The 55,620-nt window shown below is 69.0% G+C and carries 57 protein-coding genes and 2 pseudogenes (2 of these 59 running past the window's edge); 29 read left to right on the forward strand and 30 right to left on the reverse strand.

The window, feature by feature from the left end; translation table 11 throughout:
• Positions 1-551, forward strand: the 3' portion of a protein-coding gene (locus tag BW733_RS08930) for a TSUP family transporter (protein ID WP_077349787.1). 277 nt of this gene lie to the left of the window's left edge; 551 of the gene's 828 nt are visible here — the last part of the coding sequence; its start codon lies off the left edge, out of view; the stop codon is at positions 549-551.
• On the opposite strand, the gene BW733_RS08935 is transcribed toward BW733_RS08930, so the two are convergent.
• Entirely contained in the window at positions 535-1,344 is an 810-nt protein-coding gene (locus tag BW733_RS08935; RefSeq protein WP_077349789.1) for a DMP19 family protein, read from the reverse strand. The two genes, BW733_RS08930 and BW733_RS08935, sit on opposite strands and share 17 nt — an antisense overlap.
• Before the next feature lie 182 nt (positions 1,345-1,526).
• On the opposite strand from BW733_RS08935, the gene BW733_RS08940 reads away from it, so the two are divergent.
• Together BW733_RS08940 and BW733_RS08945 are read left to right on the forward strand one after the other, a co-directional pair.
• On the forward strand, positions 1,527-1,877 hold the full coding sequence (locus BW733_RS08940; protein WP_161490191.1) for a YciI family protein: 351 nt from the start codon (positions 1,527-1,529) through the stop codon (positions 1,875-1,877).
• Positions 1,874-3,097 (forward strand): RNA polymerase sigma factor, encoded by a 1,224-nt coding sequence (locus BW733_RS08945; protein ID WP_077349793.1) that lies wholly within the window; start codon positions 1,874-1,876, stop codon positions 3,095-3,097. Before BW733_RS08940 ends, BW733_RS08945 begins: the two co-directional genes overlap by 4 nt.
• 92 nt (positions 3,098-3,189) lie before the next feature.
• Here BW733_RS08945 and BW733_RS08950 read toward each other — a convergent pair whose 3' ends face one another.
• The gene (locus BW733_RS08950) at positions 3,190-4,446 is read right to left on the reverse strand and encodes an integrase catalytic domain-containing protein (RefSeq protein ID WP_152024495.1); all 1,257 of its coding nucleotides are present in this window, start codon (positions 4,444-4,446) and stop codon (positions 3,190-3,192) included.
• Between the two features lie 124 nt (positions 4,447-4,570).
• Between BW733_RS08950 and BW733_RS08960 the strand changes: the two genes are divergently transcribed.
• Together BW733_RS08960 and BW733_RS08965 are read left to right on the forward strand one after the other, a co-directional pair.
• A complete protein-coding gene (locus BW733_RS08960) occupies positions 4,571-4,909 on the forward strand; it encodes a hypothetical protein (RefSeq protein WP_077349795.1) in 339 nt (112 codons plus the stop codon).
• 63 nt (positions 4,910-4,972) lie between these two features.
• Positions 4,973-5,647, forward strand: a complete 675-nt coding sequence (locus BW733_RS08965) for a DNA alkylation repair protein (protein WP_077349797.1) — start codon at positions 4,973-4,975, stop codon at positions 5,645-5,647.
• A gap of 20 nt (positions 5,648-5,667) precedes the next feature.
• Here BW733_RS08965 and BW733_RS08970 read toward each other — a convergent pair whose 3' ends face one another.
• A complete protein-coding gene (locus BW733_RS08970) occupies positions 5,668-7,329 on the reverse strand; it encodes a formate--tetrahydrofolate ligase (RefSeq protein ID WP_077349799.1) in 1,662 nt (553 codons plus the stop codon).
• Positions 7,330-7,521: 192 nt separating this feature from the next.
• On the opposite strand from BW733_RS08970, the gene BW733_RS08975 reads away from it, so the two are divergent.
• Positions 7,522-7,950 carry a GNAT family N-acetyltransferase gene (locus BW733_RS08975; RefSeq protein WP_237268132.1) on the forward strand — a complete coding sequence of 143 codons (429 nt, stop codon included), beginning with the start codon at positions 7,522-7,524 and terminating at the stop codon, positions 7,948-7,950.
• A 61-nt stretch (positions 7,951-8,011) separates the two neighbouring features.
• Here BW733_RS08975 and BW733_RS18600 read toward each other — a convergent pair whose 3' ends face one another.
• A complete protein-coding gene (locus tag BW733_RS18600; protein ID WP_179947109.1) occupies positions 8,012-8,170 on the reverse strand; it encodes a hypothetical protein in 159 nt (52 codons plus the stop codon).
• 133 nt (positions 8,171-8,303) lie between these two features.
• Positions 8,304-8,852, reverse strand: coding sequence for a GNAT family N-acetyltransferase (locus BW733_RS08985; protein ID WP_077349801.1), 549 nt, complete (start codon positions 8,850-8,852; stop codon positions 8,304-8,306).
• 136 nt (positions 8,853-8,988) lie between these two features.
• On the opposite strand from BW733_RS08985, the gene BW733_RS08990 reads away from it, so the two are divergent.
• A complete protein-coding gene (locus BW733_RS08990) occupies positions 8,989-9,465 on the forward strand; it encodes a CoA-binding protein (protein WP_077349803.1) in 477 nt (158 codons plus the stop codon).
• Here the strand turns inward: BW733_RS08990 and BW733_RS08995 are convergent.
• From BW733_RS08995 to BW733_RS09005, 3 genes are all read right to left on the reverse strand, one after another.
• Positions 9,458-9,676, reverse strand: coding sequence for a helix-turn-helix domain-containing protein (locus BW733_RS08995; RefSeq protein ID WP_077349805.1), 219 nt, complete (start codon positions 9,674-9,676; stop codon positions 9,458-9,460). The two genes, BW733_RS08990 and BW733_RS08995, sit on opposite strands and share 8 nt — an antisense overlap.
• Position 9,677: 1 nt before the next feature.
• Positions 9,678-10,184 carry a DUF2975 domain-containing protein gene (locus BW733_RS09000; protein ID WP_077349807.1) on the reverse strand — a complete coding sequence of 169 codons (507 nt, stop codon included), beginning with the start codon at positions 10,182-10,184 and terminating at the stop codon, positions 9,678-9,680.
• A gap of 423 nt (positions 10,185-10,607) precedes the next feature.
• Positions 10,608-11,189, reverse strand: a complete 582-nt coding sequence (locus BW733_RS09005) for a TetR/AcrR family transcriptional regulator (protein WP_077349809.1) — start codon at positions 11,187-11,189, stop codon at positions 10,608-10,610.
• A gap of 91 nt (positions 11,190-11,280) precedes the next feature.
• Between BW733_RS09005 and BW733_RS09010 the strand changes: the two genes are divergently transcribed.
• From BW733_RS09010 to BW733_RS09025, 4 genes are all read left to right on the forward strand, one after another.
• Positions 11,281-11,784, forward strand: coding sequence for an HXXEE domain-containing protein (locus tag BW733_RS09010; protein WP_161490192.1), 504 nt, complete (start codon positions 11,281-11,283; stop codon positions 11,782-11,784).
• Positions 11,781-12,734 carry a zinc-binding dehydrogenase gene (locus tag BW733_RS09015; protein WP_077349813.1) on the forward strand — a complete coding sequence of 318 codons (954 nt, stop codon included), beginning with the start codon at positions 11,781-11,783 and terminating at the stop codon, positions 12,732-12,734. Before BW733_RS09010 ends, BW733_RS09015 begins: the two co-directional genes overlap by 4 nt.
• 338 nt (positions 12,735-13,072) lie before the next feature.
• On the forward strand, positions 13,073-13,444 hold the full coding sequence (locus BW733_RS09020) for a BlaI/MecI/CopY family transcriptional regulator (RefSeq protein ID WP_077349815.1): 372 nt from the start codon (positions 13,073-13,075) through the stop codon (positions 13,442-13,444).
• 2 nt (positions 13,445-13,446) lie between these two features.
• Entirely contained in the window at positions 13,447-14,247 is an 801-nt protein-coding gene (locus BW733_RS09025; RefSeq protein ID WP_077349817.1) for a M56 family metallopeptidase, read from the forward strand.
• Between the two features lie 219 nt (positions 14,248-14,466).
• Here BW733_RS09025 and BW733_RS09030 read toward each other — a convergent pair whose 3' ends face one another.
• Both BW733_RS09030 and BW733_RS09035 read right to left on the reverse strand, forming a co-directional pair.
• Positions 14,467-15,270 carry a YcnI family copper-binding membrane protein gene (locus tag BW733_RS09030; RefSeq protein ID WP_077349819.1) on the reverse strand — a complete coding sequence of 268 codons (804 nt, stop codon included), beginning with the start codon at positions 15,268-15,270 and terminating at the stop codon, positions 14,467-14,469.
• A 47-nt stretch (positions 15,271-15,317) separates the two neighbouring features.
• Positions 15,318-15,902 carry a DUF5134 domain-containing protein gene (locus BW733_RS09035; protein WP_161490193.1) on the reverse strand — a complete coding sequence of 195 codons (585 nt, stop codon included), beginning with the start codon at positions 15,900-15,902 and terminating at the stop codon, positions 15,318-15,320.
• A gap of 137 nt (positions 15,903-16,039) precedes the next feature.
• Here BW733_RS09035 and BW733_RS09040 point away from each other — a divergent pair, with 137 nt between their 5' ends.
• Complete coding sequence (locus tag BW733_RS09040; RefSeq protein ID WP_179947110.1) at positions 16,040-18,010, forward strand: cytochrome c oxidase assembly protein; 1,971 nt, start codon at positions 16,040-16,042, stop codon at positions 18,008-18,010.
• A complete protein-coding gene (locus BW733_RS09045; RefSeq protein ID WP_077349825.1) occupies positions 18,007-20,289 on the forward strand; it encodes a heavy metal translocating P-type ATPase in 2,283 nt (760 codons plus the stop codon). The genes BW733_RS09040 and BW733_RS09045 overlap by 4 nt, the downstream gene beginning before the upstream one ends.
• A gap of 3 nt (positions 20,290-20,292) precedes the next feature.
• Here the strand turns inward: BW733_RS09045 and BW733_RS19365 are convergent, their stop codons facing one another.
• Positions 20,293-20,778 carry an SDR family oxidoreductase gene (locus tag BW733_RS19365; RefSeq protein WP_237268133.1) on the reverse strand — a complete coding sequence of 162 codons (486 nt, stop codon included), beginning with the start codon at positions 20,776-20,778 and terminating at the stop codon, positions 20,293-20,295.
• Between the two features lie 258 nt (positions 20,779-21,036).
• Here BW733_RS19365 and BW733_RS09055 point away from each other — a divergent pair, with 258 nt between their 5' ends.
• On the forward strand, positions 21,037-21,702 hold the full coding sequence (locus tag BW733_RS09055; protein WP_202970153.1) for a nucleoside/nucleotide kinase family protein: 666 nt from the start codon (positions 21,037-21,039) through the stop codon (positions 21,700-21,702).
• Positions 21,699-22,970: an AGE family epimerase/isomerase gene (locus tag BW733_RS09060; RefSeq protein WP_077349829.1), complete on the forward strand. Its 1,272-nt coding sequence runs from the start codon at positions 21,699-21,701 to the stop codon at positions 22,968-22,970. Before BW733_RS09055 ends, BW733_RS09060 begins: the two co-directional genes overlap by 4 nt.
• 57 nt (positions 22,971-23,027) lie before the next feature.
• Here the strand turns inward: BW733_RS09060 and BW733_RS09065 are convergent, their stop codons facing one another.
• The 10 genes and pseudogenes from BW733_RS09065 to BW733_RS09110 form a co-directional block, all read right to left on the reverse strand.
• Positions 23,028-23,729, reverse strand: coding sequence for an ion channel (locus BW733_RS09065; protein WP_077349831.1), 702 nt, complete (start codon positions 23,727-23,729; stop codon positions 23,028-23,030).
• Positions 23,730-23,876: 147 nt separating this feature from the next.
• Entirely contained in the window at positions 23,877-24,428 is a 552-nt protein-coding gene (locus BW733_RS09070) for a substrate-binding domain-containing protein (protein ID WP_077349833.1), read from the reverse strand.
• A gap of 173 nt (positions 24,429-24,601) precedes the next feature.
• Positions 24,602-27,316, reverse strand: coding sequence for a LysM peptidoglycan-binding domain-containing protein (locus tag BW733_RS09075; RefSeq protein ID WP_077349835.1), 2,715 nt, complete (start codon positions 27,314-27,316; stop codon positions 24,602-24,604).
• 31 nt (positions 27,317-27,347) lie between these two features.
• Positions 27,348-27,533, reverse strand: a complete 186-nt coding sequence (locus BW733_RS09080; RefSeq protein WP_077349837.1) for a hypothetical protein — start codon at positions 27,531-27,533, stop codon at positions 27,348-27,350.
• 87 nt (positions 27,534-27,620) lie between these two features.
• Complete coding sequence (locus tag BW733_RS09085) at positions 27,621-28,502, reverse strand: type II secretion system F family protein (RefSeq protein WP_077349839.1); 882 nt, start codon at positions 28,500-28,502, stop codon at positions 27,621-27,623.
• Positions 28,499-29,359, reverse strand: a complete 861-nt coding sequence (locus BW733_RS09090) for a type II secretion system F family protein (protein ID WP_077349841.1) — start codon at positions 29,357-29,359, stop codon at positions 28,499-28,501. Before BW733_RS09090 ends, BW733_RS09085 begins: the two co-directional genes overlap by 4 nt.
• Complete coding sequence (locus BW733_RS09095) at positions 29,350-30,777, reverse strand: TadA family conjugal transfer-associated ATPase (RefSeq protein WP_077349843.1); 1,428 nt, start codon at positions 30,775-30,777, stop codon at positions 29,350-29,352. Before BW733_RS09095 ends, BW733_RS09090 begins: the two co-directional genes overlap by 10 nt.
• Positions 30,774-31,574 carry a CpaE/TadZ family protein gene (locus BW733_RS09100; RefSeq protein ID WP_077349845.1) on the reverse strand — a complete coding sequence of 267 codons (801 nt, stop codon included), beginning with the start codon at positions 31,572-31,574 and terminating at the stop codon, positions 30,774-30,776. Before BW733_RS09100 ends, BW733_RS09095 begins: the two co-directional genes overlap by 4 nt.
• Positions 31,574-32,275: an SAF domain-containing protein gene (locus tag BW733_RS09105; protein WP_161490194.1), complete on the reverse strand. Its 702-nt coding sequence runs from the start codon at positions 32,273-32,275 to the stop codon at positions 31,574-31,576. The genes BW733_RS09100 and BW733_RS09105 overlap by 1 nt, the downstream gene beginning before the upstream one ends.
• Before the next feature lie 490 nt (positions 32,276-32,765).
• Positions 32,766-34,047, reverse strand: a pseudogene (locus tag BW733_RS09110) (IS256 family transposase).
• A gap of 348 nt (positions 34,048-34,395) precedes the next feature.
• Here BW733_RS09110 and BW733_RS20110 point away from each other — a divergent pair.
• From BW733_RS20110 to BW733_RS09150, 9 genes and pseudogenes are all read left to right on the forward strand, one after another.
• Positions 34,396-35,229: pseudogene (locus BW733_RS20110) on the forward strand (IS110 family RNA-guided transposase); the annotation flags it as partial.
• Between the two features lie 122 nt (positions 35,230-35,351).
• A complete protein-coding gene (locus tag BW733_RS19375; RefSeq protein ID WP_237268135.1) occupies positions 35,352-35,657 on the forward strand; it encodes a helix-turn-helix domain-containing protein in 306 nt (101 codons plus the stop codon).
• Between the two features lie 167 nt (positions 35,658-35,824).
• Positions 35,825-36,181, forward strand: coding sequence for a type II toxin-antitoxin system RelE/ParE family toxin (locus BW733_RS09120; protein WP_077349849.1), 357 nt, complete (start codon positions 35,825-35,827; stop codon positions 36,179-36,181).
• Between the two features lie 126 nt (positions 36,182-36,307).
• Positions 36,308-36,715: a helix-turn-helix domain-containing protein gene (locus BW733_RS09125; protein ID WP_077349851.1), complete on the forward strand. Its 408-nt coding sequence runs from the start codon at positions 36,308-36,310 to the stop codon at positions 36,713-36,715.
• The gene (locus BW733_RS09130) at positions 36,715-37,221 is read left to right on the forward strand and encodes a hypothetical protein (protein WP_077349854.1); all 507 of its coding nucleotides are present in this window, start codon (positions 36,715-36,717) and stop codon (positions 37,219-37,221) included. Before BW733_RS09125 ends, BW733_RS09130 begins: the two co-directional genes overlap by 1 nt.
• A 477-nt stretch (positions 37,222-37,698) precedes the next feature.
• Positions 37,699-38,532, forward strand: coding sequence for a hypothetical protein (locus BW733_RS09135; RefSeq protein ID WP_077349856.1), 834 nt, complete (start codon positions 37,699-37,701; stop codon positions 38,530-38,532).
• Between the two features lie 39 nt (positions 38,533-38,571).
• Positions 38,572-39,057: a hypothetical protein gene (locus BW733_RS09140; protein WP_077349858.1), complete on the forward strand. Its 486-nt coding sequence runs from the start codon at positions 38,572-38,574 to the stop codon at positions 39,055-39,057.
• Between the two features lie 66 nt (positions 39,058-39,123).
• Entirely contained in the window at positions 39,124-40,170 is a 1,047-nt protein-coding gene (locus tag BW733_RS09145) for an NAD(P)-dependent alcohol dehydrogenase (RefSeq protein WP_077349860.1), read from the forward strand.
• Between the two features lie 318 nt (positions 40,171-40,488).
• Positions 40,489-41,808, forward strand: coding sequence for an MFS transporter (locus BW733_RS09150; RefSeq protein WP_202970155.1), 1,320 nt, complete (start codon positions 40,489-40,491; stop codon positions 41,806-41,808).
• 4 nt (positions 41,809-41,812) lie between these two features.
• Here BW733_RS09150 and BW733_RS09155 read toward each other — a convergent pair whose 3' ends face one another.
• Positions 41,813-42,796, reverse strand: a complete 984-nt coding sequence (locus tag BW733_RS09155; RefSeq protein ID WP_077349864.1) for a ribose-phosphate diphosphokinase — start codon at positions 42,794-42,796, stop codon at positions 41,813-41,815.
• A gap of 304 nt (positions 42,797-43,100) precedes the next feature.
• Between BW733_RS09155 and BW733_RS09160 the strand changes: the two genes are divergently transcribed.
• The gene (locus BW733_RS09160) at positions 43,101-44,447 is read left to right on the forward strand and encodes a hemolysin family protein (protein ID WP_077349866.1); all 1,347 of its coding nucleotides are present in this window, start codon (positions 43,101-43,103) and stop codon (positions 44,445-44,447) included.
• Positions 44,444-45,478, forward strand: a complete 1,035-nt coding sequence (locus BW733_RS09165; RefSeq protein ID WP_077349868.1) for a CNNM domain-containing protein — start codon at positions 44,444-44,446, stop codon at positions 45,476-45,478. The genes BW733_RS09160 and BW733_RS09165 overlap by 4 nt, the downstream gene beginning before the upstream one ends.
• 78 nt (positions 45,479-45,556) lie before the next feature.
• On the opposite strand, the gene BW733_RS09170 is transcribed toward BW733_RS09165, so the two are convergent.
• From BW733_RS09170 to BW733_RS09180, 3 genes are all read right to left on the reverse strand, one after another.
• The gene (locus BW733_RS09170; RefSeq protein WP_161490195.1) at positions 45,557-46,471 is read right to left on the reverse strand and encodes a COX15/CtaA family protein; all 915 of its coding nucleotides are present in this window, start codon (positions 46,469-46,471) and stop codon (positions 45,557-45,559) included.
• Positions 46,472-46,852: 381 nt separating this feature from the next.
• Entirely contained in the window at positions 46,853-47,350 is a 498-nt protein-coding gene (locus BW733_RS09175; protein WP_077349872.1) for an O-acetyl-ADP-ribose deacetylase, read from the reverse strand.
• Positions 47,351-47,404: 54 nt separating this feature from the next.
• Positions 47,405-47,596, reverse strand: coding sequence for a hypothetical protein (locus BW733_RS09180; RefSeq protein WP_077349874.1), 192 nt, complete (start codon positions 47,594-47,596; stop codon positions 47,405-47,407).
• A 172-nt stretch (positions 47,597-47,768) separates the two neighbouring features.
• Between BW733_RS09180 and BW733_RS09185 the strand changes: the two genes are divergently transcribed.
• Both BW733_RS09185 and BW733_RS09190 read left to right on the forward strand, forming a co-directional pair.
• Positions 47,769-47,978: a hypothetical protein gene (locus BW733_RS09185; RefSeq protein WP_202970156.1), complete on the forward strand. Its 210-nt coding sequence runs from the start codon at positions 47,769-47,771 to the stop codon at positions 47,976-47,978.
• A 61-nt stretch (positions 47,979-48,039) separates the two neighbouring features.
• A complete protein-coding gene (locus BW733_RS09190) occupies positions 48,040-49,743 on the forward strand; it encodes a long-chain-fatty-acid--CoA ligase (protein WP_077349878.1) in 1,704 nt (567 codons plus the stop codon).
• Here the strand turns inward: BW733_RS09190 and BW733_RS09195 are convergent, their stop codons facing one another.
• The 3 genes from BW733_RS09195 to BW733_RS18955 all read right to left on the reverse strand — a co-directional run bounded on the left by BW733_RS09195 (position 49,744) and on the right by BW733_RS18955 (position 51,886).
• Positions 49,744-50,454, reverse strand: coding sequence for an esterase/lipase family protein (locus BW733_RS09195; RefSeq protein WP_077349880.1), 711 nt, complete (start codon positions 50,452-50,454; stop codon positions 49,744-49,746).
• Positions 50,455-50,615: 161 nt separating this feature from the next.
• A complete protein-coding gene (locus tag BW733_RS09200; protein ID WP_161490196.1) occupies positions 50,616-51,347 on the reverse strand; it encodes an alpha/beta fold hydrolase in 732 nt (243 codons plus the stop codon).
• A 179-nt stretch (positions 51,348-51,526) separates the two neighbouring features.
• On the reverse strand, positions 51,527-51,886 hold the full coding sequence (locus tag BW733_RS18955) for an ABC transporter permease subunit (protein WP_237268136.1): 360 nt from the start codon (positions 51,884-51,886) through the stop codon (positions 51,527-51,529).
• Positions 51,887-51,924: 38 nt separating this feature from the next.
• Here BW733_RS18955 and BW733_RS09210 point away from each other — a divergent pair, with 38 nt between their 5' ends.
• Complete coding sequence (locus BW733_RS09210; RefSeq protein WP_077349884.1) at positions 51,925-52,437, forward strand: hypothetical protein; 513 nt, start codon at positions 51,925-51,927, stop codon at positions 52,435-52,437.
• Between the two features lie 25 nt (positions 52,438-52,462).
• Here the strand turns inward: BW733_RS09210 and BW733_RS09215 are convergent, their stop codons facing one another.
• Positions 52,463-55,078 (reverse strand): DEAD/DEAH box helicase family protein, encoded by a 2,616-nt coding sequence (locus BW733_RS09215; protein WP_077349886.1) that lies wholly within the window; start codon positions 55,076-55,078, stop codon positions 52,463-52,465.
• 3 nt (positions 55,079-55,081) lie between these two features.
• On the reverse strand, positions 55,082-55,620 hold the 3' end of the coding sequence (locus BW733_RS09220; protein ID WP_335755074.1) for an MFS transporter. 802 nt of this gene lie beyond the right edge of the window; 539 of the gene's 1,341 nt are visible here — the last part of the coding sequence; the start codon falls outside the window, past its right edge — the gene reads right to left on this strand; it ends in the stop codon at positions 55,082-55,084.

Here is a 55,620-nt window from a genome sequence, read left to right on the forward strand (position 1 = left end):
CGCTGGCGGGCAGCTTCGGCGGGGCCGCCGTCGCGACGGTGCTGCCGACCGAGGTGTTCAAGCCGATCATCGTGGTCGCCCTCGCCGCGGTCGCGGTGTTCGTCGCCGTCCGCCCCAAGCTCGGCGCTGCGACATCGCTGCGCTTCACAGGCAGACGCCACCTCGTCGTGGCCTGCGCCCTCGGCATCGTGATCGGCTTCTACGACGGCATGCTCGGCCCGGGAACGGGCACGTTCCTCGTCATCGCGTTGGTGAGCGTCGTGGGCTACGACTTCATCGCCTCCAGCGCGAAGGCGAAGATCGTGAACTTCGCGACCAACCTGGGCGCGCTCGCGCTGTTCGTCCCAACCGGCGCCGTGGTCTGGGGGCTCGGACTCTGCCTCGCGGCGGCGAACGTTGCGGGCAGCTATCTGGGATCGCGGACGGCGATCGCCAAGGGCACCGGCTTCGTGCGCGTGGTGTTCCTCGTCGTGGCCGGGGCGTTGATCGTCAAGCTCGGCCACGACGTGTGGGTCGAGACCCTCTCGCCGTTGCTCAGCCCACGGGAGTGACGACCTCGGCGACGTTGACCCGCGCCCGCTCCTCTTCGGTCTCGCCGTCGAACATGACGGCCTCGTCCCCGATCACCTTGTAGAAGTGGAGTCCCTTGTCGGTGAGGAAGTACCAGATGACCGAACCGTCGCCCGAGGGTGAGCCCGCGGTGATCCGGTCGAGGTCCTGGCCGGAGGCCTCGCACAGCGCCTCGATGAGCTGGACGTAGTCGGGCTGCGGCATGTTGTCGAGGGCCTCCTCGCGCTCGGCGCGGTCGGGCAGCGCGGCGAAGACCTGCTCGATCGCCTCGCCCAGCTCCGCCTCGGGCAGCACGACCAGATCCGGGCGGCTGCGCAGGAACGCCGAGTTGCGCAGCACGAGGTCGTCCTCGGCGTCGTCGAAGCCCTCTGCCGCTGCGTCGAGTCGATCCCTTGTCTCGTTCTCGCCGAACAGCTCGCTCTCGAAGAACTCCTGCAGCTCGTCCTCGCTCAACGCGTCGACGGCGGCGCGGGCCTGCGCGAACACGGCCGCGTGCCGGGGAGCCTCCATCGCCTCGAGGCCCGCCGCGACCGCGTCGACCACGAGCGGCGACCAGCCGCTGTTGAAGACGAACTGTGCGAAGCCGCCATTGGCGACCTGCGCCTGGTAGAAGTCGGTGTAGTAGCTGACCAGCGCGTCCTGGACCAGCTCGTCCGGGGCGAGCAGTTCGGCGAGCGCGTTGACCACCTCGATGTTGGTCAGGATGACGTCATAGGGATCGTCAGAGGCGATCGACTCGGACGAGACGAGCAGCGGGGCAAGGGGCTCGGACATTAGGCTTCTCCTCTAATCAGGTGGGGCAAGCCTACCGGGGCAGCCTCTCGCCAAGAGGGTGGTCGTGCCTTACCCGCTCCCGCCAGGATTCCTGCGATCCGGTGTCGATTCCTGCTCCGTCCGCCCGTCATGGAGGTACAGCGGCGAGGATGAAGCCCTGCCGCGCAACGAGAGGAACCGCCATGAAGTTCGTCGTTCTCCTTGTCGACTACGTCGATGACGTCAACTGGAACGACCTCAGCGAGGAGGAGCAGGCAACGTGGATGCTTGAGCACCAGCGCTTCGACGAAGCCGTCGGGTCCCGCGAGGGGTGCCGGATCGTCGCGGGCGAAGCGCTGGCCGACGACCCCTTCGTCTTCGCCAAGCGGGACGGCCTGCCGGCGGTGACCGAGGGGCCGTTCGCGGAGGGCACCGAGCTGATCGGCGGGTTCTACCTGATCGAGGCCCCCGACCGGGACACGCTTGTCGAGCTGCTCGCGGTGCTGCCCGCGTACGTGATGGAGATCCGGTCCGTTGACACCAGCGTCGGGTGACGCTCGACCCCGAGGCGTGGCGCCGTGAGTGGGGCAGGTTGCTCGTCCTGCTCACGCGTCGCCATCGCGACGTCGACCTCGCGGAGGAGGCGCTCGCGGAGGCCTACGCTGCGGCGGCGGAACGCTGGCCGGTTGACGGGGAACCGACGAACCCGGCCGCCTGGCTGTTCACCGCGGCGAACCGCAGAGCGATCGACCTGCGCAGGCGGGAGTCGACGCGCCGCGCCGCCCTCGGGCGCCTCGCCGAACCACCTCCCACGGGGTCGGAGCAGGCGCAGGACCCGGAGCTGCGGCTGCTCCTGCTCGCCTGTCAGCCGGGGCTCAGCCCCCATGCCCAGGCCAGCCTCGCGCTGCGGCTGGCCCTCGGCCTCCCCACTTCGAGCATCGCCCGCCTCTTCCTCGAACAGGAGGCCACGACGGCCGCACGGCTCACCCGTGCCAAACGGCGGCTGGCCGCCGGGCTGCCCGACCTGGACGAGCCCGACCGGGTAGAGCTGCGCCGCCGAGCCGGGTTGGCCGTCGAGGTTCTCCACCTCACCTTCACCGCCGGCTACGCCCCCGCTGACGGCGACCTGGTCGTCCGGGCCGACCTGGCAGGGGAGGCGATCCGACTCGCGCGCCTGCTCGCCCGGCTGCCCCGGGCCGACCGCCCCGAGACGCTGCAACCCCTGCTCGCGCTGATGCTGCTGCAGCACTCGCGCCGCGACGCCCGCACCGACCCGGAAGGACGGCTCGTCCTGCTGGAGGATCAGGACAGGGGGCGCTGGCGGCAGGACGAGATCGACGAGGGGCTTCGGCTGCTGGCCGACCTGGCCCCGTCGACCGGGCGGGCGGAGGAGTTCCGACTCCAGGCGCTGATCGCCTCCGAACACGCCAGCGCACCCCATCCCGACGCGACCGACTGGCCGGGGATCGCGCGGCACTACGCCCACTTGGAGGCGCTGACCCGCTCGCCGGTGGTCAGGCTGAACCGGGCGGTCGCCGTCGCCTGGGCCGACGGCGCCGGCGCGGGCCTCGCGCTGCTCGAAGGGCTCGAGGCGGCGCTGCCCACGTCCCACCGCGTGCCCGCCGTCCGCGCAGAACTGCTGATCCGCGCCGGTCGGCGCGACGATGCGGTCGAGGCCTACCGTCGCGCGATCGACCTGTGTGGGAACGAGGCGGAGCTACGCCACCTCCGGGCGAGGCTCAAGCACGCCGAACGGGTTCGCCCGCCGGCGTGAACCGGGTCCGCCGTAGCGCGTGGTACCTCACTGTCAAGTCCCCGCGAAATGGTAGGCCTTACCTCAGATATTTTTCCCCGCGAAAACAAGGGTTAGCTGGCCCGGGTTTTGAGGCCGGCGGGGTCGGGTGCCTTCCATGCGATGTGTTGTTCGAGACGGGCTGTCTTTCGGCCTGCGAGTCGGGTGAGCTCCTGTTGGATCTCGGTGATGCGTCGTTGCATTGCGACGGGTTTGAGGGTGGCCTTGTAGGCGGCTAGTTCTGTTTCCTGGGCGGGGTTGAGGACCCCGGCGGCCAGGAGCCTCTGGTAGGGGGAGCGTGGCTTGTCGTAGAGGCGTTTGCGGCGCCCTACGGTGTCGGTGGCCCAGCCTTCGGGTTTCTTCGTGGGGGTGAAGAAGTTGAGCCGGTCGTTGACCAGCGGCCATAGCTGGTTGAGTAACGCGAGTTCGGTGGCGGTGTCGTAGCGGTGGTAGAAGCCGTAGCGGCGCACGAGGTGGTTGTTCTTCGATTCGATGGTGGCTTGATCGTTTTTCTTGTAAGGCCGCGACCGGGTGAAGAACACCTCTCGTTGGCCGGCCCAGCCGATCAGGTCGTGGTTGATGAACTCCGAGCCGTTGTCACAATCGATCCCGGTGACCGCGAACGGGACCTGGGCGATGAAGTGGTCGAACGCGGTCCGGATGTGGAGGTGGGCGTTGTTGCGGATGGAGTAGGTGAAGCTCCAGCCGGTGTGCATGTCGGTGAAGTTCACGCTGCGGGCGAACTCGCCCTTCAGCGTGGGGCCGCAGTGGGCCACGGTGTCGACTTCGAAGAACCCGGGTTCGGCTTCGACCTCGTCACCGGCTTTACGCACGGTGATCGAGTTTCGTAGCAGGCTGCCGGGCTTGGTGGCGGTCTTTCCTCGGATCGGGTCCTTCGCCCGCGCCGGTGCGAGGTACCGGTCGATCGTGGCCGCCGACATCGATTCCAGCTCGGCCCTGACCTCGGCGCTGTAACGGTCCTGGCTAGGCACCAGTTCGCCTTCGGCTTCCATCGCATCGATCAGATCGCTCATGGATGCGGCGAGGTACTGCCCGCAGCTGCCCCCCGAGGCCGCCCATACCCGCTGCAGGATCAGCCTGGCGTCGTAGGAGTACTTACACGCCTTGGTCTTGCGCCGATCGATCACCGCGACCGTCGCGGTGGCCCGTCCCGGGGCCTGTTTCAACCGGGCCACCAACTGCTGGCGGGCATGGTCACGGTTCCAGCCGGTGATCTCGACCACGTGGTCGAGGATCTGGGACTTGCCCTTCTTCGGGGCCGCGGCATAGGCCTTGGCGTACTTCTTCGTGATCTCGACTCGGGCTGCCATCGACAGCTTCTCTCCAACCTCCACACCCCATCGTGGCCGGTCACTGTTTCCCGGGGAAAAGTATGTGAGGTACGGCCCCTTCGTTCGCGGGGACTATGTATGAGTGTCGTCGTAGCGTTGTTCCATGACCGAACCAGCAGATAACCTGCGCCCACGGGCCGCGCTGCACCTGATCTGGACCGTGCCGCTCGCCGTCGCGGTCACCTTCGGGGCCATGTTCTGGATGACGCTCAACTGGTGTGGGGTCAGCGGCTGTTCGGGCGGCGGGTTCGGCCGCATCTCCGATCCCTCACTCGGTGGGGTGCTCCTGGGCTCGCTCCTGATGGCCGCCGCCTGGTTCGCGGCCATCGGCGCCGTCCCCTGGCACCGCAGCCGGGCCGTCCGGTTCGGGGTCGCCGCGGCGGTCGCGATCGTGCTGACGGTGATCGCCACGCTCGCCGCGACCGCCGTCTTCGCCCGCTGAGCGACGTTCCTCAGCCGCAGCGAGGCGCCTAGGCTTGTGCCCTGCGCAACGGAAGGAAGAGCCATGGCCGAGTCGACGGTGCCCGAGATCCTCGAGGAACTGAGGTCCCTCGCGGAACCGAAGATCCTGGAGGTCAACGCCCGCCACGGCGACGACCATGCCGTGAACCTGACGAAGCTCAGGGCCGTCGCGAAGCGGTTGGGCATGGACACCGCACTGGCCCGCGAGCTCTGGGCGACCGACGTCACGGAGGCGAGGCTGCTCGCCACCCTGATCGGCCGCCCGAAGGAGTTCGAACGCGACGAGCTGGACGCGATGCTGCGCTCATCGCGGACGCCGAAGGTGCATGACTGGCTGGTCAACTACGTCGTCAAGAAGTCAAGGCACGCGGAGGACCTCCGCACGGCCTGGCTCGAGGACGCGGATCCGGTGGTCGCGAGCGCCGGCTGGGCCCTGACTTCGGAGCGCGTGGCGAAGAAGCCCGAGGGGCTGGACCTCGAGGCCCTGCTCGACACGATCGAGGCGGAATTGAAGGACGCCCCGGAGCGCCTGCAGTGGGCGATGAACATGACGCTTGCCTACATCGGCATCCACGCGCCCGCGCTGCGGGACCGCGCGGTGGCCATCGGCGAGCGGCTCGAGGTGCTGAAGGACTATCCGACGCCGCCGAACTGCACCTCACCCTTCGCGCCGACCTGGATCGCCGAGATGGTGCGCCGCCAGGAGGCAGGCGCCTGACCTGTGGAAGTGCTGAGGCGTCAGAACAGGCCGACGATGGACCCGTCCGGGAGCACATCGATCGACTCGGCTGATGGCCGGGCCGGGAGTCCGGGCATCGTCATGATCGACCCGCACACCATGACCACGAACTCCGCGCCCGCGCTCAACCTCACCTCGCGGACGTCGACGATGTGGCCCTCGGGTGCGCCCCTCAGTTTCGGGTCGGTCGAGAACGAGTACTGCGTCTTCGCGACGCAGACCGGAAGCTCCCCGAAGCCCTCGTCCTCGAGTTGGCGCAGGGTGCGTCGGATGGCGGCGCTCGCGTTGATGTCCTTCGCCCGGTAGACCTTCGAGGCGACGTCGCGCAGCTTATCCCATAGGGACCCGTCGAGTGGGTAGGCGTAGGTCGGCTCAGCGGGATCGTCGGAGGCCACCTCCAGCACCGCGCGGGCGAGGTCCTCGGCTCCGGCGCCACCCTCGGCGAAGTGGCGCGCCTCGACGGCGCGCACCCCCATCGCGGCGGCGGCCTCGAGGATTGTGTCGACCTCGTCGGGCGCATCCTCGGCCCGGTGGTTGATCGCGACGACGACCTTCTGGCCGAAGACCTCGCGCAGCGTCTCGACGTGCCGCTCGAGGTTGACGAGGCCCCGTCGGACGGCGGTGACGTCGGGCGCCGTCAGGTCGGCCACCTCGACGCCGCCGTGGTACTTCATGGCCCGCACCGTCGTCACTACCACCGACACCGCCGGCCGTAGCCCGTAGCGGCGGCAGACGATGTCGAAGTACTTCTCCGCGCCGAGATCGGCGCCGAAACCGGCTTCCGTGACCACCCAGTCGGCCAGGCCGAGCGCGGCCTGCGTCGCGATGACGGTGTTGGTGCCGTGGGCGATGTTGGCGAACGGTCCTCCGTGCACGAACGCGGGCGTGTGCTCCATCGTCTGGACGAGGTTCGGGGCGAGCGCGTCGCGCAGCAGCGCGGCCATCGCCCCGTGCGCCTTGAGGTTGCGGGCAAGGACGGGGCGCTTGTCGTAGGTTCGCCCGATCACGATGTTGCCGAGCCGGTCGCGCAGGTCGGCCAGCGAGGTGGCGAGGCAGAACACGGCCATCACCTCGCTCGCCGGGACGATGTCGAAGCCGGCTTCGCGGGGCAGGCCGTTGTTGATCCCGCCGAGCCCCGTCACGATGTCGCGCAGCGTCCGGTCGTTGACGTCGAGGACGCGGCGCCAGGTCACCCGTCGTGGATCGATGCCGAGCGCGTTGCCGTGGAAGATGTGGTTGTCGATCATCGCGGCCAGCAGGTTGTTGGCGGCCGCGATCGCGGGGAAGTCGCCGGTGAAATGGAGGTTGATGTCCTCCATCGGGATCACTTGGGCATAGCCGCCGCCCGCGGCACCGCCCTTCATCCCGAACACCGGTCCGAGGGCAGGCTCGCGCAGGCACAGCATCGCCTTCTCGCCCAGCCGGGTCAAGGCGTCGCCAAGGCCGACGGTGGTGGTCGTCTTGCCCTCACCGGCAGGCGTCGGCGAGACGGCGGTCACCAGCACTAGTCGGCCCTCGCGTCGGTACGGTCGCGCCTCAAGGACGTTGAGTGGGATCTTCGCCTTGAACCGGCCGTATGGCTCGATCTGCTCGGCGCAGATGCCGAGGCGCTCGGCGATGGTCGAGATGGGAAGTGGGATCGCCTGTTGTGCGATCTCCATGTTGTTCAGTGTCAACGCTGGCACCTTCTCAAACGGGGTGGCTTCACTATGGCAGCAGCCGTCTTCGGAGTACAAACGGCGCCGACCCGGTTGAGCGGCCGCTGTGGAGTGGTTCCATGGTGCCCATGATCAGGATCGCCGGGCCCGGGGACTTCGCCGCCCACCTCCCGCATTGAGCAGGCGGCCGACCGGTTGCTCGTCGGGTCGCTCAAGCCGGCGTCGTGGCCGCCCGCAGCCACCGCTGAGCAGCGCGCCGGCGCGCCCGGGTTCACGCTCGTGGCGGAGGTCGACGGCCAGATCATCGGTTTCGCCCAGCTGCTGGAGGTCGACGGCGCCGCCCACCTCGAACAGGTGTCGGTGCTGCCGGAGCATGGCCGACGCGGGGTCGGGCGTGCGCTCGTGGAGGCGGCCGTGGCAGAGGCGCGTCGGCGTGGTCACCGTGCGGTGACGCTCCGCACGTTCGCAGAGGTGGCGTTCAACGCCCCGTTCTACGCGACGTGCGGCTTCGCCGAGAGCACGCCGTCGACCCCCTTCGAACGCGGCCTGGTGGAGACGGAGCACCGGCTCGGACTCACGGGTGTCGGTAGGCGGATCCAGATGACCCGACGGTTGGACGATTGAGCAGAACAGGCCCCACGCGGTCGGTGACTCAACCTTTCGTGCACGCGACCCGCTCGGTGCTCTAAAGCAGCAGCTCGCCGCCGTCGACGACCACGCGTCCGCCTGCCACGACCACGTCGCGACGTGGACCCCTCAGCAGCGCGTCCTGGACGTTCTCGGCCTCGACGAGCACGACGTCGGCGATCCGGCCCGGCTGCAGGCCGTGGCCGTCGCGATGCACGAAGGGGGCGGCTAGCCCGGTGGCCAGATCGACGGTGCGGCGCAGGTCCTCGTCGGTCCTCAGGCCGTGCAGCCGGGCGAAGCCGAGCGCGATCTACAGCATCGCCAAGCACGCGGCCGAGGCGACCGCCTGATCACCACAGCGGCGGGTCGGACGCGAGGCGGCTGAGGGACAAGACGTCCACCAGACCGCCGTGCGTCCGGGCCGCCTGCCTCAGCGTCCCCTCGATCTGGAAGCCGGAGCGCAGCGCGACGGCGAGAGAGGGGAGGTTGCGGGTCGCGACGTGCACCTCGACCCGCTGCAGGCCCTGCCGGAACGACCAGTCCGTCATCGCCATCAGGGCCGTGGTCATCAGCCCCTTGCCGCGCCCCCAGGGCGCCAGCCAGTAGCCGGCCTCGGTCGAACCGACGGCCCAGTCGGTGTTCTTGAGCCCGATCACCCCGCTCAATCGTCCGCCCGACTCGATCGCGCGTTCGATGCCCTTCCCGGAGGCCAGCTGCCGGGTGGCGTAGTCGACGGCGAACTCACGGGCGTCGTCGAGGGTGTAGGGGATCGGGATGGGCAGCCACTCGCGCAGCGCCTCGTCGTTGCACGCCGCGGTGAGGTCGCCGAGGTCTGCTTCCCGGATCGGACGGAGCCGTCCGCGATCGAGCTGGATCACGTCGTCGGAGAACTGCCGCATGCCACGAGCCTAGCCCGGTCCTCCGGCGTCCAGTCGGCCACCGCCGGTGGAGTGGACGACTGCGCTCTGGCCTGGGCGCGCGCCGGTTAGCCGACCCCGATCCGGGGGCGGCGCCGGTGCGGGCGGACCATGAACCATGAAGATCAACGAGGCCGCAGCCGAGTTCCTCGCCTGCAGGCGGATCGCGGTGACCGGGGTGTCGAGGACGCCCGGCAGCCACGGTGCAAATGTCGTCTACGACCGGCTGCTCGAGCGTGGGTTCGAGGCGATCGCGATCAACCCCAACGCGGACGAGATCGCGGGCCGTCCGGCCTATCCGGACCTCAGGTCGGTCCCCGACGGCGTCGAGGCCGTCGTGATCGGCACCGCGCCGCAGCGGGCGCTCGACACGATGCGCGAGGCCGTCGAGCTCGGCATCGGCAGGGTCTGGATGCACCGCTCGATCGACGGTGGCAGCGTCGACGACGAGGCGGTCGCCTACGGGCGCGAGCACGGCGTCGTGGTGATCGACGGCGGCTGTCCGCTCATGTTCGGCCCGGCGGCCGACGGCGCGCACAAGGCCATGTGCGCAGTGCTGAAGCTCATGGGTCGGGCGCCGCGGACCGTCAGCTGAGTTCCTCGTCGGGAACCCAGACCATGACGTCACCGGGGGAGCAGCCCAGTACCCGGCAGATGGCATCGAGCGTGGTGAAGCGGACCGCCTTCGCGCGACCGTTCTTCAGCACGGCCACGTTGGCGGGAGACAGCCCGATCGCCTCGGCGAAGTCGCCGACCGACATGCCCCGCTCGGCGAGCAGGACGTCGAGCTGGACCTTGATGGCCACCTCAGACCACCTCGGCCAGTTCGTCGTGGAGGGTGACGGCCCGGCGCAGGAGGCTGCGCAGCACGAACACCAGCAGTGCGATCCCCACGCCGGCTCCCGCTCCCGCGAGGCCGAGCAGGTACAGCCCGACGTCGACCATGTCACCGGCCTCCGGGCCGAGATCGGCGACCGGTGTGACGGCGACGCCGACCAGCAGGACGAGGCTCAGCGCGGCCCCGACCAGGAGCGCGCCGATGATGACGTCGACCCAGACGAAGGCACGGCGGCTGAAGATGCCCTCTCCCTTGGAGAGCTGCGCGAGGACGGCCGTCGCCACGAGGATCACCTCCACGCACACGAGGCCGAGGATCGTCACCGTCAACAGCAGCCCGTGGAGCGCCGCGACGAACGGATCGAGCCGAGCCTCGTCGGCGAGGGCCTGGGGGAGAACGACGATCTGGAAGAACAGGCAGGCGAGCACCGCGAGGGCGATCCCAACCTGGAGGACGGAGGCAATGACCTTGTTCATGGGGACGACGATGCCCGAGCGGCCTATCGATAATCAAGAGATTTCTAGCGAATATCGAGAGGTGGGGACCGAGGTCGTACCCGCCCCGCCACCTGCCGACCCCGTGGCACGAGGAGTGCGTCGGCCTGGGTAACATAAGCGCTGACCCGTGACCAGGGCTAGCCGTAGCGATGGTGCCGCGGTGAGTGGTTCTTCGTAAATTCGACCCGCGCCGTCCATAGGCCCCCGAACAGGCTCAGCAGTACCGGTCGCCAGAATCGACCGCTCGCGGTGCCGGAAAACCGACTCCTGTTTCCGGCAAGATCGTCCGCGCGCGGCGCGGCATGAGCGAGTATTGGTTGGCCCGGTCGAGAGCTTCGTCTGACCGCGCGGCTGTCGGTACTGGCTGCTGGAGGGTAGCCCTTCCCGAGGCTCCGTGCGTGGTTAGGGCCGGAGGGCGGCGCGGACAAATTGCAGCAGCGTTTCCAAGGGCGCGGGCGGCTCGCCGATCATACGGCGGTAGATGATGCTGCCCGCTACGGCGTCGAAGATTGCCTCCGGTTCCGCGGTCGGCGCGAAGCGGCCCTCGGCGATGCCGCGCCGGAGCAGGGAGACCGCCTGGTCACGAATCGGATCGATGATGCGGCGGCGGTATTCGGCCCCGAGCTCCGGCTGCTGCAGCAGGTCGATGCCGATGCTGGGGAGGCTCCATCCGACGGGGTTGTTCACCAATGAGGCGTAGGACATCCGCAGGAGCGCCGCGAGGTCGGCTTCGACGTCGTCTGATGTCGGCACGAGACGCGGGCCGAGGGCAGCCTCTACGACGTCGAGCACCAGGAGCATGAGGGACGGCCAGCGCCGGTAGATCGTGCTCTTCGCCACCGTGGACGCCCGGGCCACGTCGTCGATGCGCAGGCCGGAGTATCCGCGCTCCATGAGGAGGGCCAACGTGGCGTCGCGGACCCGTGTGTCGACCTCGGGGTCGCGCGGGCGACCTGTCAGCGGCGGCGCTGAACGCTCTCGCATGTGCCCTCCTATTGTCACCCGTCACGTTTAACGCTATCTTGAGTATCGTATCAACGATACCGACGGTTTCGAAAGTAGAAGGGTGGGTCGCGTGACGAAGGCGACGTGGGTCAGCGCGGGACTGTTCTTAGCGTGGGCAGTTCATGACGCAGAGGAACTGGTCACCGCTGCGGCCAGCTCGCGCGAGCTTGTCCGTCGTGCGCCGACCTGGCTGCCGCTCCCGGCGGATCTGCGCCGTGACGGCTTCTCCCAGCACCACATGAACGTGGCCATCGCTGTGATGGCTGGCTTCATGGGGATTGCTGCGCTCGACGGCGCCCGTAGCGGGGGGCGGTCATGGTTCTTTCAGACGGTGCTGCGCGGCTTCGGATGGCACGGTATCGGGCACCTGGCCGCTGCGGCGCTCTCAGGGAAATACGTCACGGGCGCGGCAACAACCCCGCTGGTGGTTATCCCGTATTGGCTCTGGGCTCGCCACGAGCTCGCCCGCGATGGGGTCCCTCTGCGCCCGGTCGACTCGGGACCCTTACTCATCGTGCCGGTCCTCATCGCGGCCCACGCGATCACGCGTGCCATCACGGGTCGTACGCCGTGACCAGCGACAGCTGGGCGGTGCAGTTCCACCGGTACGGCGACCCGGACGTCCTGATCCGCGACACCGTGCCGGCCGAGCATGCCGGGGTGGGCCAGGTGAGAGTCCGGGTCGCGGCCGTCGGGGTCAACCGGATAGACCTCGTGGTTCGGGCGGGCATTCTCCGGACGCAGGGCTTCGGGTTCCCGAAGGGCACTGGATTTGACGTCGTGGGGATCGTGGACGAGGTGGGTGCCGGCATCGGCGACACCGTGGTGGGGGCGGTCGTGTGGGGGTGCCTCGGGCTGGAGCCGCTACGGCGTCGGGGCACCCTTTCGGAGTTTGTGATCCTCACCTGTGAGCAGTACGCGGTCCTGCCGACCCGCGACCTCGACCCAGGGCTGGCGGCCCTCCCTCTCGCGGCATTGACCGCCCTGGCATGCCTGCGGGATTCGCTGCGTGTACTGCCCGGCGACCGGGTCCTGATCGTGGGGGCAGGCGGAGGCGTGGGCACCGCCGCTATCCAGATCGCGGGAATCCTCGGCGCCGTCCCGGTCGCCATCTGCGGTCAAAGCAACATGGCCCCGTGCCGCGACCTCGGTGCGCAGGAGGTGTACGACTACGCACAGACCCGGCCTTCGGATATCCCCGGGCAGTTCGCCGCCGTCCTGGACACTGCGGGCGTCGACACAACGGCATACCAGTCCGCCCTGGATCGCAGTGGGCGCATCGTGTGCACAGCCGCGGACGCGTGGCTGCGAATGTTGCCCGGGGCGCTCATGCGGGAACCTCGGATCCGGCTGCTGTCCGCGGGACCATCGCGGCGCGACCTTGCCTGGCTCGCGACTCAGGTGGGCGAAGGCCGGCTGCGGCCCGTCGTCGACCGCATGTACGGCATCGACGAGATCCGGCAGGCCCATCAAGACAGCTCTGGACCGCACGCCGCTGGACGACGGATCGTCGTCGTGGACTAAGATACTCCTGTCCTTCCTCCGCCTGGGTTTCGGGGAGGCTCGTGCACAGTTCTATGGTGAGCGAGGTTTGTGCCAATAGTGGCGCCGGTCGCGCTCCTTGAGATGTGTGCTCGGAAGGGGCGGGTGGGTCGTTCCTGTGGCCCGGCTCGGTTTCGTCTGTGCGCGCGTCTGCGGGCCGGGTTGGCTCGTGCACAGTTCTACGGTGAGCGCGGTTCGTGCCAATAGTGGCGCCGGTCGCGCTCCTTGTAGAGCTGTGCTCCGATCGGCCGCCCGCGGCTGCCAACGCGCGACACTCGGATCTCTACATGGCGTAGCATTCCTGCAGAGGAGGTGGGCCCATGGCGGGAAAACGGTCGCGCGAACCTGGTGAGCTCGAGTCGCAGGTGCTGCGGATCCTGCGCGGATTCGACGGCCCCGTCGGCGCCCGCGACATCCAGGCGCTCTTCGAGGAGCCCCGACCCGCCTACACCTCACTGCTGACCATCCTCGATCGGCTCAGGGTGAAGGGACTCGTCGCCCGCGAGGAACTGTCCCCGCGGAAAGTGCGCTTCAGCGCCCTCCAAACCTCGGAAGAGCACGCCTCCGACGCCATGCTCGGCGTCCTCGGTGAGGTCGACGACCGCCGCGCCGTCCTTCTGCGTTTCGCGGGCAACCTCGACGACGCCGACGTCGCCTTCCTGCGCGACGCCCTCGCGGCCAAGCGGAAGTGACGATGCTCCTCGCACTCGGATTCCTCGTCGGTGCGGTCGCGCTCGCGCTGGCCGCTCCGTCCCTGCTCGCGGGTGGTCGCTGGCAGGTGTTTCGTCCCCGCCTGGCGCTCGGGTTGTGGTTCAGCGCCTTCGGGGTGGGCGTTGCGATGGCCGGCGCGGCGTTCGTGACCTCGATCCTCGCCGCCATCGCAGCCGCGACCGAACCGTCGCACTCACTGGTCGCGACGGTGACGGCCTGGACCGGCGTGCTCGTCGTTGCCGCGGCCATTGGCCTCGCCTCAGGCGCGTCGGAGCCGCTGGTCGACTCCTACCGGCGCTCACTGCGCAGGCTGAACCCGGTCGCGACCTCCCGTCAGGACCGGTCCTCCTTCACCCTGGTGCGGTTCGAGTCGGAGCACCCGGTCGCGGTGGCCGTTCCGGGCCGTCGCCCCGAGATCCTCGTCTCCTCTGCGATGGAGGAGGCGCTGTCGACGGCCCAGTTGTGGGCGGTGCTCGCCCACGAGAACGCGCACCTGCGGGGCCGCCACGGCCTGCTCGTGCGGCTGGCCGAGCTGAACGCCGCGTGCCTTCCCCGGTTCATCCCCGCAGGTCGCGACCTGCGGAAGGCGACCATCATACTCGTCGAACTCGTCGCAGACGACGTCGCCGCCCGTCAGGCTGGTGCCGCCCAGTTGGCGGTTGCACTCGAGCGCCTGGCCGAGGCCAGTGGCGAGGCAGGCTTCCTCGTCCGGGCCGAGCGGTTGAGGGCCCTCCCGGGGTCGCAGCCGGCAGGCGTCGGACTGCCAGCGCCAGTGCAGATCTGAACGCGCGGTTGACCGGGTGAGCGAACCGATCTTCAAGCAGGCCAGAGATTCCGCCCGGCTTCGCAATGAGGTTCGGCACTACCGGGCGATGGAAACCGTCGCGCCGCCCTTCGGGTCGCCGCGCCTCCTTGCCTGGAGTGCCGACGGGCCCTCTCGGCGCAACGAGTTCGAATAAGTGCTCAAGGCGAGAGCCTGACCACGCGGTCGCCGGCCCGGTCATCAGCCCCGGGGACGCCGGGTGACGAAGGCCAGGAGTCCGGCGAGCAGGCCAAGGGAGCCGATGATGATGGCGGCGATGCCGATCGGCTCCCCGCTGGTCTGGACCCCGGTCGCCGCCTCGTGGTCGGCGTGCTCCGTCCCCGAGGTCGGTCCCGAGTCGTGGTCGGCGTGCGCAGGCTCCGAGGTCGATCCCGAGTCGTGGCCCTGGTGGATCTCCCCGGCGGAAGGGGTCGCCGCGTGGGCATGGTCGCCGTGGCCATCGGCCGCGGCCGCTGGGGACACGGCGAGGGAGGGTGCAGGGAGCTCGAGGTCGTGCGGGTCCTGTCCCTCCGCCGGGATCTCGATCCAGGCCGACCCGCCCTTCTCGCAGGTCTGGACGGTGGGGAAGTAGAGGGTCGTGTCGCCGGCATCGTCGGGCAGTTGCATCGACAGTTCGAAGGCGTCGCGTTCACCGTGCGGGAGCGGCGTCTTCGCGGTGTAGACGATCTGGGCGACCCGCTCGCTCAGCTCGTTGCCGTGCCGGTCGGTGATCGGAGCGTCGAGCTTCTTCATCACCTTCTCCACGTCGTAGAACGCATTGCGCGTCGGGGTGACGGAGTTGATCCCCTCGGGGATCTGGATCGCGATCGCGGTCGTCGACGACCCGTCACAGCCGTGTGGCACGCCGACCTTCACGACAGTGTAGGCGCCGGCGACCGCGGAGTCGGAGGTGGTGGTGATGTGGGCCTGGGCCAGCGCTGCGGGACCGGCGGCGAGGGCGAGAGCGCCCGCGAGGGTGCACAGGATCCGGGGTCGGGTGGGCATGTCGGGCTCCTCTGGAGGGGACGAAGGGTCAGAGATCGACGGAAGGGTCAGAAGATCATCAGCCAGCACATGGCGCCCATGCCGATGAGCATGACGACCATCACCAGTGAGTCGACGACGTGGCGGGTGAGGCCGCGTCGACGAAGTTCTGGGGCGGCATCGACCAGTTGGACGACGGCGGCGACGAACAGCAGGGCGGTCGCGACGATGCCGAGCACCGTCGCGGTCGTCCCCATCGTGTGCATGGCGTGCTCCCCGTGGCCGCCGTGCCCGGGCGGCATGACGGCCACCATCCACGTCATGGCGCCCATCATCAGGGCGTGCACCAGCTGGTGCCATGCAGGATGGCAGCCGAGTTGTTCCGGCTCGAACCGGCCGAGCCACTGGCCGAGGCCGACGGCGAGGAACCACAGCGTGGAGAAGGCGAAGATGATCAACTGGGCGAGCCACGGGAGCGAGTACCACCACGGCCACGCCATCGCCGCCATCACGAGCGCCATGAGCAGATGGAGGACGTCGCCGATCGTCTGCAGTGGACGCCGCCGGTCGGCGACCGCCCGCCAGGCGAGGTATCCGGCGATCGCGACGAAGACGACCGAGAAGACCCATTGCCAGACCGGGTTGGTGATCACTGCTGCCTCATCTCTACAAGATGTAGAAAACGTAACAGAGGCTGCGGGTCGATAACAACACATCCTGTAGAGTTACGGCGTCTAGTGAGAGGTGTGGCTGAGCGATGGCGACCACGGTCGAATCGAGGCGGCGGAGCTTGGCTCTGCAGGCCGTGTGCACCCTCGGGCTGGTGCTCGTGCTGGTGTTCCCCGCGGCGCTTGCCCTGTACGTCGGCGAGGTCCCGTACCAGGAGCTGATCCGCCCCTACCCGGGCGCAGGCGTCTCCGTCACCACCACCGTCCTGCAGAGCATCGCCGAGGTCTCCTCGGTGGTCAGCATCGGCGCGCTCGTTCACGTCCTGTTCCTGCGGCCGCTGTCGGGGCGAAAGGCCTTCCCCGTCCCGGCAGGCACCGACCTCTCCATCCTCCGGTGGGCGAGCGCGGCCTGGGCGCTCAGCACCTTCGCGCTCGTTCCCATGACGGCGCTCGACACCAGCGGGGTGTCGCTCGCGCAGCTGGGCCAGCCCGGTATGGCCGCCTATGTGATCGACGCGGCGAGCAACCTCTGGCCCACCATCATCCGTTTCGCCGGCGCCGCCATCGTCGCGCTGACGGCGCGGGTCGCCTCCCGCTGGACGACCCTGCTGATCGGCCTGTGGGCCGGTGGCATCGCCGTCCTGACGCCGATCGTCGTCGGTCAGGTGCTCGTCGGGCCCGATCACGACCTGGGTGGCGACATGGCCATGGTGCAGGCGGTCGTCGCGTACCCACTGTTCGGCGTGCTCGTCGTGCTCGGGCTGCGTGCCCTCATCGGCGACGACATCGCCAACGTCACCTGGCGCCGCTGGCTGCGGATGGCGGTCGTCGCCCTGCCGGTGATCGTCGTGTCGGACGCCGTCGTCACCTGGTTCAAGCTGGCCGGTGGCCCGCTGCTGTCGACCATCACCGGGTGGCTCATCCTCGCCCGCTGGGTCGCGCTGGCCATCGTCGCCGCCGCCACAGTCGCCGTCATCGTCTTGCGTCGCCGTCGACAGTTCGCGGCCGCGGAGTCGAGCCTGCTCGCCCTCGCCGCTCTCGGCGTGTTCATCTGGGTCGCCGTCACCGCTGCCATGTGGCGCGAGCCCCCGCCGCAGTACTTCGTCCCGACCAGCATCAACGAGATCTTCCTCGGGTTCGACACCCCCATCGCGCCGACGCTGTCCAACGTCTTCACCACATGGCGAACCAACCTGCTGTTCGTGACCCTCGCCGTCGTGGGGATCGCCGTCTACCTGTACGCGGTTCGGGTCGTTCGCCAGCGCGGAGACACGTGGTCGAACGGACGCACCGCCGCCTGGATCATCGGCTGGATCGTGGCCGCGGGAGTGACGAGCTCCGGGCTCGGGTTCTACTCGGCGCCGCACTTCGGCATCCACATGATCGTCCACATGAGCCTGTCGATGCTCGCCCCCGTGCTCCTGTCGCTCGGCGGCGTCCTGACGCTCCTGCTGCGCGCCTCCCGCGCCGGTGGACCCGTCGCGAGCCTGCACGAATGGATCAGCTGGGTCCTCGCCTGGCGCGTGTCCAAGGCGCTGTTCAACCCGCTCGTCGCGTTCGTGCTGTTCATCTCCTCGTACTACGGCCTGTACTTCACCGGCCTGTTCGAGCACCTGATGCGCTACCACTGGGGCCACCAGTTGATGAACGTCCACTTCCTCGTGGTGGGCTACATCTACTACTCGCTGATCATCGGCGTCGACCGCGGGCCGCGTCCGCTTCCGCACATCGCGAAGCTCGGCATGGCCATGGCCGCGATGCCCTTCCACGCCTTCTTCGGCGTCATCCTGATGAACGGCCGCACCGTGATCGCCGACAGCTACTACCGGATGCTCGACATCCCCTGGGCCGACCTCCCCGCCGCGCAGGAACTCGGCGGAGGCGTCGCCTGGGCGGGCGGCGAGATCCCCTCGCTGCTGGTCATCGTCGCCCTCGGCATCCAGTGGGCGCGCCAGGACAACAAGGAGGCCAGGCGCCGCGACCGACACATGGACTCCGGCCGCGACAACGAGTACGAGGAGTACAACGAGATGCTCAAGGCGCTTTCGGAGCGCTCGGCCGCGACCGGCCCCCGGACAGGCGACGACCGATGAGCCAGACCGAGACCCGCCCCGGGCTGATCGAACTCGAGATCAGCGGCATGACCTGCGCCGCCTGCGCGAACCGGATCGAGAAGAAGCTCCGCAAGCTCGACGGCGTCAGCGCCACGGTGAACTACGCCACCAACCGGGCCACGATCACCGGGCTCGACGACGTGTCGACCGCGATCTCCGAGGTCGAGAAGGCCGGCTACGGCGCCCACGAGCGGCAGGGTGACGACGACATGTGGTCCCAGCGGGCCACCGAGATGCACATCACCTCGCTGCGCCGCCGCCTGATCACTGCCGCCGCGCTCGCGATCCCGCTGATGGACATCACCATCGTGCTCGCGCTCTCGCCGCAGTGGCGCTTCCCCGGCTGGGAATGGGTGTGCCTGCTGCTCGCCCTTCCCATCGTCACGTGGTGCGCGTGGCCGTTCCACAAGGCGACGCTGCGCAACCTGCGCCACGGCTCCGTCTCCATGGACACCCTGGTCTCGCTCGGCATCGTCGCGTCCTTCGGCTGGGCCGTCGCCACCCTGATCTTCGGGCTCGGCGAGGCGAGCGACCACGGCTTCTGGCTCGGCTTCGGCGCCACGCCCGAGGGGGCGAACTCCGTCTACCTCGACGTCGCGGCGGGCATGACGACCTTCCAGCTGGCTGGCCGCTACTTCGAGGCGCGCTCGCGCCGCAAGGCGAGCGACGTGCTCGGCGCGCTCCACGCACTGGCCGCGACCGAGGTCAGGGTCGTGCGCGACGGCGTCGAGCAGGTCCTTCCCATCACGGCCCTCGGCGTAGGTGACACCTTCATCGTGCTTCCGGGCGAAACCATCGCCACCGACGGCGTCGTGGTCGGCGGGTCTGCGGCCGTCGACGCCTCGATGCTGACCGGCGAGCCCGTGCCCGTCTCCGTCGGTATCGGCGACGACGTCACCGGCGGCACCATCAGCACCGACGCGCGGCTCGAGGTCCGCGCGACCGCGGTCGGCGCGCACACCCAGCTCTCTCAGATGGCGGCGCTCACGGAGGATGCGCAGGCGCGCAAGTCGCAGGTCCAGCGCCTCGTCGACCGGGTGATCGCCTGGTTCGTCCCGACGATCATCGCGCTCGCCGCCGTCACGACCGTCGCCTGGGTGATCGCTGGCGCCCCGCTCCAGCAGGCCTACGGCACCGGCATCGCCGTGCTGATCATCGCCTGCCCCTGCGCGCTCGGGCTGGCCACCCCGACCGCCCTGATGGTCGGCATCGGCCGCGGCGCGAGCCTCGGCGTCCTGATCAAGGGCCACGACGCGCTCGAGGCGAGCGGCCAGATCACCACCGTCGTTCTGGACAAGACCGGCACCCTCACCACCGGGACCATGAACGTCTCCGAGGTCACCGCCGCCGATCCCGACGTGGTGCTGACCGCCGCGGCCGCCGTCGAGAAGGGCTCGGAACACGCGATCGCCCGGGCCATCGAGCGCGAGGCGGTCGAGCGTCGGCTCGTCGTTCCCGGCGCCGACGGGTTCGCCACGCTTCCCGGACTCGGCGCGAGCGCCGAGGTCGATGGGGTCGAGGTCGTGGTTGGTCAGCCGCAGCTGTTCGTCGACCGGGGCCTCGAGGCTCCTGCCTCTCTTCGTGAAGCGGTCGGCCGGGCGCGCGACCGCGGCGACAGCGTCTCCCTCGTGGCCGTCGGGGGAGAGATCGTCGGCTGCATCGCGATCAGCGACACCATCAAGCCCGACGCCAGGGAGGCGATCCAGGCGCTCAAGCTCCAAGGGCTGCGCACCGTCCTGCTCACCGGCGACTCGCGCCAGGCGGGGGAGCGGATCGCCAACGAGCTCGGCATGGACGACGTCATCGCCGAGGTGCTGCCTCAGGAGAAGGCCGAGGTGATCGAGAAGCTGCGCGCCGACGGCCAGTTCGTCGCGATGGTCGGCGACGGGATCAACGACTCGATCGCGCTCGCGACGGCCGACCTCGGGCTCGGCGTCGTCAACGGCACCGACATCGCGCTCCGCGCCGCCGACATCATCATCGTCCGCGACGACCTGATCGCCATCGCCGACGCCGTCGGCCTGTCCCGCAAGACGCTGAAGACGATCAAGACCAACCTGGTCTGGGCCTTCGCCTACAACATGGCGGCGGTCCCGGTCGCGGCCGCCGGGCTGCTCAATCCGCTGATCGCCGCCGCCGCCATGTCGCTGTCGAGCGTGCTGGTCGTCCAGAACTCGCTGCGGCTGTCGAACTACCGCAGCAAGCGGGTCGTCGCCCGCGACGACCACGAGGCCGACGAGCTCCTCGCCGCGGCCTGAGCGTCAGCGGCTGGAATAGCCGCCGTCGATCGGGAGATGTGCCCCTGTGATCATGCCCGCCTGGTCGCTCAGCAGGAACACGACGGGGCCTGCCACGTCTGCCTGGGTGGCCCACCTGCGCAGGGGCATCATGTCGAGGAAGGGTCCCCCGATCTCCGGGCGGCCCCAGTAGAACTCGGACATATCGGTCATCACGACGGTCGGGTCACACCCGCCACGGTGCGCGAAGCCGCGGGCGGTGACGAGGCCGGCGACCATGATCGGCAGGCCGAACCACATGATCGCCAGGGAGACGCCGACGGTCACCAGGGTGAACACGGCGACGAACGCGATGATGGCCAGGAACAGGGTGGGGAGGAGGTAGGTGGTGTCGCGCCCGACCTGCTGGATCAGGGTCGACTTCTCGGGCCGTCGCGCGGCCGGCCTCGGCTCTTGGACGGTGTAGGCGAACACAGGCTCAGTCTCGCCGTAGATCGCATAGATTGTCATGCCCCAGACGCTACGGATCGTGAAACTCCAGACCCATCCTGCTGCCCGGCCAACCCGATGTCGGGCCAGCCCCACCCCTGGCCGGTCGGAGATCTGGACCCGTCGTGCGTGGTGGCCCCTGGCCGGCGACTCACGTGGGCGGTGCCGTGCGATGGACACCTGGGCGCAATGACAGAAGAAACCGCGCGACGATGTGAGATCGTTCCCTCATTGGCATATGCTGGGGCCTCGAGCAACTTGGTCCACAGGAGTACGCCGTTGTCCTCGTCACATGCCGCGCCGAGAACTTCGGCCACCATCCCCGAACTCGTCGAGCGCGCCCGGGCCCTCGCGGAGCGCGGCTCGAGGACCATCCTGGGCATCGTCGGATCGCCCGGGGCCGGAAAGACGACGCTCTGCACCGCGATCGAGTCGGCCCTTGGCGACGACGTCGTCGTCGTCGGAATGGACGGCTTCCACCTCGACAATCCGATCCTGATCGAACGCGGTCGGCGGGAGGACAAGGGCGCGCCCGACACCTTCGACGTCGCCGGCTACGTCTCGCTCCTGCGTCGGCTCGGCGAGGCAACTGAGCCGATCACCTACGGGCCGCGCTTCGATCGTGAGATCGAGACCAGCATCGGCAGCGCCATCCCCGTGCCGCAGACGGTGCCGCTCGTCATCACCGAGGGGCTCTATCTGCTGCGTGAGGAAGAGGGCTGGGAGGAGGTGCGTGGCCTCGTCGACGAGATGTGGTACCTGGAACTGCCCGATGCCGTGCGTCAGGAAAGGCTGCTGCGCCGTCGCCTGGGCCACGGCGACAACGAGGAGCACGCGCGCGACTGGGTGATGCGTGTGGACCAGGCCAGCGCGGATCGCGTGGCGAAGACGAAACACCGGGCAGACCTCATCATCGAGGTCCTCGACAACCAGGAGCAGGCATGACCACACCCATCGACTCCCCAGCTGAGGTCGCGTCCGTGGGAGGTGGCACCATCGGAGACGCCGACTACCGGCGTCGCGAACGGGCCGAACTGCTGCGCTTCGCTGCCGCGTCCGTCCGTGAGGACGGCTTCGGCAACCTGGACGCGAAGGGGGTCCTCGAGGACACCCCGACCGAGCTCTACGTCACCTGTCGGATGACACACGTCTTCGCCCTCGCCTCGGTCATGGACGAGCCTCCGACCGAAGGCGGCCCAGGCCGGGCACGTCTGGTCGAGCTCGCCACCCACGGGATCGCGGCCCTGCGCGGCGGGGCGCTCCACGACGGCGTCAACGGCGGCTGGCACAGCGCCGCCTCGGGCCCGCGGGCGAAGAACGCCTACGGCCACGCCTTCGTCATGCTCGCGGCGAGCTCCGGCGTCGTCGCAGGCATCGAGGGTGCCGCCGAGCTGCTCGCAGAGGCGATCGAGGTGCAGACCGCCCGGTTCCTCCAGCCCGACACCGGCCTCGTCGTCGACGACTGGAACACCGACTGGTCGGAGCTCGACCCCTACCGCGGCGTCAACGCCAACATGCACACCGTCGAGGCCTACCTCGCCGTCGGTGACGCCACCGGCGACCCAGTGTGGCACGAGCGGGCCGCCCGCATCGCGGAGCAGGTCAGGGGCTGGGCAGCCGAGAACCAGTGGCGCATCCCCGAACACTTCGACGGCGACTGGAACCCCGACTTCGAATACAACCGCGACGAACCCGCGCACCCCTTCCGTCCCTACGGGGCCACCGTCGGGCACGGCCTGGAGTGGAGCCGGCTCTTCGTGTCGGTCGATCTAGGGCAGCCGACTCCGGGCCTGGTCGACGCCGGCGTCGCGCTCGCGGACCGCGCCGTCGAGGACGGGTGGGCGCGCGACGGGGCCGACGGCTTCGTCTACACCACGGACTGGAACGGTGAGCCGGTCACCCATGCCCGCATGCACTGGGTCCTCGCCGAGGCCATCGCCACTGGGGCGGTGCTGCGGCAGGTGACGGGTGAGCCGCGATTCAGCGAGCTCGTCCAGCGCTCCTGGGACTACGCCGACCGCCACCTGATCGACCGCGTCAACGGCTCCTGGCACCACGAACTGGACCGCGAGAACCGACCGTCGGGCGGGACCTGGTCGGGGAAGCTCGACGCGTACCACGCCTACCAGGCCGCGCTGATCCAGGACATCCCGCTCGCCACGTCGTTCGCCGCCGCGGTCAGGCTCGCCCGCGACCCCGAGGCGACCGCCTGAGACTTGGGTCGGCTCACAACTTGCTCGGCATTGCCTACCTGCTGGGGCGTGTGCTGGTCAGCTCCGCTCGAAGTGCTCGTGGCGGCGGATGCCCATGGCGACCAGTCGGGCGACCACCATCGCCACGTACAGCATGCCGGCGATCTGCTGGATCATCACGACGGAGCGGGCGACGGGGCGCACGGGGACGACGTCCGACAGGCCGGTCGACGTCATGGTCGTCGTGCTGAGGAAGAGCAGCTCTATCCAGCTGCGGTTCTCGCCAGGGGTCGCGGCGACGAACGACCCGGGAGCCGCGTAGTTGAGGATCGAGTAGGCATAGGCGAACGTCCAGACGGCGACCGTGAAGCAGGCCCCGACCGCGAACAGGTCGTCGGTGGTCACCTTGTCGTCGCGGAACATGTAGGCGATCAGGGAGATGGTCGTGTACGCGTAGAACAGCAGGTGGAAGATGTCGCTGATCATGTGCACGGGCTGGGTCCAGCCGGTGACGCCGTCCATCACGGTCAGCACAACGCTCGGCACGAGCAGCAGGATGCCGACCCAGGTGAACATCGGAGTGGCGTTGACGGCGCGGATGGCCATGACGAGCACCACGAGGCCCAGCAGGCTGAAGAGGCTCCGACCGAGCGTGCTGCGGTCGCTGTCGAGGAACGGGTAGATCAGGATGCTGAGCAGTTGGACGGCGAGCAGGGTCGCGTTGGGGTTGCGCCGCACCGCTCGCCAGAACGGATGCCGCACGATCGTCGTCTGATCCATGGGCGTCACAGTAATGCCGTGAGGGTGCGTTCGCGGGTGGTCGATGCCAGCGACCCGGCGACGGGAAGGAGGAGCGACCGCTCAACGACAAGGCGGTTCGCGCCAGATCGGTCACCCGTATCGGGCCCGCGCCAAGCCCGATGTCGTTCAGCGGGACGGTGCCGCCGTCGTTCCCCGAACGACCAGTCCGGGCGGGATGATCACCCGGGGCTGCGAAAGCCTGGTCGTGGAACGGATCTGCTCGACGACGAGACGGACGAGCTCTTCTCCCATCCGGTGGAAGTCCTGGTGGACGGTGGTAAGCGGCGTGGGGAGGAATGCGCTGACGTTCAGGTCGTCGAAGCGGACGACCGAGACGTCCTCAGGGACCCGGCGGCCTGCCTCGAAGAAGGCCCGGATGGCTCCTATCGCCATCTCGTCATTGGCGCAGAAGACGGAGGTGACGGTTGGGTCGGCTGCCAGCCGCCACCCAAGTTCATAGCCCGAGTCGGCGCTCCAGTCGCCGTGCAGTGCTTCCGGCGCCCGGATCCCCGCGCCTTCGAGCGTCCTGCGCCACCCCCCGGCGCGCGCCATGGCGGGATCCGAGTCGGCAGGACCCGCGATGTGGTGAACCGTCTGATGACCAAGAGAGAGAAGGTGCGCGGTGGCCTCGCAGCTGCCCTGGGCGTGGTCAGAGCTGACGGCGGGGTAGAGGGCCATTAGGCGCGAGTCGGCAAAGAGGGTGTCACGCCGGTCTGGACAAGCGTGCGACGCGGTGGTTCGCCGTCGGAGCTCGGAGGAGCGATGCTCGGCATCGGCACTCCGTGATGGGGTCGTCGTGGCGCCGCCTCGGCGCTGGCCGAGGAGCCGCACCCGCGATGGGTGGGTGCACGCTAGTCGGCCGTCTCCCGCTCGGTGTTGCTCGACAGGTGGATCGCGTACTGCACCCGGCGGGCGAGCTCGGGGTCGAGGTCGCGACCCGCGGCGCGGATCGAGCGGTTGAGCACGACGATGGCACGCTCCAGTTGAGGTCGTCGGCCCGCGACGGCGAGGGCGTGGATCTCCCGGACGCTGAGCAGGTCGCTCTCGGGGGACGCGAGCCTGCCGCGTCCGACGGCCCACAGGGCCATGTCGGTGTCGGAGTGTTCGATGGCACGGTCGGCAAGCACGCAGGCGGCGTCGACGATCATGGCGACCATGTCGGAACGCAGCGACTGCGCCCAGTGCCACTGGAACGCGAGCGACCCGAGGGGCTCGCCGCGCACCATCCGAAGCGCCGCCCGGAGGGCCGCGGAGGAGGCCATGTTCACGCCGCCGGCCAGCATCGCCTCGAACCTCTCCCAGTCGGAGGTCACCCTCTCATCCAGCTTGATGCGGCCGGAGTAGGCGTCGGGCAGGAATGGCGCCCCGTCGTCGGCATCGCCCAGCCAGGTGCGAAGACGGCTCATGTTGGAGCGGCGGGTGGTCTCCGCGACGAGGAGCTCGCTCACCATGACGGTGGGTGTCGCGCCTGGGTTGGAGAGCAGCCAGGCGCAGTACTCCATGCACTGGCTGACCGCCCGGGTGGGTCTGGTTCCGGCGGTGGCGAGCAGTTCGACCTCGCCGAGCAGCAGCAGCGTCGGATACTCGGGCTGGCTGGGTGGTTCGGGCATCGGGTGCTCCTCGGCGTTGGCCTCGACGCGAGGGAGGGGGAGGACGTTGGGCGGGAGGTCGTCGGTGTCGCGCCACCAGGGGGCGCGTTCCGTCTCCACCGATCCCGCGGTTCGGAAGAGCTCGATCAGGCCGCGGCGGGCCGGTGCGGTGACCAGTTGGGGGGTGAAGCGGCTAGCGCCCCATTGCGCGGACTCCTCATCGATGGAGATCGAGGCGGCCTGGAGGTGCGGAGGATCTGTGCATTGTGCGACGACGCTGACCCCGACCGCGCCGAGGCTCAGTGCATCACCGACCGCGTCGAGGTCGGTCGGCGTGAGGGATTGCGTGAAGACGAACACGATGGGGGACCAGACCGAGGCCAGGTCGTGATCGGCACGGAGCTGTTCGAGCGTCGAACTGCGCATCTCGACCCGACGCTGCGAGCACGTGCGCGAGAGCTCGGCGAGACCGGTGGCGCTCCCGTCGACGCTGCCGATCCGCGGGTCGTCGAGGGCATCGGCCCAGTCGGCTCCGTCGACGAGCACCAGTTGGACCCCCTCTGACCAAGGCGCGGAGGACAGCGAGGTGACCAGGCTCGAGACGGCGGCGCCTGCAGCGGGACCGTGGAAGACGGTGGCGCGCTCGGCCTCGAGGTCGATGGCGACAGGAACCTCCTCGGCATCCCAGCCGAGCACCACCGAGGTGGGCTGCTCCCGGGGTGACGGGTCGTCCGCCGAGTCCGAATGGCTGGCAAGCGCCCCCCAGAAGCGGGTGGTCTGTTCGGTGACGGGGATGCTGCGCCGGCCGAGAGCGCGAGCGAGGAGCTGGGTCCGGCGGCGGGTGGCCACCCCTGCGACGACCCCCGCCGCGAGCAGGGCGCCCATGGGGCCGAGCAGAGCGGAGAGGTCGGGGCCGGACTCATCGACCGAGCTTTCCGCCGTCGCGCGCTCGGGGTCGACCGTCTCGGGCGGTGGGCTGACCGGAGCTGACGTGGGGAGGGTCGGGACGGCGGCGGCCTCCGTGTGGACGGGCAGCGGCGTGCTCTCGGGCGCAGGAGTCTGTTCGGCCTCCCGGGCCGAGTCATCCGGCTCCGGTCGCGCCTGCTGAGTCTCGGGTGGCGTCTGGGGCACCAACTCGGGCGTTGGCAGGGCGAGTCGCTCCGCCTCGGTGGGCGTGAGGCTGGTCATCGCCGGGGGATCGGGCAGGCGCAGGACCCAGCCGACGTCGATCTGATCGGGGTCGGCGATCTGATCACGGTTGAGCTCGTAGATCTGGGGCCAGCGTTCGCCGTCGCCGAGCGTGCGCTCCGCGATCTGCCACAGGGAGTCGTCCCGCTGCACCACGACGACCGAATCGGCGGTTCCCGCGCTGGCGACCGCGGCCTCGTCGACCGGCAGACGCAGACGCTGCCCGGCCTCGATGCGCAGCGAGTCGTCGATGCCGGGGTTGAGTTCCACGATCTCGCGCCAACGGACGCCGTCGCCGAGTTCGCGCTCGGCCACACTCCACAGCTCGTCGCCGGCTTCGACCGTGTATGTGCGCGTCCTCGTCTCTGCGCTCGGGGCGTTCTCTGCTTCGGCGTGGCGGGTCGGGACGGGTGTGCCGAGATCGACCACCGGGGGAGGGGCGGCGTCGTCTGCGCTTGCGATTCCCGGGGACGCGACCGCGGCGAGCACCAGAGCGGCGATGGCCGGCCTGAACCAGCCCGTGCCCGGGAGCCTCAACCGGATGCGCTGCCGAGAAGCGACGGCGACGAACTCGAACACCACGGTCACTGCCACCACCAGCCAGGCCAGCCAGCCGATCACGCTCAGCAGGGCCAGCACCAGGCGGGAGTCACCGGCTGAGGTCAGAGCCCGCAGCCAGTCGACCTGCAGGAGGTGGCCAGGGTTACCCAGCGTCGCCAGCAGGTAAGGGACGCCGATGAGCAGGGCGGCGAGGACGACAAGGGCACCCAGTGCGCGCACCGCCCTCATGCTGCGCTCCTCACCCTCAGCATGCTCATGCTCAGGTGGGCAGGTTATCGGTGACGTACGCGGTGATCGCGGTGATGATGATCAGGGCGATCGCCGCGGCACCGGCGAGCAGGATCGCGTTCTCGGTGCTCTGGCTGAGCCCGCGCTCGTCGCGGCGCGGTGGCGCGCCGCGGGTGAGCTCGATGAGCAGTCCTAGCGTGCGGTGGATTCTCGACATGGTTCCTCCTGTGTGGTGATTGTCTGGCGGTGGGTTTCGGGTCTTGCGGTTATCCACAGATCTGGGTTCTCGGATGTGTCCACAGGCTCACCCCGTCCCCAACAGCGTGAGTAGGGCGGGCGTGAGGAGCGCGACACCGAGCAGCAGCGCGGGAAGAGTCATCCAGAGCGACATGGACTCGCTCGCCTCCTGCGCAGCCTCCCGCTGGCGGTTGAGGTGGGCGTCGCGCAGTTCGCGGACGCGGGCCTGTAGCACCTCCGCCAGCCCGGCGCCCTGCTCTTCGAGTTGCATCACGTCAGCGAAGTCGGAGAGTTCGGCGACGTTCCATTCGTCGGCGATGCGGCGCAGTTCGTCCCACGGCTGGCTCTGCTCCATGCGTGCCCGCTCAAGTCCGGAGGAGATGCGTCGGAAGAGCGGCGCGTCCGAGATGGAGGCCGCGTTGGCGGTTGCCTGGGCAGCCGACGCGTTGGCGAGGCGCTCCAGGACGACCAGGTCGAAGAAGGTGTGGATGCCGTCGATGGCGGCTCGCCGGTGCTGTTCGGCGCCGTTGCGCAGCCGTAGGTCGGCGATGAAGTAGCCCGCGAGGCCGCCGAGGAGGGCGAGACCGAAGGGAGCGAGCCCCGGCTGCCTGCCGAAGAGGAGTTGGGTGAGCGCCCACAGCGTCGGCAGCAGGAGGCCCGCGAGGGTCCAGACGAGCTTTTCGACGAAGAAGTCGCCGACGGTGCGCCCCTGCAGGTTGAGCAGCCGCTGCTGTGTCTGGGTGAGGGGCAGGCCGATGCCGCGATGCAGCCGGTGCCCGAGGCCTTCGAGCCCAGCTGGACGGGTGTCCGTCTCCACCTGCGCTGGCTGGCGTCGGTCGAGGGCGGCCATGGCGTCGGCAAGGCGCAACTGTGGCCGGCTCGTGCCTCGGATGATCAGGATCAGGCCGAGCCCGGCGACCATGCCGCAGGCAATGGCGATGCCCGTCATGTTCCGCTCCGGAGGAAACGAGGCGCCATCGGCGGAACGGTGCGGCGGCGCAGCATGACCAGACAGCCGAGGTAGGCGAAGGCCAGCGACAGGGCGATGAGCTGGCCGAGCGGGGTGGTGTAGGCGGCGAAGAAGGTGGGGTTGAGCAGCAGGGCGCCGAGCAGCACGGCGAGCGTGATCAGCGTGACCTGCCGCACGACGGCGCGAGGCTTGGCGCGTTCGGCGGCGATCTCGCGCAGCGCCCGCAGCCGGTCCTGGATGTTGTCGGAGAGCGCGGCCAGCGTCGCCCTACCTCCGGATCCGCCCCGCGAGGAGGCGATGGCCAGTGCCGCCACCACGGCATCAGCGTCGGCAGACTCCAGTTCGTCTGCCATGGCCCAGAGGCTGTCGCGCATCGTCCAGCGCTGGTCCAGCCGCATGCAGAGTCGTGCAACAGGCTCGCGCAGTGCTGGCGAAATCTGTCGTCGGGTGGCGAAGATCGCGTCTCGGATGGACTTGCCTGCCGACAGCGATGTGGAGATCAACCGCACCCACCGATCGAGCGCGGCGAGCGTGTCGATCTCGCGTTGTGGTGGGGCCGAGAGCAGCAGCGGGATCAGGATCAGGGTCGCCGGGACGAGCAGCAGGGCCAGCAACCAGCCGGAGATGACCGCGGCGAGGACGCCGACGGCCAGAGAGACGAGGATCCACGTTTTCCTCAGCCTTGGGAGGCTTTCCCACCAACTCCTCACTCTTGTCCACAGACCTGTGGATGAACCTGTGGACGGTGGACGCTCGGCGCGGATCAGCCCCGCCAGCAGGAGGAGGACCCCGAGCCCGATGGCGCAGCCTGCTGAGATCGCGAGAGTCAGGCCCATAGCGCCGCCCTGTCGAACTGGGCCAGCTCTGCCGACATCCCCGCCTCCGGTTGGAACAGTTCCGGCTGGGAGTCGGTGCCTGCCCGGTACACGAGGTGGGTGGTCGGTCTTCCCGCCTCCATCGAGCCGGTCAGCTGGCGAACCTCTGAGACGAACCGTCTGCGGGTCCCGCCCCGCCAGGCATCGTCCTGGAGGGTGACGTGGACCACGAAGTCCATGTGGTGGGCGATCTGACGCATGGCGTCCTCGATGCTCATCACGCGGCCCTGGGCGACGCGTCCGGCGAGCCGGTCGAGGGTCGAGGAGGCGGAGTGGGAGTGCGTCGTCGACAACGTGCCTGCGCCCGACTGCATCGCCTCGAACATCGCGCCGGCCTCGGCGCCGCGGACCTCGCCCACGACCAGGCGGGTCAGGTTCTGACGCAGAGCCTCCGGGATGAGGTCGGCGACGGTGTAGGTGCCGACGTCGCCCGCCGCCGTCTGCTCGCCCATGCCGATGCGTGCCTGCAGGGCGAGCACGTTGCGGCGGTTCTCGAGGAGATGGGTGAGCAGTTCGTAGTCGGTCTCGAGCGTGCCGAACCGTTCACTCGGATGGATGGCGGCGATCAGCGCGCGGAGCAGGGTCGTCTTGCCCGCACCCTGGTCTCCTGAGATCACGATCGACTTGCGGCCGAGCACCGCGGACTGCAGCAGCCGGGCGACCCGCTGGGGCAGCATTCCGTCCTCGGCAAGGTCGGCGAGCGTCACGTCGGTCAGGAGGTGCTGGCGGATGACGACGCTCGGCCGGTAGGAGAGACCGAAGCCGATCGCGTGCAGTCGGAAGCGGTCGCCCAGTGCGAGGGTCATCGTCGGATGCAGTTCGTCGAACGGGCGCGCAGGGGAGGCGGTCTCTCCGAGGAACCGGATCGCGTCGACCAGTTCGTCGTCGGTGTCGGCGATCGGTGCGTGCGGTTCGCGGTGCCCGTCTGTGTACTGGACCATCACGGAGTCACAGCCGTGGATCTCGATGTTCTCCGCCGTGGGGAGCTCGAAGAGTGGTTGCAGCCGGCCGTATCCGAAGATGGCGCTCTCGACGGCGTCGGCGTAGCGGCCTTCCAGTTCGAGCGGCCAGAGGGCCTCGCCCGTCTCGCCGAGGCTCTGGGCCCTTGCGTGGACGACGGAGCGGATGATCGCGCGGCCTTGGGCACGTCGGTCGGCCTCCGGCATGGGTTGCCCTCGTGATGACATCCACTCTGTGGAGGCCTTCGTGATCAGTTCGGCGGCCTCGCGCCGCAGGGAGACGACGACCTGCCAGTCGATCTGGGCAAGTAGCTGCGCGCGTTGGGCAGGGCGGCTCGTCGGCGGGCCGGTGGTCGGGTCGCGCACCACCCCGAGCTGACCGAGCACCCCGGCAAGCGAGGGCACCCCTCCGATGCTCATGCGGCACCCCCTGAGACGGACTCCGCGAGCTCGCGCGCCCGGCTCACGCGATCGGACAGCGCCTTCGCCTCAGACCGGAAGCGGCCCATGAAGCGCGAGTCGTGGAAGCGGCGCGGCTCGTCAATGCCGTCACTGAGCACCGATGCGGACTTCGGGTCCCAGCTCTGTTCGACCCATGCCGCGAGGCCGAACTGTGCGGAGATCTCGGCGCTCGAGTAGGGCTGCCCAGGCCCGATGATGGCCAGGGCCGCCGGACGTTGGGTGGGCATCGCCCGAAGTTGGTCCTCCAGCGTGGCCAGATGGATGCGCGCCGCGGCGAGCGAGCGGAGGGAGGAACGGACGCACAAGATGACGGCGTCGGCCACGCCGAGCAGGCCAAGGGGGAGCCCGTTCACGGAGATCCGGCCCGCGTCGACGAGCACGTCCACGCCGCGGTCGCCGAGCATTTCGAAGGCCTCGCCGAGGCTGGCCCACACATGCTCGAAGAGGCGCGAGGCTCCCGCGGAGGTGAACCCGGGGAGCAGGCGACGCTGCTGCTCGCCTTGTTGGATGAGGGGAAGCGTCTGTCGCCAGATCTCCGGGGCCAACAGGGTGCCCTCGCGGTGCAGGTGGGCCAGCGCCATCAGGCCACGCCCGCCGTGGTCCATGCCGCGCAGGTAACCGGCTTGGACGGCCTGCCCGGGGTCGCGGTCGCAGTCTGCGAGGAGGACATGGCGCGGCCAGGTGAGAGCCAGGCCAAGTGCCGTCGTCGTGACGCCCGGCGAGCCGGTTCCTGAGGTGAGCACGATGACGGCCATCAGGCACCGACCACCACGATTGCCACCTGGTCTGAGGCCGACAGCTTGGCCACGAGATCGGCGCTCTCGTCGGCCACCCGGACGTCGACCACGTAGGTGGCCCCATCGTCGAGGAGTCGTGGGGCGCTGGCGGTGACGGCCTCCACCGCGACGTCCTCGGCAGAGTCCTTGCCCCCGGTGGCCTCGGCCGCGTTCTGGGCTGGCGCCTCGAGTCCGACGATGCGCACCGTGGTGCCGAGCGGGATGTCCGTCGAGGGAAGCTTGCCGAGCGGAAGCCTCAGACCGACGAGGCTCTGACCACCTGGCAGCGGATCGTCGCCGACGTGTGCGTCGGATGGGAAGGCCCCACGGGGAAGGTCGGTGAGGGCCTGCTGGCCGACGAGGACATCGAACTTGTCTGAGCCGAGGGCATCGACGCCAAGGTCGCCGGGTACCTCCACGACCTTGAGATCGGACTGCTCGATCACCTCCCCGCGCCGCACATCGGCTGCCATCACGATCACGGCCCGATGGTCGGCGTTGAGGGTGTAGAGATACGCGGCCCCGAGACCGCCGAGGACGACGAGGAGCACGCCGAGGGCGATCAGCTTCGGGCTGCGCCTCGCCCGGAGTTGGACCGCGTCGGGGCGGGGCGCGGCAGGAGGCGTGGTGTCCGGCTTCGTCGGCCGCTGTGACGGCGTCTGCCGTTGTGGGCTGTGCATCATCGCCTCCCCTGCGTGTTCCGTCAGATTAGGCGCGGCATCGCCGCTTGTCAGGGGAGTAGGACTTCTTGTGGACAACTTCGACGGATAAAGCGCTTCAATGCCCGGCTCTGTGGATAATGTCCCGTGGGTTGACGCTCGTAATCGCGTTCATATGCTCCGCTCCCCGGTGTTTCCGAGTGAGCCAGGAGCTTGTTTGGACCGCCGCCACTTTGGGGCGGCTGCCCGTGGAGACTGCCATGGAGCTCGGGCAGGTCCGCGCCACTCTGCCAAGCGCGGATGATGAGGGGCGATAGCCCACATGGGGCAGCGACGCCGCTCGCTCCGCAGTTTCGGGGTGTCGCTTGAAGTTGGAACGTCGGTCGCCATTGGAACTCCGTGCTATTCGACCGCCGAACCGACCTCAACGGCAGGTGGGCGATGCCGAGGGTCAAGTCCTTTTGAGTGGTGTATCGAGGCTTTGTCGGGTTCCTCGTGGTCGGGTGGGTTGTCAGGCGGCGAGTGCCGCGTGGCCGGGGTCGTCGGTCATGGTGTCGCTGACCTGTAGGGCGGCTTGTTCAGCCGCGGCTTTCGCGGCTGCTTCGGCGAGCATCGTGTCGGTCGCGGTCAGAGATTCCAGGCTCATGTAGCGCCGTGATTCGGTCCATTCGTCGTGCTGCTCGGCCAGCACCGCGCCGACGAGTCTGATCACCGCGACTCGGCTGGGGAAGATGCCGACGACGTCGGTGCGTCTCCGGATCTCCTTGTTGAGCCGTTCGTTCGGGTTGTTCGACCAGATCTTCTTCCACACCTCCTTCGGGAACTTCGTGAACGTGAGCACCTCATCGCGGGCGCCCTCGAGGTGCTCGGCAGCGGCCGGCAGATGGGTGGCCAGGGTGTCGATCATGTGCTCGTACTGGGCGATCACCGCCTCGACGTCGGGCTGGGTGTAGACGCTGTGCAGCAGCGCTTTCACCGCGGGCCACTGCGACTTCGGGCACACCGCCATCAGGTTCGCCGCGTAGTGGGTGCGGCAGCGCTGCCACTGCGCCGTCCCGAACACCGCCCCGGCCGCTTCGACCAGCCCGGCATGGGCATCGGAGGTGATCAGCTCCACCCCCGACAGGCCGCGGGCAGCCAGATCACGGAAGAACCCGAGCCACCCCTCCCTGGTCTCCGCGGTGCCCAGTTGCAGGCCGAGGATCTCGCGGTAGCCGTCGTTGTTGATGCCGGTGGCGACCATGGCGGCGACCTTGACGACCCGGCCGTGTTCACGCACTTTGAGCACGAGCGCGTCGGCGGCGACAAACCGATACGGCCCAGCATCGAGCGGCCGGGTGCGGAACGCTTCGACCTGCGCATCCAGGTCTTTACTCATCTCTGAGACCTGCGATTTCGACAGGCCCGTGATGCCGAGTCTGCACCAGTTTGTCCATCCGGCGGGTGGAGACGCCGAGCAGGTAGCAGGTGGCGACCACCGTGGTCAGCGCTGCCTCGGCGCGGCGGCGCCGCTCCAGGAGCCAGTCGGGAAAGTAGGTGCCTTCGCGCAGTTTCGGGATCGCGACGTCGATGGTGCCGGCGCGGGTGTCCAGGTCCCGGTGCCGGTAGCCGTTACGCCGGTTGGTGCGCTCATCCGAGCGGGCGCCGTAGGCGGCGCCGCACACGCTGTCAGCCTCGGCCGACAGCAGGGCATTGATGAAGGTGGTGAGCATCTGACGCATCAAGTCCGGCGAGGCCTGGGTGAGCAGATCGGACAGAAACGCCTGGGGGTCGATATCGTGGGGAGCGGTCATCGCGGGTGTCCCTTTCGAGTGGGATGTGAGAGTTTCCTCGAAAGCCTCCCGCGGTGACCGCTTCTACTTCGCGGTCGACACGCCAACCGGAGTCAACGTGCTGCGGGATTCGTACACAGAGATGATGGATTCGGCTCCGGCGCCGGCGTGACCCGAAATTACACGGACGCCGTTCGCGGCTGTCTTTTTGTGGATCTGTCCGTCGACGCCGGGGTCGCTGCGGGCCGGGCGGGCACATGACTTGATAGGAGCCTGACCGGGAAGTCGTCTCACCTTTGTGCTGTCTGCACTTACCCGACCCGCGGTGACGTTCATCACCATTGGAAGGGAATCTCGTCAATGACGAGCATGACACTCGACCCGCCGCTGACCAACCCGTTGCCACCAGGCTCCGAGTTGGTCGCCGGGGTCGACACGCACAAGAACACGCATCAAGTCGCGATCCTCGATCTCGTGGGCCGACCTGTCGCGGACCGAGAGTTCCGTGCCGACGGTCGCGGTTACGCGCAGATCGTCGCGTTCCTCCACGCGCACGGTGATGTCGTCCGTATCGGGGTGGAGGGAACGGGGTCGTACGGGGCTGGCCTCGCACGCGCGCTGACCACGGCGGGGCTGACCGTCATCGAAGTCGCGCGACAGGACCGGCAAGCCCGCCGTCGTCGCGGCAAGTCCGACCCCCTCGACGCCCACCAGGCAGCGGTCGCTGTCCTCGCAGGAACGGACACCGCGATCCCAAAGTCTGGTGATGGCGCGGTCGAGTCGATGCGGATCCTCCTCGCAGAGCGGCGCTCGGCGGCCAAGGCCAGAGCGCAAGTGATGAACCAGATCCACGCGCTGCTGATCACCGCACCCGAGCTCGTGCGACAGGCGTTCCGCGCTCTCAGCGGGCAGCGTCTGGTGAACACGCTCGCCAAGACTCGGCCCGGAACAATCACGTCCCCCGATCCCGCGGTCGTCGCCCGGCAGACACTGCGACGGTTCGCGGTCCGACACCTCACGATGCAAGCCGAGATCGACCTGATAGAACAACAGTTGGAGATGCTCGTCCGGCAGGTCAACCCCACGCTGCTGTCCCTGAGCGGAGTCGGTCCTGTCACCGCAGCGACGCTCCTGGTCGCCGCGGGCGACAACCCCGAGCGGCTCGGAACCCGCGCCAGCTTCGCCGCTCTCGCCGGTGTCGCCCCGATCCCCGCCTCCTCCGGACAACGCACACGGCATCGACTCTCTCGCGGCGGGACCGGCACGCGAACGCCGCGCTGCACCGGATTGTGCTGTTGCGCATGCGGCATCGCGAGCCTCGGACGATGGCCTACTTCGAGAGGCGTCGTTCGGAGCAACTCACCGACCGTGACATCATGCGCTGCCTCAAACGACACGTCGCGAACGAGATCTATGCCGCTCTGCTCAATCCCGCCACCGACAATCCCGTCGGGCGCGAACTCCGAGCACGCCGACAAGCGAAAGGCATCCCGATCAGCGTTCTCGCCGCCACTCTCGGCGTCCCCTACCAGCGGCTCCGACGACTCGAGATCGGCACTCGCGCCGACCCTGAACTCGAGGCCCGAGCGACCGCCATCCTGGAGCAGATCAGCCCGCCACTGGCCGCTTGACAGCAATAGGAGCATCCACTCTGCCGGACGCAACTGATGCCGAGGGGGAGAACGAGCTGTCACAGGCGGAACTACAGTCGTGCGGTTTCACGTTCCCGCTTGTCTCAGCGATCCGTTAATCTGGAGTTGATGGATCTTCGCCCAGTGTCTTAGAGTCAGGAGGCGGCGTGGCCTCGACCTGCACCGAGTGGGATTGGTGGAAGGCATCCCCCGAGAGCCCCAACAGCAAACCGCTCAAGCTCTTCCGAAAACTGCCCGCGCGTGCCCAGGGTGCCTTGTTCCGGATGATGCAACGATGGATTTCGGGTGATCTCAGGCCCGACGGGGGAGACTGCAAGTCACTGGGTAACGGGGTCTACTACTTCCGTTACCGCGACGGGAACAACCAGTATCGCGTTTACTTCAAGATGGTGGGGACGACGGCTCTCGGGCTCCATGCGATCTACAAGAACAAGCAACGGATCCCGCAAGAGGTGATGGACGTCGTGATGGAACGGGCTAGCTCGGGAACTGCACGGACGTAGGAGTTCGCGGCGGGCTTCAAGCCCCACCCAACTGTTCGCTCAGGCTGGCTGGTCTTGGCCTAGAACAGCAGGTATCGTTAGAAACCGATAGCTCTCCCCCAGGCTGTCGTGAGGAGGAGGAGGCAAATGAACGACTTCATGCGTTCTATGGAGCGCCTGCTTGAAGAGGATGCTGAGTTCCGGGCTGGCTACGACGATGCTGTCGAGCGCGAGCGGATGATCGCGACGCTTGTCGAGTGGCGCGACAAGGCGGGCATGAGTCAGAAGCAGGTCGCCAAGGCTATGGGTGTCGGGCAGTCGACCATCTCCCAATTTGAGGGCTCCACCGACCCGCGCCTGTCCACCGTGCAGCGGTACGCGCGTGCTGTGGGCGCTAAGGCGCACTTCCTCGTTGGGTCTACCCCCAGCCCTGCCCAGGCGAACTGGCACGTTACGGCTCCGACCCAGCCGTCGAGGCGGGTTTGGGAAGGGGACACTGCTTCCACTACCACCCGTGTCGGAAACAGCCGCTCCGCGTTTGCAAAGGCAGCCTGATGTCGGAGACGTCTCTCCGTCTGCTGGCGTCGCGGATCGCTGGGCAGGCGGATCTCAAGGATGTGCGGACGGCGAAACTCCACGCCGAGATGGCTTTCCCCCCGGCCCCTGGCGCACGGCTTTCATACGAACTGCGCGCCGACTTTGAGTATGGCTTGCCAGAGGAAGACGGCGACCCTACTGTCATCTCGGGCGAGTACACCATTCCCTTGTGGATCATTGACGAAGATGGCGAGCGGGACCAGTTCGCAGAACTGTCGTTCGCTCTCGTGGCGCTTTACGAGGTTCCCGACTCGCCGACGGGGGAGCCCTATCGGCCCGAGGAATGGAACGCGTTCGTCCAGACGACCGGGCAGTTCGCCCTGTATCCCTTCGCTCGTGAGACAGCTTCGATGCTTTCCACCCGTCTTGGGGTCCCGCCCCTCACGTTAGGGATGCTTCGTCTGCGGCTGGATGAGGATGAGGTGCACGACGAGCTTGCGGTTCACGACCCGCGTCCTGACTAGGGCGCGGTCCCTGAAGAACTGATCATCCATCGGCATGGAGCGGCCAACCGGCTCACTCGGCGGGATGACCGCGGCCAACGCGCGGAGCGACCCCTTGCCCCGCGCGGACGAGGAGGCCTCACTGACGGATCGCGTCGACCATTTCGTCGTCAGTGTCGGTGAACAAGTGCGCGGGTCCGCCGTGCCCGTCGTACTGCACGGAACACGGTGGCGCAGCCGCGGATCTCGAGGTCTTGTGAGTCGGGAGCTCTGGGGGCAGCCGGTGGCATCTGAAGATGGCGTCGAGCCGCGAGCGAACTCGACGGCCCGCTCAGCCTCGTCCGGCGCGCCCCTGGCAGGGGCCGGGTTCGATCCGCGCACCCAAAGCTGCGCGACCCCGCTGCACGGATGCTCACCTGGCGGGGGTAGAGTTTGACTTCCTGAGATTCCTGAGAGAATCTTGGGGAGGTCAGTACGACAAGTTGTAGGGAGTGCTCTGTGCGCAAGTGGATCGCCGCCGCGGCCGTCGGCGTCACCGCAGCCCTCGCCTCCGTCGTCGCGACGACCGCCACCGCACTTCCGCTGGCACCCACCCCCGTCGCGCCGGTCACCGGCATCCCGAACCCCTGCGCGTCGACCAAGCCGTTCCCCGAGGACGCGTCGATCGCCGAGCTCAAGGCCGGGATCACCGAGAACTTCGGCTTCGAGCTGACCGGATCCCAGTGGACTGGGGAGCGTCGCCCCTCGATCAAGATCCTGTGGCAGACCCTCGACGCGATGGAGTGCACCACCTACCGGGCCGACCTCCAGAAGAAGGTCGACGGCAACGTCGGGTTCAACGCCTCCAACATCGGCGGCTACGCCTGGGGCGACTGGAGCCTCACCAAGACGGGCTACGTCACCTTCGACTTCTCCAAGTTCCAGAAGGCGCTCGACTCCGGAGACGAAGGCCGCCTCACCCGCCTCGTCGCCCACGAGCTCGCCCACGTGCTGAACTCCGACCGCTACTCCGATCCCGAGTACTGGACGATCTTCAAGAAGCTGCACGCCTCCGAGGGCCGCTTCTCCCAGTACGCAGGCAGCAGCGTCACCGAGACCTTCGCCGACGTCGTCGGCTACTACGTCGGACGCTGCGCGCTCGACAACCCGTACGACACCGGCAAGTACGACGCCTACTACGAGTACGCGAAGACCTACGTCTTCGGCGGCAAGGAGTTCGGCCCCGCCCCCGGCGAGACCATGAACTGCACCGTCCCGTCCGCGGACGCCGAGCTGCCGATGCCCGGAGCCGAGCCCACCGCCGAGTGGCTCGAGGGCCTCTCCGGCGAGTGAACCGCCACCGCTGACCCGAACGGTCGGCATGCTTGAGCAATGTCCAAGCGCTCCCTCTGGATCCTGATCGGCGTGGTCATCGTCGCCGCCGTCGCCATTGTCTCCGCCATCTTCGTCTCCGGTCTGATCCTGGCCACCGACGCCAAGGACGGCGACGAGATCTGTCAGCGGGAGGCCCGCTCCGACTCGTGCACCGACCTCACGCCCGAAGTGATCGGCGACCTGATGCAGATGGAACTGCCAGACAGCGTCACCGTCGAGAGTTCCGAGTACCAGCAGTTCCAGGACTGGCACCTCGAGGCGACCTTCGTCGTCCCGCCCGAGGACGTCGCGGCCTGGGAAGAGACCCTCGGCGCCTACCCGGCCCCGACGACCGAGCAGTGCCTCGGTAAACCGGACCTCGGGCCCGACCAGGTCTGCGCCATGATCAGCGCCGAGGAGGGCGACGGCGAGCAGCGCAGCTACATCCGGGCCGACCAGGCCGACGGCAGCGTCAAGGTGGCCGTGGAGGCCATCGGATTCTGACCCGACGGTAAGCTTCTGCCGAGCCCGGGACGCGGGCCTCACACCACCGATTTCCGTGGAGGAAGCATGCCCGAGGTTGCCGCCTACGCCGTCGACTCGCCCACCGGCGACTACCACCCGACCACCATCACGCGCCGCGAGCCCGGCCCGACCGAGGTCTTCTTCGACATCCACTACGCGGGCATCTGCCACTCCGACATCCACACCGCGCGCGGCGAGTGGGGACCGATCACCTACCCCTTCGTCGGCGGCCACGAGATCGCGGGCGTCGTCAGCCAGGTCGGCTCCGAGGTGACCAAGTTCAAGGTCGGCGACCGGGTCGGCGTCGGCTGCTTCGTCGACTCGTGCCGCGAGTGCGAGATGTGCAGGCAGGGCGAGGAGCAGTTCTGCACCTCACGCCCCGGCACCGTGTGGACCTACAACGGCGTCGGCCGCGACGGCCTCCCCACCAACGGCGGCTACTCCAAGGGCATCACCGTCGAGCAGGACTACCTGATCCGCGTCCCCGACGAGGTCAGCCTCGAGCACGCCGCACCGCTGATGTGCGCGGGCATCACCACCTACAACCCGCTCAAGCGCTGGGGCGCCGGCCCCGGCAAGCGCGTCGGCATCGTCGGCATGGGTGGCCTGGGCCACATGGGTGTGCAGTTCGCGGCCGCCCTCGGCGCCGAGACGATCGTGCTCGGCCGCACCCTCGCCAAGCGCGACGACGGCCTGGCTCTCGGTGCCAGCGACTACGTCTCGACCCAGGACGCCGACGCAATGAAGGCCCTTCGCGGCAGCTTCGACCTGATCCTCTCGACCATCTCCGACGGCATCGACCTCAACGCCATGCTCGGGCTGCTCAAGGCTCACGGTGTGCTGGTCAACGTCGGGCTCCCCCAGAACTCGTCGACGTTCGACATCGGCGTGCTCACCGGTCAGGCCCGCGTGCTAGCCGGGTCGAACATCGGCGGCATCGCCGAGACCCAGGCCATGCTCGACTTCTGCGCCGAACACGACCTGCGGCCCATCGTCGAGGTGATCAGCGCGGACAAGATCAACGAGGCCTACGAAAACGTCGTCTCGTCGAAGGTCCGCTACCGCTACGTGATCGACGCTTCCACCATCTGACGGTCCTGCCCCGGCGTCCTCACCGGCGCCCGGGGCAGGTCAGAGCCACCTCTGGAAGCGGGGCGCGCAAGACTAGCACAGCGCGCCCGACGCACTTGCCGCACCCCCTGGTCCGCGGCGCGACAAGGGGTGGAATGATGTCGCATGCAGGCACAGCGTCCACTGTCCTGCGGCCGGCCGGGTCGGCCCGACAGCTCCCGGCACTCGGGCCGACCCTTGGGGCCGACCGTGGTCTGGACGCTTACCTGCCGCTCAGCGTCGAGCGCCCAAACTTCCCCTCATCCGTCGCGCGCTCGTATGGTTGCTCCCGGAGGCGACGTGAGCAACAACGGATACGGCCGGGCGGCATGGGTGGTCTGGGGAGTCGGACTCTTCGCCTACGCCGTCGTCGTGATGCACCGCACCTCGCTCGGCGTCGCCGGGCTCGAGGCGGCCGACCACTTCAACACCACGCCCGGCGTGATCTCCACCTTCGTCGTCCTCCAGCTCGCCACCTACGCCATCGCCCAGGTACCCGTCGGCCTGCTGCTCGACCGGTTCGGCTCCCGCATCCTTCTCACGGCGGGCGTCCTGTTGGCCGGGGGAGGGCAGGTGCTGCTCGCCTTCGCCGAGGATCTCCCGCTCGCCTACGCGGCCCGGCTCCTGCTCGGCGTCGGCGACGCCTGCATCTTCAACTCCGTGCTCAGGCTGCTTCCCCGCTGGTTCGACGCGAGAAGGGTGCCCGTCCTCAGCCAGGTCACCGGCATGTTCGCGGCCATCGGCCAGATCGCGGCAGTGGGGGTCGTGCTCCCCCTGATCCAGGGCTACGGCTGGACGACCGGCCTGCTGATCGCGTCGACGACGTGCGTGGTCTCCGCGGTCGCGTCGGCCGTATTCGTGCGCAACTCGCCCCGGGGTGAGCCGACCGCGGTGGTGGCCGACCCGCTGCGCGAGATCCCGCGCAACATCCTCGGCGTGACGAAGCATCCCGCCACCCAGCTCGGCTTCTGGATCCACTTCACCTCCGGCTTCTCGATGAACACGTTCCTGTTCATGTGGGGCATGCCGTACCTCATCGTCGGGCAGGGCCTCAGCCAGCTCGAGGCGTCAGGACTGTTCACGCTGCTGTCGGTCGCGTCGATGGTCGCCGGGCCCATCGTCGGGGCGCTGACGGCGCGCCACCCGCTGCGCCGCAGCAACCTCGCGCTCATCGTGATCGGCAGCCTGATCGTCGCCTGGACGCTCGTGCTCGCCTGGCCGGGAAAGGCCCCCGCGCTGCTGCTGTTCGTGCTCGTGATCGTGATCGCAGTCAACGGCCCCGGAACCGGCATCGGGTTCGACTTCCCGCGCACCAACCTCCCCGTCACCCGCCTCGGCGCGGCCAACGGTGTCGTGATCGCCGGCGGCTTCACCGGCGGCACCGTCCTGATCCTGGTGATGGGCGTCTTCCTCGACTGGATCGCCGGAGGCGAGCAGTACACCGCCCAGGATCTGCGCTGGGCCTGGATGCTGCAGGCGCCGTTCTTCGCGATCGGCATCGCGGGCATCCTGCTCAGCCGTCGGCGACTCCGCGCGCTGATGGCCGCTCAGGGCGTCATCGTGCCGAGCTGGCGCGAGGTGGTCGAGCGGATCCGGCGCAGCCGCGGATCGGCCGGCTGACCCTCTAGAACAGACCCTCGGGCGCCTGGGGCGGGGGAGCGTAGGCGGGGTCGACACCGTTGAACAGCTTGCTCACGGAACGGCCCCGGTGGATCCGGTCGATCGCATCGGCGAACAGCCCCGCGACGCTGAGATGCTGCAGCCCCGGGAAGTGCGCGGGGGCGGGGACAGTGTTGGTCGAGACCACCTCCGTGATCCGCGACGACGAGGTGAGCCGCTCCACGGCCTTGCCCGTGAACAGCCCGTGCGTGCAGGCAACCGAGACCTCGTTGCAGCCGAAGTCGCCCAGCCGGTTGACGATCTCCATGATCGAGCCGCCGGTGGCGATCTCGTCGTCGAGGACGATCGCCTTCTTGCCCGTGACGTCGCCGACGATGGAATCGATCACAACGCGGTCGTCTGCGAAGCGCTGCTTCGAGCCAGCGGCGACCGGAAGGTTCAGCAGCCGGGACAGCAGCGTCGCCTGCTTCGCGTTGCCCAGGTCGGGCGAGACGACCACGTGGTTGCTGAGGTCGCGGCCGCGGTAATGGTCGGCCAGCACCCCGAGCGCGGTCAGATGATCGACCGGAACAGAGAAGAATCCGTGCACCTGCGGGGCGTGCAGCGCCATCGTCAGCACCCTGTCGACGCCCGCCGTCGACAGCATGTCGGCCACGAGTCGGCCGCCGAGCGAGATGCGCGAGGCGTCCTTCTTGTCCGAGCGCGCGTACGCGTAGTGCGGCATGACGGCGGTGATCTGGCGCGCGGAGGCTCCACGGGCAGCGTCGATCATCAGGAGCAGCTCCATCAGGTGCTCCTGCGTCGGAGGCACGAGCGGCTGGACGATGTAGACGTCGCGTTGGCGGCAGTTCGCGAGCAACTGTGCCTGGAGGCAGTCGTTGCTGAACCGGGAGATCTTCACGCCGGACCGCTCCACCCCGAGGTGGTCGCAGATCTCATCGGCCAGAGCCGGATGCGCGGAGCCGGAGAAAACGACGATGCCCTTCACAAAGTGGCCTTTCCTCGGATATGGGGACCAGCCTAGCGACGAAGAATCCCCGACGTGATGCGCCCAGCCAAAGCGGACGGTGCGCGCAGGCACAGCGACCCGTGACGTGGCGGGGGTAAGAGGGAAGGCGACGCTCGCCCGCAGGCCTCCCGGCGCGTGGGTCGTGCCCATTGCGGCGAAGCAGCTCTGCGCGAACGCAAACTCCCCAGATGATCGTCTGCCTGGGTTTGACTGCAATACTGTTCGTCATGCCATGCACTGACTCGGAGGGCCATAAACGCACCCCTGAATCCGGGGTCGCCACGTGAGTCCGTTAGTTTCTCTGCTCGTCGGTGTGCTCGTGGTCCTCGTGATCACCGCAGCCACCGCCTACTTCGTCGCCCAGGAGTTCGCCTACGTGGCGGTCGACCGGTCCCGGCTCGCCGCGCGAGCCGCCGCAGGTGACCCGAAGGCCGTCCGAACCCTCGAGATCACGCGCCGCACCTCCTTCGTGCTGTCCGGCGCCCAGCTCGGCATCACCGTCACCGGCCTGCTGGTCGGTTACGTCGCCGAACCCCTCATCGGCCAGGCGCTCGGCCACCTCATCTCCGGTGGGACGCTCACTGCCGTCTCCGTCGCGATCGGCGGCTTCGTCGCGATCGCCTTCTCCACGCTGGTCCAGATGCTGCTCGGCGAGCTGTTCCCCAAGAACTACGCCATCGCCCGCAGCGAGCAGGTCGCCGATGCGCTTGCGCCGTCGACGAAGCTCTACCTGACCATCTTCGGCCCGCTGATCTGGGTGTTCGACAAGTCGGCCGAGCTGCTGCTGCGCGCGCTGCGCATCGAGCCCGTGCACGACGTCGAGTCGGCCGTCACCGCCACCGACCTCGAGCGCGTGGTCGCCGACTCGCGCTCCGCGGGGACTCTGCCCGACGAGATCGGCTCGGTCATCGACCGGATCATCGACTTCCCCCGCCGCGACGTCGAGCACGCCATGGTGCCGCGGGTGCGGGTCGACGTCCTGCGTGACAGCGCCACCATCGCCCAGGCCCGGGAGAAGATGGCCACCGGCCACACCCGCTACCCAGTGATCGCGGAGAACAACGACGTGGTCGGCCTCGTCGAACTGGTCGACGTCCTCGACCATCCAGCCGACTCGACCCGCCCCGTCACGACCATCGTGCGCAAGGCGCTCTTCCTGCCCGTGTTCATGTCGCTGCCCGACGCCCAGGCCGCGCTGCGTGAGGCAGGTCAGGAGCTGGCGTGCGTGCTGGACGAGTTCGGCGGCTTCGTCGGCATTGTCACCGTCGAGGACCTGGTCGAGGAGATCGTCGGCGACATCGTCGACGAGCACGACCTCGATCCCAACCCCGACGACGACATTCACGTCTTGATGGGCTCGACCCCGCTCGACGAGGTGGAACGCCTGATCGGTCACCGCCTCCCCGAGGGCGACTACGAGACCCTCGGCGGCCTGCTGATCCACGAGATGGGCGACCTGCCGGAGGTCGGCTCGCTGATCCAGGTGAGGCTGGAGCCGAGCATCGGGGAGAAGACCCTGCACGACGACGCCCCCGTCACCGTCGTCACGTTCGAGGTGCTGACCATCGAGCGGCACGTGCCCGGGAGGGTGCGCGTCGAGGTCACCACCGAGGAAGAGGAGCAGGCATGATCGCCCTCGAGACCAACCCGTGGGTCGTGACCGCGTGGACCGTCGTGATCATCGCGCTCAGCGCTTTCTTCGTGGCCGCCGAGTTCGCCCTCATGGCGGCAAAGCAGCACCGACTGGAGCGCCGCGCCGACACCTTCGCCGGGAGAGCGGCCCTGAAGAACTCCGCCGAGCTGACCCTGGTGCTCGCGGGCGCCCAGCTGGGCATCACCGTGTGCACCCTCGCGCTCGGCGCGATCACCAAGCCCGCCGTTCACCATGCGCTGCAGCCCCTCCTTGAGCGGGGCCTCCCGCAGGCGGCGGCGAACGTGGTGTCGTTCGTGCTCGCGCTGGTCATCGTCACGTTCCTGCACCTGGTGATCGGCGAGATGGCCCCCAAGTCCTGGGCCATCGCGCATCCCGAGGACTCCTCGGTGCTGCTCGCCGTCCCGTTGCGCGCCTACATGTGGGTGACCCGCCCGATCCTGCGGGCGATGAACGCCGCAGCCAACGCGATGGTGCGCAAGGCGGGGGCCCAACCCGTCGACGAGCTGTCGAACGGCCAGGACGCCGCAGGGCTGAGGCACCTCGTCGAACACTCGGCAAACGTCGGGGCGCTCGACTCGAGCTACACCGGCTCGCTCGAACAGGTGCTGACCCTGCGCGACACGAAGGTCCGCGAGGTCCTTCCCGAGAACCAGGTCCTCTCCGAAGTGCCGGTCGACGCCACCATCGGCGATGTGCAGGAGGCGACCCGCAAGACGCGCCACCTGCGCATCCTCGTCCGCGACGGGGACCACACCGTCGGTGTCGTCCATGTCCGCGACACGCTCGCCGCGCCCGACCTCTCGGCCCCGGCCATGACGCTCGCCCGCACGCCGGTGGTCGTCTCGGCCGACCTGGGGCTGGCAACGGCGGTCGCCACGATCCGACAGGAACGCACCCAGCTCGCCATCGTCACAGACGGCGAGCGCGAGATTGGCGTCCTGACGTTTGCGGACGTCCTGCCAGGCCTCATGCCCTCGGCGATGCTGAAGGCGGAAGAGGCGCTCTAGGCCCACCATGACGAACCGCGGAGGGATGCCCTCCGCGGTTCGTCATGTATGGCCTCCGAGCTGTAGGCCGATCACGGGTCAGCCCCTGACGGCCGACCGCGGGGTGAGCCCGAGTAGCCAGGCGAGCGACCACATCAACGCGACGGCGGCGAACGAGTAGGTGACCGCGATCGTCACGTCGATCCCGTTGGTCTGGGTGGGGGCCAGCCCGCCGAGCGTGATCACGACACCGAGGACGAGCTCGACGAGGAGGCAGACGGCCACCGCGAGCCCCGGCAGGCGGAGGGCGCGGTGCCGGAACGCGAGGGCGACGATCAGGGCGATCAGCGCGACGGCGAACACCGCCATCACGATCCGGATCACCTGCAGCGCGGGGAACCGGTCGATGTCGTGGAGCTCCCACAGCGGCCAGCTGAGACAGCGGGTGAACGATCCGGTGCCGTCCGAGGTGGTGCCCGCGACGATGCTGCCGAGCAGGTGCATGACGATGATCAGGCCGAGCGTCGTGCGGACGAGGCGCCGCAGCCGTGGCTGCTCCTCGTGCCTTCCGGGGCGCAGCGCCGCGTCGGTGACTGTGATCAGCGACATGGCGATCAGCGCGAACGCCAGGTCGAGCAGCCCGAGCACGAGGGGGAGATGGAACTTGATGATCATCATCCCGAAGATTGCCGACCCCACGCCACACACGAGCGCGAGCCACGGGTAGAAGCGCACCCGCACGTCGCGCGCGCCCCGGCCGAGCAGCCCGGTCCACGCGAGCAGGAGCAGGGCGATGAAGCTGATCAGGCGGTGGATGAACTCGATGACCGGGTTCTCCAGCCAGCCCGCCTGGATCGATGGCCCGACCTGATCCGAATAGCAGGCCGGCCAGGCGGGGCAGGATGAGCTCGAATCGGTCGCGCAGACCATCCCACCGAGCGCGACGGTGACGAAGATCAGCACGCTCGCCCAGCGGGCGACCCGACGGTGGGTAGTGGACGCGGCAGCGGACATGGTGGCACCTCCGCACGACATCCAATCAGCACGCTCCGCGGCCCCCATGCCCGGGGTTGCTTACCGATTCCTTCATTGACGCTCGGTTGGCTCCGTGCCACCTCAGCGTCGTGAGCGTCGCGGGAGGGGCCGGATCCACGTGTCGCTGCCGGAAGCTGCGGTGAGCACTTTTCCGGGTTCGTTTCGCGGTTGATCGTGCAAGTCCGCCGCACGGCGCAACGAGTCCGCAATAGTGCTCAAGGTGAGCCCAGCTGTGAGGCTCGGGTGGTGTGTCGAGGGCCGGATGATCGGCTTCGGTCGTCTCGCCTACGGGATCAAGTCGGCAAGCTCCACCGCCGTCGTCCGCCGTCGGGCAGCCCAGCGTAAGAGTCGAGGCGCGGGTCAGGTCGCCAGGCGTGCCGCGATCGCGTCGTACGCCTGGTCGTCGAAGGCCACGAGGCGCGCCTCGCGTACCCGGGTCGGCGTGTTCCGGAGCGTCTCGACCGCAGCGTCGACCGCGTCGTCGAACGGCCAGCGGTAGACCCCGGCGCTGATCAGGGGGAAGGCGACGGCCTCGGCGCCCAACTCGTCGGCGACCTCGAGCGAGCGCCGGTAGCACGACACGAGGAGGCCCCGGTCTCGCTGTCCCGCACCGTAGTTGGGGCCGACGGTGTGGATCACCCAGCGTGCGGGCAGGTCGCCTCCCGTGGTCCAGCCGGCATCGCCCGTTGCCAGGCCGTCGGGGAAGCGGGTGATGCAGTCCTCCAGCACCGCGGGCCCACCGGCCCGGTGGATCGCGCCGTCGACTCCGCCGCCCCCGCGCATCGCCCCGTTGGCTGCGTTGACGACGGCGTCGACGTCCTGCCTGGTGATGTCTCCCTTGACCACTGACACGTCCATGTCGTCCAGTCTCGACGCCCTTGTCTCCGGAGGTGAGCGAACCCGGGAACCGGGTCAGTCGTCGGGGCCGAGCGCCTCCGCCGCCACTACCTGCTGGGCGAGCCGCCGAAGGGTCAGCAGCATGGGGTCGAGTAGGGCGGTGCCGAGCGCGACGGTCCGCAGGGCCTCGTCCATGCTCGTCGCCTCCAGCGCACGGTCGACGTCGACCTCGGCGATCTGGCGGGTCTTCTCGGCGTACCGGGCCACCGCCCCGATCGGCAGGTGGAGGCCGGCCGCCCGCGCGTTGTCGATGGTGGTGCCGAGAGCGCGGACAGGTCGTCGTTGCGCAGCGAGCCACCCCAGCCCAGTTCGCGGAGCCTGTTCACCATCGGCATGCGACGGCGTGCGCTTCCCGCGGGAGTCGTGGTGGGTGCTGAGGGTGGTCAGGTTCCTGGCCGTGGTCGGCCTGGTGGCGGGGATCTGGCTGCCCGGCGTCGGGGTCGCGGCGATGGTCGGCGTGCTCGCCTACTTCTGCTGCGCGGCGGTCGGCCACCTGCGCGCCGGGTTCACGGGCCAGGCCTTCTGGCTCAACTGCCTCGGCATGCTCGCCCTGACGGTGGCGATGTTGGTGCTGACCCGCGTGCTCTGAGCGGCCCAGACCACCCGCATCCCGTGTCGGACTGCGTTGCGGAGCCTGAGATGATGGGGGCATGAACGCCCCTCTGTCTGCCCCCTGGGTCAAGCACTACCAGCCAGGAGTCCCCGCCGAGATCGAACTGCCGACGCAGTCGCTCGTCAGCCTCTACGAGAAGTCGGTCAGCGAGGGTGGTGACGCCGTCGCGCTCGAGTTCTTCGGACGCGAGACAACCTACCGGGAACTCGGCGACCAGATCGCCCGCGCGGCGGAGGGGCTCCGCAGGCTCGGTGTGAGGGCCGGAGACCGGGTGGCGCTCGTCCTGCCCAACAGCCCCCAGCACGTCGTCGCGTTCTACGCAGTGCTGCGGCTCGGCGCCGTCGTCGTCGAGCACAACCCCCTCTACACCGCCCGCGAGCTGCGCCACCTCTTCGAGGACCACGGCGCCCGCGTCGTGATCGCCTGGGACGCCGCCGTCGCCAAGCTGCGCGAACAGCCCTCAGACATCGAGCTCGATGCCATCGTTTCGGTCAACCTGCTCAAGGCCTTCCCGACGGTGAAGCGGCTCGCGCTGAGCCTGCCGATCAAGAAGCTCCGCGAGGCCCGCAACAAGCTCACCCGTCCCGCGCCGGGGACCATCCCCTGGGAGGAACTGCTCAAGAACGAGCCCATCGTCGCCTCCCACCCGCGCCCCTCGGTCGACGATCTGGCCGTCATCCAGTACACCTCCGGCACGACGGGGCAGCCCAAGGGCGCGATGCTGACCCACTCCAATCTGTACTCCAACGCCCGCCAAGGCGAGGCCTGGATGCACGGGGCGCAGTACCGCAAGGAGGTCTTCTACGCGATCCTGCCGATGTTCCACGCCTTCGGCATGACCCTGTTCCTCACCTACGGAATCCTCAAGCAGGGAAGGTTGGTGCTGTTCCCCTCCTTCGACGTCAACCTGGTCATGGACGCCGCGAAGAAGCATCCGCCGACGGTCTACTGCGCCGTCCCGCCGATCTACGAGGCGACGGCGAAGCGCGCCAAGGAGCTGGGGGTCAGCCTGCGCAGCGCCAAGTACTGCATCTCCGGCGCCATGGCGCTTCCCGCGTCGACCGTCGAGCTGTGGGAGTCCGTCTCCGGCGGCCTCCTCGTCGAGGGCTACGGCATGACCGAAGCCTCGCCCGTGTGCCTCGGCAACCCCTTCGCGCCGTCGCGCCGCAGCGGAACCATCGGCGTGCCGTTCCCCAGCACCCACATGAAGGTGGTCGACCCGGAGGACCCGACCCGCGAGGTCGCCCAGGGCGAGCGCGGAGAGTTGCTGATCAAGGGTCCCCAGGTGTTCCAGGGGTACTGGCACAACGAGGAGGAGACGGACAAGACCCTGCTTCCCGACCACTGGCTGCGCACCGGCGACATCGTCACCGTCGACGAGGACGGCTTCACCTCCATCGTCGACCGGGTCAAGGAACTCATCATCACCGGTGGCTTCAACGTGGCGCCGTCCGAGGTCGAGGCCGTTCTGCTCACCCATCCGGGGGTGCGTGACGTCGCCGTCGTCGGCCTGCCGAACGAGAAGGTCGGCGGCGAGCGGGTCATCGCGGCCATCACCCCCGAGGAGGGCGTGAACCTCGACCACGCCGACCTGCGCCACTGGTGCAAGGAGCGGCTGACCGGGTACAAGGTGCCCCGCGAGTTCTACGTGATCAACGAACTGCCCAAGTCGATGCTCGGGAAGGTGCTGCGCAAGCAGGTCCGGGAGCGCCTCACGGAGACGACCCCGCTGCCGCACTGATCAGGCGAACGAGTCCACGTGCTCGTGGATGACGTCCCACGACTCCCGGTCGCGCACGGAGCGGAAATGCCCGGCGACCGGGAGCGTCGCATTCACGGCCCCTTCGAGGCGTGACCCACCCGGCACGACCTGGTCGTAGCGCGGGGCGAGGGAGACGATCTTGTCGTTGATGCCCTGCTCGAGGGCCAGCCTGGCGAGGTCGACGTGTTCGGGGTGGAACAGCCCGAGTGGGGATCGCTTCACAGCTGCACTCGCCTGGGCACGCTTCCACAGCACGGACCCGTTGAATGGGGTGGCGACGGCGATCATCCCGCGCAGCACGCTGTCCGAGCGCGGATCGAGCAGCATGGCCTTGCCGATCAGCCCACCCTTCGAATGGGCGAGGATGACGGCACCCTGGACGTCTGCGGCCGCCAACTCGGCGAAGGCCCGGTCGACGGAGGACCCCAGTTCGCTCAGGTTCCAGCCGAGCGATCGGACGATCGTGACGGGGTGCCCCTCGGCACGCAGGAAGGCGATCAGCGGTCGCAGGTAGCGGGGGTTCTCGAGGATGCCGGGAAGGATCACCAGCGGCAGGTCGGCGCAGGACCCTACCTGGTCGGAGTTGCCCGCGTCGGTCCAGGGCAGGGCCGCGAGCGCGACGTCGCGCACGCCGATGAGCCAGTCGGCCGCGCCGCCGATCGCCTGTCGCAGTCGCTCAGTCACTCCCATGACGTCACCCTAATCCCAGCTCCGGGGCACCGGCCCAGCCCATTCGACGGCTTCCGCCCCGGAGCACGGGCCATCCACCGACTCCGAGGCTGCCCCCAGAAGCCGTCCGGTGCCCCACCCGGCACGGGTGATCCCGTTGCCGTGGCAGACTGTTGGAGTCGCTAGCCCTTCACAATCAGATCGGCGACGACCGCCGGTCGCGTGTACATCGCCTGGTGCGACGCGTGCCCGACGACGTCGACGTGCGTCTCACCCGGGCAGGCCTCGGCGAGTTCGTCGAGCCAGGACCGCGGAGCCGTCTCGTCCAGCTCGCCGGTGACCAGCAAGGTAGGCACGTCGATCGCGCAGATGCGTTCCTCGATCGGGTAGTCGAGCATGATCGGGAAGGCACGGAAGAACGAGCCGAGCCCGCCACCGAGGAGCGCCTTGACCGACGCCATCGCCGACGGGACCGACTCGCGGGCCGCCGACACGGTGAAGCGGCGGGCCAGCGTGAGCGCCCCGCGCTCCGCCCGGTTCACGACGGGGGAGAGCAGCACGACCCGCGACGCGATCGTCGGGTCCTGGGCGACGGCCTCGACGACGACCTGCGTGCCCATGGAGTGGCCGACCCAGACCGCCTGTCCGGCGCCCACCCGGGTCACGGCCTCGCGGGTCACCCTCGCGTGCTGGGAGATCCTGACGGTGCGGTCCGGATCCTTCGTCGGCCCGAAGCCGGGCAGGTTGACCGCGATCACGCGACCGTGGCGGCTCAGCTCCTCAGCGAGCGGCCTGAAGTAGGACGCGGCGACGCCGATCCCGTGGACGAGGACGAAGGTGGTCGGGTCCGGTCCGGGATCGGAGGCGAGGACCTGGATCTCGAGGCCCTCGATGTCGAACGTCTGGTCTAGCACCCACCCAATGTAGCCGCGGGCCGGGTAACTGCAGATGAGCACTTTCCCGGACTCGTTGCGGATGTGAACGGCCGTATGGGGTCCTCAGCACAACGAACCCGGAAAGTGCTCAAAGTGGAGCCCGGACACAGCGAGACGGCGCGCCCCAGGAGGACGCGCCGCCTCATGGACGGGTCGGATCAGGCCTTTGCGGCAGCGGCCCGACGCTTGTTCCAGATGTCGAAGGCGACCGCGAGCAGAAGCACGAGGCCCTTGACGATCTGCTGGATGGACGTCGGGACGCCCATCAGCTGCATGCCGTTGGTCATCACGGCCATGACGAGGCCGCCGACCATCGCGCCGCCGACGGTGCCGACACCGCCGGTGACCGCCGCGCCACCGATGAAACAGGCGGCGATGGCATCGAGTTCGATGCCGTTATCTGCGGCGGGCTGGGCGCCGTTCGAACACCCCTCGGTGCTCAGACCCTGGTGCCGTCCGCACCAACTTTGGTCGTCAGTTCGGCCGCTCCCGTTGACGCGGGCGCGACGGTGCGGCAAGTCTGGCAGAACGCCGTCGGACGGAGGGAGTCGAGGAGATGCGCAGAGGCAAGGGGATCGCCGTCGTCGTCGGGGCAGCTGCGCTCGTGCTCGCCGCCATCGGCCAGGTCGCCTACTCCAACGTCGAGCGGGAGCAGTACCGCGTCACCTCGGTGGGGGCCGCCTTCGACCAGGTCGACAACGCCCAGCTGCTCGCGTCATGTTCCGGTTCGGCAGGCACGACGTGCACGGTCGGCCCGGAGGGAACAGCGGAGCGGACCGTCCAGACGGCGCTGGGAGTCTCGGTGGAGTTCGTCGCGGAGCGGCTGCGGCTCGGCGGACCCGTCCAGTTCCAGGCTGCGCCCAGAGCGGACCTGGACGCCTCATGCTCGTGGACGCTCCCGACCGACGGATCGCTGGTCAAGGCTCACCCGGTCGGGAGGCAGATCTTCTACACGATCACCCGCACCACCTACCGCGGATCGGTGCAGACGGGGGCGGAGACCTCTGGGACGCTGATGGCCTTCGAGCCGCGCGATGGCGCCTACACCTGCTTCAGGGTGAGGGGCTGACTCCCAGGCGGTGAAGCCTGGCCGATCACCAGTGTCTGCGCTCGACGATCGACAGGCCTGCGGCGTCTCCGAAGGGGCTCGACCAGCGCAGCGCCCGGAGCAGCGCGGCACCCTCGCTCGCGCCGGCGAACACGGCCCTCTGACCTTCCGCGACGTGACGGGACCAGGCCTCCGCAAACAGGTCAGCCATCACACGCGAGACGCCGAAGGCCGTCGGCACCTGGTGCCAGACCTCGCGGTCCGCCTCGCGCGTCCGGAAGCCGTCGGCCAGGCTCGGGGGCCTCGGCTCCCAGACCGGTCGGGAGATGAGGTAGCGGGGCTGCTCCAGGGGGCCGAGCACCTCGGCGAGGGATGTGGTGAACAGCTCGGTGACGGCCTCGTCGAGGGCCTCCGCGGAGGCCCGGGTCGACCCCTCGGCCGCGAAGCCGGGCACGTTGGGGCGAGCCTCCAACCGGATCCGCGTCTCGCCGCCCGCCGTGACCTCGACCACGACGCCCTCCGCCCCGACGGAGGAGAGCCCTGCGGCGGCCAGGGCGTCGGCGACCGCCCGTGCGTAGTCGGAGGTTGAGGGCGCGCGCTGGAGCCTCCGGTTGCGTTCAACGGCTCCCCGCCAGCCGGCGACCCAGAACAGCGTGATCATGATGGCGATGATGACAACGGTCACGGGTGCCGCGACCAGCCCGACGGCCGTGCCGAGCAACGAGAGCGCGCCGACCCCGATGCCCACCGCGTAGGGCAGAGCCGTCTCCCGCGCCGTCCTCTCGGGCACCGCGGGCACGCCGACCGGAACGGGTGCGCGGTCCCCGACGATCCTCAGCGTCGCCACCGGATGCTCGCGCAGCGGGTCGACGGCGTCCCAGGCGTTCCGGACGGGCTCATGGTCGAGCGCACGCTCCAAGGAGGCCGCGTTGAGCTGCTTCGGCCACGGCGGCGGCGCCTCAGGGGTCAGGCGTGAGCTCAGGTGGGCGACGCCGTCGACGACGTCACCCTCCTCGTCGACGGCGAACCAGCCGGTGTGCTTACGCACGAGCCTGCGGTAGTCCGCATCTCCCTGCGGTCGGTCCGCGGCTACGCAGGTCACCGTCCAGTTCACGGCGACCTTGTCCGGGTGGAGCGGATCGCTGCGCAGGGAACGGCCCCGGGTCTGCACGATCGCCGTCGACGTGGTGGCCGACGTCAGGTCGATCACGCCGGTCACCGCCCGCGCGTCCCACCCCTCGCCGAGCAGGCCACGGGTCCCGACGAGGCACCTGGTCCAGCCGCGATTCAGCGCACCGGTCGCCGCGGCCAGCCAGCGCGATGACGAGGTCCCCTCCAGCACGACGACGCCCTCGCCTTCGACGCGTTCGTCAGGAAGCAGCGCTCGCAACACCGACGCCCCGGCGCCGATGCTCGTCCCCGTCACCATCACCGGCCGGGCGGCCGCGATGCGTTCGTCGGTGACGAGGGCTTCGAGCAGCCAGCGCGCCGAACCGGACTGCGGTTCGAGCACCCCGTCGAGGTCGGCGGGCAGGGCGGTCGCGTTGGCGAAGTCCGTCAGCACGAGCAGCCGGGAGTCGGTATCGGAGGCGACCGTCTGCGCGACGATCTCCGCGGCGGCCAGGGACTTGGACGCGCTGCGGCTCAGCACCCGGTCGACGAGAGGCTGGCCGGGGCGCAGGCCCTTTCGCGTCATCCGGTAGCCGACCCCGGGAAGCAGCGCGGCGATCCTGCGCTCGAAGGCCGCCTCCGCACCGCCGAGCGCCGACAGCGCCTGGAGCCATCGGTCCGCGACGGTCAGCCAGTCCTCGAGCGTCACGTCGCGCCGGTGCCGCTCGGAGACGTGTGCATGCTCCGGCAGGTCGAGGTGGCCAGCGAGGGCGAGACGCACGACGGCGTCGCCGACCAGCGGCTCGAAGTCGCGGAAGTCGTGCAGGGCGATCCAGCTCAGGAACGGGACCTTCAGGTCGACGCCGGTCAGTTCGGTGACCAGTTCCGCAGCCCTGACGGCCCGGGCGTCGAGCCACTCGCTCTCCCGGGCGGTGGGGGTCGTGAACCAGGCGAGTTCGGCGAACGGGGCGAGGTCTCCCTCAGCGACCAGCGCCGGGATTCCTGCCTGATAGGTGATCGAGCCGAACAGCCGGTCGACCCGCTCGGCCTGGGCCGCCGTCAACAGTTCCGGCGGGGTGGCGGTCAACGCGATGACGGTGGCATCGGGCAGTTCGGCGATGATCTCGTCGAGGAGGCTTCCCCAAACCTCGAGAAGATGGTGGCACTCATCGAGGATGAGCGTGAGTGGCCCGAGGTCGTGCAGCCGCCGGACGAGGGCCCGGCCGTTCGGGTGCAGGCGCGCCGTCGGGGACGGCTCGTCGGAGTCGGAGTCGAACACCGCGAGCGACTGGTAGGTCAGGGCTGTGAACCCGGTGGGAAGGTCGCGGTCGGAGCTCGCCGCTGTGCCCGTGTGGGACTCCCATGCCGAGCGCCACTGCGTGACGATCGCCTGGTTCGGGCCGAACGCCACGACGGGGCGCTCCCACCCCGAGGCGGCCGCGACACCGACGAGCGTCTTGCCCGCGCCCGGCGGCAGCACCACCCAGTGCCGTTGGTCCTGCGAGGTGGCGATGGCCTCGAGCGCCTCGCGCTGGTGGCGCCTCAACTCCACCCGTCAGTCCGCCTCGAGCGTCGCTTCGAGCTCGGCGGCCTTCGGGGGCTGCTTCACGAAGATCGCCACGACCAGCCCGAGCAGGAGGACCACGACGATGCCGAGGATGCCCCAGTACTGGGCCCCCTCCTCGGAGGAGCCGAGGACGGCCTGGCCGATGATGATCCCGACGCCGAACAGGAGCGGTGACAGGAAGCTCACTGCCCGCCCCGTCGTCGCGTACAGCCCGAAGATCTCGCCGCTCATTCCGTCGGGCATGAGGCGGGCCAGGAAGCTGCGGCTCGCCGACTGGGCCGGGCCGACGAACAGGCACATGAGAAGGCCGAGCGCCCAGAAGACGGGCTTGCCGCCGTCGTGGAAGACGAACACCCCGGTGCCGAGCAGGACGAGGCAGATGAGCGAGAAGATGATGACCTTCTTCGGCCCGATCCGGTCGTCGAGCAGGCCGAAGAGCATGGTCGCCACCCCGGCGACCACGTTGGCCACGACGCCGAAGGTGACGACCTCGCTGAACTCGAAGCCGAAGGTGACCGCCGCGAGAA

The organism is Tessaracoccus flavescens (genome assembly GCF_001998865.1).
GTDB lineage: Bacteria > Actinomycetota > Actinomycetes > Propionibacteriales > Propionibacteriaceae > Arachnia > Arachnia flavescens.

Excerpts from the sequence above, each read along its gene's own strand:
- BW733_RS08935 (WP_077349789.1), bottom strand. The coding sequence starts at position 1,344 with ATGTCCGAGCCCCTTGCCCCGCTGCTCGTCTCGTCCGAGTCGATCGCC.
- BW733_RS09175 (WP_077349872.1), bottom strand. The coding sequence starts at position 47,350 with ATGGACGTGTCAGTGGTCAAGGGAGACATCACCAGGCAGGACGTCGAC.
- BW733_RS09125 (WP_077349851.1), top strand. The coding sequence starts at position 36,308 with ATGAACGACTTCATGCGTTCTATGGAGCGCCTGCTTGAAGAGGATGCT.
- BW733_RS08950 (WP_152024495.1), bottom strand. The coding sequence starts at position 4,446 with ATGGCAGCCCGAGTCGAGATCACGAAGAAGTACGCCAAGGCCTATGCC.
- BW733_RS19365 (WP_237268133.1), bottom strand. The coding sequence starts at position 20,778 with ATGACAATCTATGCGATCTACGGCGAGACTGAGCCTGTGTTCGCCTAC.
- BW733_RS09045 (WP_077349825.1), top strand. The coding sequence starts at position 18,007 with ATGAGCCAGACCGAGACCCGCCCCGGGCTGATCGAACTCGAGATCAGC.
- BW733_RS08960 (WP_077349795.1), top strand. The coding sequence starts at position 4,571 with ATGACCGAACCAGCAGATAACCTGCGCCCACGGGCCGCGCTGCACCTG.
- BW733_RS09080 (WP_077349837.1), bottom strand. The coding sequence starts at position 27,533 with ATGTCGAGAATCCACCGCACGCTAGGACTGCTCATCGAGCTCACCCGC.
- BW733_RS09165 (WP_077349868.1), top strand. The coding sequence starts at position 44,444 with ATGATCGCCCTCGAGACCAACCCGTGGGTCGTGACCGCGTGGACCGTC.
- BW733_RS19375 (WP_237268135.1), top strand. The coding sequence starts at position 35,352 with ATGGCCTACTTCGAGAGGCGTCGTTCGGAGCAACTCACCGACCGTGAC.
- BW733_RS09210 (WP_077349884.1), top strand. The coding sequence starts at position 51,925 with ATGCGCAGAGGCAAGGGGATCGCCGTCGTCGTCGGGGCAGCTGCGCTC.
- BW733_RS09000 (WP_077349807.1), bottom strand. The coding sequence starts at position 10,184 with ATGAACAAGGTCATTGCCTCCGTCCTCCAGGTTGGGATCGCCCTCGCG.
- BW733_RS09145 (WP_077349860.1), top strand. The coding sequence starts at position 39,124 with ATGCCCGAGGTTGCCGCCTACGCCGTCGACTCGCCCACCGGCGACTAC.
- BW733_RS09025 (WP_077349817.1), top strand. The coding sequence starts at position 13,447 with ATGCTCCTCGCACTCGGATTCCTCGTCGGTGCGGTCGCGCTCGCGCTG.
- BW733_RS09090 (WP_077349841.1), bottom strand. The coding sequence starts at position 29,359 with ATGGGCCTGACTCTCGCGATCTCAGCAGGCTGCGCCATCGGGCTCGGG.
- BW733_RS08970 (WP_077349799.1), bottom strand. The coding sequence starts at position 7,329 with ATGGAGATCGCACAACAGGCGATCCCACTTCCCATCTCGACCATCGCC.
- BW733_RS09170 (WP_161490195.1), bottom strand. The coding sequence starts at position 46,471 with ATGTCCGCTGCCGCGTCCACTACCCACCGTCGGGTCGCCCGCTGGGCG.
- BW733_RS08985 (WP_077349801.1), bottom strand. The coding sequence starts at position 8,852 with ATGCGGCAGTTCTCCGACGACGTGATCCAGCTCGATCGCGGACGGCTC.
- BW733_RS09075 (WP_077349835.1), bottom strand. The coding sequence starts at position 27,316 with ATGAGGGCGGTGCGCGCACTGGGTGCCCTTGTCGTCCTCGCCGCCCTG.
- BW733_RS09030 (WP_077349819.1), bottom strand. The coding sequence starts at position 15,270 with ATGCCCACCCGACCCCGGATCCTGTGCACCCTCGCGGGCGCTCTCGCC.
- BW733_RS09085 (WP_077349839.1), bottom strand. The coding sequence starts at position 28,502 with ATGACGGGCATCGCCATTGCCTGCGGCATGGTCGCCGGGCTCGGCCTG.
- BW733_RS09195 (WP_077349880.1), bottom strand. The coding sequence starts at position 50,454 with ATGGGAGTGACTGAGCGACTGCGACAGGCGATCGGCGGCGCGGCCGAC.
- BW733_RS09020 (WP_077349815.1), top strand. The coding sequence starts at position 13,073 with ATGGCGGGAAAACGGTCGCGCGAACCTGGTGAGCTCGAGTCGCAGGTG.
- BW733_RS08940 (WP_161490191.1), top strand. The coding sequence starts at position 1,527 with ATGAAGTTCGTCGTTCTCCTTGTCGACTACGTCGATGACGTCAACTGG.
- BW733_RS09190 (WP_077349878.1), top strand. The coding sequence starts at position 48,040 with ATGAACGCCCCTCTGTCTGCCCCCTGGGTCAAGCACTACCAGCCAGGA.
- BW733_RS09100 (WP_077349845.1), bottom strand. The coding sequence starts at position 31,574 with ATGGCCGTCATCGTGCTCACCTCAGGAACCGGCTCGCCGGGCGTCACG.
- BW733_RS09105 (WP_161490194.1), bottom strand. The coding sequence starts at position 32,275 with ATGCACAGCCCACAACGGCAGACGCCGTCACAGCGGCCGACGAAGCCG.
- BW733_RS09130 (WP_077349854.1), top strand. The coding sequence starts at position 36,715 with ATGTCGGAGACGTCTCTCCGTCTGCTGGCGTCGCGGATCGCTGGGCAG.
- BW733_RS08965 (WP_077349797.1), top strand. The coding sequence starts at position 4,973 with ATGGCCGAGTCGACGGTGCCCGAGATCCTCGAGGAACTGAGGTCCCTC.
- BW733_RS09070 (WP_077349833.1), bottom strand. The coding sequence starts at position 24,428 with ATGGCCCTCTACCCCGCCGTCAGCTCTGACCACGCCCAGGGCAGCTGC.
- BW733_RS09060 (WP_077349829.1), top strand. The coding sequence starts at position 21,699 with ATGACCACACCCATCGACTCCCCAGCTGAGGTCGCGTCCGTGGGAGGT.
- BW733_RS09095 (WP_077349843.1), bottom strand. The coding sequence starts at position 30,777 with ATGAGCATCGGAGGGGTGCCCTCGCTTGCCGGGGTGCTCGGTCAGCTC.
- BW733_RS09140 (WP_077349858.1), top strand. The coding sequence starts at position 38,572 with ATGTCCAAGCGCTCCCTCTGGATCCTGATCGGCGTGGTCATCGTCGCC.
- BW733_RS09005 (WP_077349809.1), bottom strand. The coding sequence starts at position 11,189 with ATGCGAGAGCGTTCAGCGCCGCCGCTGACAGGTCGCCCGCGCGACCCC.
- BW733_RS08990 (WP_077349803.1), top strand. The coding sequence starts at position 8,989 with ATGAAGATCAACGAGGCCGCAGCCGAGTTCCTCGCCTGCAGGCGGATC.
- BW733_RS09065 (WP_077349831.1), bottom strand. The coding sequence starts at position 23,729 with ATGGATCAGACGACGATCGTGCGGCATCCGTTCTGGCGAGCGGTGCGG.